At 71.0% G+C, this 56854-nt stretch carries 52 protein-coding genes (1 of these 52 cut by a window edge); 26 read left to right on the plus strand and 26 right to left on the minus strand.

What is annotated here, in order from left to right; all coding sequences use genetic code 11:
* Together ADL03_RS10860 and ADL03_RS10865 are read right to left on the minus strand one after the other, a co-directional pair.
* A partial coding sequence (locus tag ADL03_RS10860) for a serine/threonine-protein kinase (protein WP_157528464.1) occupies positions 1-1094 on the minus strand: 1094 nt, incomplete at its 3' end.
* A 99-nt stretch (positions 1095-1193) separates the two neighbouring features.
* Positions 1194-1817, minus strand: coding sequence for a DUF4230 domain-containing protein (locus ADL03_RS10865; protein ID WP_053733926.1), 624 nt, complete (start codon positions 1815-1817; stop codon positions 1194-1196).
* A gap of 126 nt (positions 1818-1943) precedes the next feature.
* On the opposite strand from ADL03_RS10865, the gene ADL03_RS10870 reads away from it, so the two are divergent.
* Entirely contained in the window at positions 1944-2834 is an 891-nt protein-coding gene (locus ADL03_RS10870) for a proteasome assembly chaperone family protein (protein WP_053733258.1), read from the plus strand.
* Between the two features lie 8 nt (positions 2835-2842).
* Complete coding sequence (locus ADL03_RS10875) at positions 2843-3208, plus strand: MmcQ/YjbR family DNA-binding protein (protein WP_053733259.1); 366 nt, start codon at positions 2843-2845, stop codon at positions 3206-3208.
* On the opposite strand, the gene ADL03_RS10880 is transcribed toward ADL03_RS10875, so the two are convergent.
* The 4 genes from ADL03_RS10880 to ADL03_RS10895 are packed head-to-tail and all read right to left on the minus strand — an operon-like array spanning position 3162 to position 6033.
* Entirely contained in the window at positions 3162-3596 is a 435-nt protein-coding gene (locus tag ADL03_RS10880; RefSeq protein WP_304438802.1) for a dihydrofolate reductase, read from the minus strand. The genes ADL03_RS10875 and ADL03_RS10880 overlap by 47 nt on opposite strands.
* Before the next feature lie 53 nt (positions 3597-3649).
* Positions 3650-4447 carry a thymidylate synthase gene (locus tag ADL03_RS10885; RefSeq protein WP_053733261.1) on the minus strand — a complete coding sequence of 266 codons (798 nt, stop codon included), beginning with the start codon at positions 4445-4447 and terminating at the stop codon, positions 3650-3652.
* Between the two features lie 26 nt (positions 4448-4473).
* Positions 4474-5574: an acyl-CoA dehydrogenase family protein gene (locus tag ADL03_RS10890; protein WP_053733262.1), complete on the minus strand. Its 1101-nt coding sequence runs from the start codon at positions 5572-5574 to the stop codon at positions 4474-4476.
* Between the two features lie 21 nt (positions 5575-5595).
* Positions 5596-6033 (minus strand): MarR family winged helix-turn-helix transcriptional regulator, encoded by a 438-nt coding sequence (locus tag ADL03_RS10895; RefSeq protein WP_053733927.1) that lies wholly within the window; start codon positions 6031-6033, stop codon positions 5596-5598.
* A gap of 84 nt (positions 6034-6117) precedes the next feature.
* On the opposite strand from ADL03_RS10895, the gene ADL03_RS10900 reads away from it, so the two are divergent.
* Genes ADL03_RS10900 through ADL03_RS10910 form a run of 3 tightly spaced genes read left to right on the plus strand, consistent with a single transcriptional unit; the run spans position 6118 to position 8733 of the window.
* On the plus strand, positions 6118-6888 hold the full coding sequence (locus ADL03_RS10900) for an SDR family NAD(P)-dependent oxidoreductase (protein ID WP_053733263.1): 771 nt from the start codon (positions 6118-6120) through the stop codon (positions 6886-6888).
* Between the two features lie 58 nt (positions 6889-6946).
* Complete coding sequence (locus ADL03_RS10905; protein ID WP_053733928.1) at positions 6947-7738, plus strand: aldo/keto reductase; 792 nt, start codon at positions 6947-6949, stop codon at positions 7736-7738.
* Positions 7735-8733 (plus strand): toll/interleukin-1 receptor domain-containing protein, encoded by a 999-nt coding sequence (locus ADL03_RS10910; protein WP_082373038.1) that lies wholly within the window; start codon positions 7735-7737, stop codon positions 8731-8733. The genes ADL03_RS10905 and ADL03_RS10910 overlap by 4 nt, the downstream gene beginning before the upstream one ends.
* Before the next feature lie 66 nt (positions 8734-8799).
* Here the strand turns inward: ADL03_RS10910 and ADL03_RS10915 are convergent, their stop codons facing one another.
* From ADL03_RS10915 to ADL03_RS10925, 3 genes are read right to left on the minus strand one after another with little or no spacing between them, the layout of a single operon-like run.
* Positions 8800-10122 (minus strand): ABC transporter permease, encoded by a 1323-nt coding sequence (locus ADL03_RS10915; protein ID WP_053733265.1) that lies wholly within the window; start codon positions 10120-10122, stop codon positions 8800-8802.
* Positions 10122-10811 carry an ABC transporter ATP-binding protein gene (locus ADL03_RS10920; RefSeq protein ID WP_053733929.1) on the minus strand — a complete coding sequence of 230 codons (690 nt, stop codon included), beginning with the start codon at positions 10809-10811 and terminating at the stop codon, positions 10122-10124. The genes ADL03_RS10915 and ADL03_RS10920 overlap by 1 nt, the downstream gene beginning before the upstream one ends.
* A 20-nt stretch (positions 10812-10831) precedes the next feature.
* Positions 10832-11815 carry a hypothetical protein gene (locus ADL03_RS10925; RefSeq protein ID WP_053733266.1) on the minus strand — a complete coding sequence of 328 codons (984 nt, stop codon included), beginning with the start codon at positions 11813-11815 and terminating at the stop codon, positions 10832-10834.
* Between the two features lie 151 nt (positions 11816-11966).
* Here ADL03_RS10925 and ADL03_RS10930 point away from each other — a divergent pair, with 151 nt between their 5' ends.
* Both ADL03_RS10930 and ADL03_RS10935 read left to right on the plus strand, forming a co-directional pair.
* Positions 11967-12761 (plus strand): SDR family oxidoreductase, encoded by a 795-nt coding sequence (locus tag ADL03_RS10930; RefSeq protein WP_053733267.1) that lies wholly within the window; start codon positions 11967-11969, stop codon positions 12759-12761.
* A 67-nt stretch (positions 12762-12828) separates the two neighbouring features.
* A complete protein-coding gene (locus tag ADL03_RS10935; protein ID WP_231641751.1) occupies positions 12829-13305 on the plus strand; it encodes a DUF1360 domain-containing protein in 477 nt (158 codons plus the stop codon).
* Here the strand turns inward: ADL03_RS10935 and ADL03_RS10940 are convergent.
* On the minus strand, positions 13300-13812 hold the full coding sequence (locus tag ADL03_RS10940) for a hypothetical protein (protein ID WP_053733269.1): 513 nt from the start codon (positions 13810-13812) through the stop codon (positions 13300-13302). The genes ADL03_RS10935 and ADL03_RS10940 overlap by 6 nt on opposite strands.
* A gap of 143 nt (positions 13813-13955) precedes the next feature.
* On the opposite strand from ADL03_RS10940, the gene ADL03_RS10945 reads away from it, so the two are divergent.
* Together ADL03_RS10945 and ADL03_RS10950 are read left to right on the plus strand one after the other, a co-directional pair.
* Positions 13956-14651, plus strand: a complete 696-nt coding sequence (locus ADL03_RS10945) for a HemK2/MTQ2 family protein methyltransferase (RefSeq protein WP_053733270.1) — start codon at positions 13956-13958, stop codon at positions 14649-14651.
* The gene (locus ADL03_RS10950; protein ID WP_369808966.1) at positions 14626-14817 is read left to right on the plus strand and encodes a CDGSH iron-sulfur domain-containing protein; all 192 of its coding nucleotides are present in this window, start codon (positions 14626-14628) and stop codon (positions 14815-14817) included. The genes ADL03_RS10945 and ADL03_RS10950 overlap by 26 nt, the downstream gene beginning before the upstream one ends.
* On the opposite strand, the gene ADL03_RS10955 is transcribed toward ADL03_RS10950, so the two are convergent.
* From ADL03_RS10955 to ADL03_RS10965, 3 genes are read right to left on the minus strand one after another with little or no spacing between them, the layout of a single operon-like run.
* Positions 14739-15728 (minus strand): iron-containing redox enzyme family protein, encoded by a 990-nt coding sequence (locus tag ADL03_RS10955; RefSeq protein ID WP_053733272.1) that lies wholly within the window; start codon positions 15726-15728, stop codon positions 14739-14741. The two genes, ADL03_RS10950 and ADL03_RS10955, sit on opposite strands and share 79 nt — an antisense overlap.
* Before the next feature lie 4 nt (positions 15729-15732).
* Entirely contained in the window at positions 15733-16704 is a 972-nt protein-coding gene (locus ADL03_RS10960) for a YbdK family carboxylate-amine ligase (RefSeq protein WP_231641848.1), read from the minus strand.
* Positions 16688-17119, minus strand: coding sequence for a DUF4383 domain-containing protein (locus tag ADL03_RS10965; protein WP_053733274.1), 432 nt, complete (start codon positions 17117-17119; stop codon positions 16688-16690). Before ADL03_RS10965 ends, ADL03_RS10960 begins: the two co-directional genes overlap by 17 nt.
* A gap of 88 nt (positions 17120-17207) precedes the next feature.
* On the opposite strand from ADL03_RS10965, the gene ADL03_RS10970 reads away from it, so the two are divergent.
* Entirely contained in the window at positions 17208-17606 is a 399-nt protein-coding gene (locus tag ADL03_RS10970; protein WP_053733275.1) for a hypothetical protein, read from the plus strand.
* On the opposite strand, the gene ADL03_RS10975 is transcribed toward ADL03_RS10970, so the two are convergent.
* The 3 genes from ADL03_RS10975 to ADL03_RS10985 form a co-directional block, all read right to left on the minus strand.
* The gene (locus ADL03_RS10975) at positions 17555-20434 is read right to left on the minus strand and encodes a LuxR family transcriptional regulator (protein WP_063798532.1); all 2880 of its coding nucleotides are present in this window, start codon (positions 20432-20434) and stop codon (positions 17555-17557) included. The two genes, ADL03_RS10970 and ADL03_RS10975, sit on opposite strands and share 52 nt — an antisense overlap.
* A 627-nt stretch (positions 20435-21061) precedes the next feature.
* Positions 21062-21250, minus strand: coding sequence for a hypothetical protein (locus tag ADL03_RS10980; RefSeq protein ID WP_053733276.1), 189 nt, complete (start codon positions 21248-21250; stop codon positions 21062-21064).
* On the minus strand, positions 21247-23910 hold the full coding sequence (locus tag ADL03_RS10985; protein WP_053733277.1) for a type 2 lanthipeptide synthetase LanM family protein: 2664 nt from the start codon (positions 23908-23910) through the stop codon (positions 21247-21249). The genes ADL03_RS10980 and ADL03_RS10985 overlap by 4 nt, the downstream gene beginning before the upstream one ends.
* Positions 23911-24053: 143 nt before the next feature.
* On the opposite strand from ADL03_RS10985, the gene ADL03_RS10990 reads away from it, so the two are divergent.
* Positions 24054-25109, plus strand: coding sequence for a helix-turn-helix domain-containing protein (locus tag ADL03_RS10990; RefSeq protein ID WP_053733278.1), 1056 nt, complete (start codon positions 24054-24056; stop codon positions 25107-25109).
* A 42-nt stretch (positions 25110-25151) separates the two neighbouring features.
* Here the strand turns inward: ADL03_RS10990 and ADL03_RS10995 are convergent, their stop codons facing one another.
* Both ADL03_RS10995 and ADL03_RS11000 read right to left on the minus strand, forming a co-directional pair.
* Positions 25152-25787 carry a superoxide dismutase family protein gene (locus tag ADL03_RS10995; protein WP_063798533.1) on the minus strand — a complete coding sequence of 212 codons (636 nt, stop codon included), beginning with the start codon at positions 25785-25787 and terminating at the stop codon, positions 25152-25154.
* Positions 25788-25800: 13 nt separating this feature from the next.
* Positions 25801-28197: a hypothetical protein gene (locus tag ADL03_RS11000; protein WP_053733280.1), complete on the minus strand. Its 2397-nt coding sequence runs from the start codon at positions 28195-28197 to the stop codon at positions 25801-25803.
* 118 nt (positions 28198-28315) lie between these two features.
* Here ADL03_RS11000 and ADL03_RS11005 point away from each other — a divergent pair, with 118 nt between their 5' ends.
* On the plus strand, positions 28316-30193 hold the full coding sequence (locus ADL03_RS11005; RefSeq protein ID WP_053733281.1) for a S41 family peptidase: 1878 nt from the start codon (positions 28316-28318) through the stop codon (positions 30191-30193).
* Positions 30194-30244: 51 nt separating this feature from the next.
* On the opposite strand, the gene ADL03_RS11010 is transcribed toward ADL03_RS11005, so the two are convergent.
* Positions 30245-30754: a hypothetical protein gene (locus tag ADL03_RS11010; protein ID WP_053733282.1), complete on the minus strand. Its 510-nt coding sequence runs from the start codon at positions 30752-30754 to the stop codon at positions 30245-30247.
* Positions 30755-30811: 57 nt separating this feature from the next.
* Positions 30812-31738 (minus strand): LuxR C-terminal-related transcriptional regulator, encoded by a 927-nt coding sequence (locus ADL03_RS11015; RefSeq protein ID WP_197288252.1) that lies wholly within the window; start codon positions 31736-31738, stop codon positions 30812-30814.
* A gap of 183 nt (positions 31739-31921) precedes the next feature.
* Here ADL03_RS11015 and ADL03_RS11020 point away from each other — a divergent pair, with 183 nt between their 5' ends.
* The gene (locus ADL03_RS11020) at positions 31922-33712 is read left to right on the plus strand and encodes a S8 family serine peptidase (protein ID WP_197288253.1); all 1791 of its coding nucleotides are present in this window, start codon (positions 31922-31924) and stop codon (positions 33710-33712) included.
* A gap of 1270 nt (positions 33713-34982) precedes the next feature.
* Complete coding sequence (locus ADL03_RS11025; protein ID WP_053733284.1) at positions 34983-35729, plus strand: PIG-L family deacetylase; 747 nt, start codon at positions 34983-34985, stop codon at positions 35727-35729.
* A 56-nt stretch (positions 35730-35785) separates the two neighbouring features.
* Here ADL03_RS11025 and ADL03_RS11030 read toward each other — a convergent pair whose 3' ends face one another.
* The 4 genes from ADL03_RS11030 to ADL03_RS11045 all read right to left on the minus strand — a co-directional run bounded on the left by ADL03_RS11030 (position 35786) and on the right by ADL03_RS11045 (position 41637).
* Entirely contained in the window at positions 35786-36394 is a 609-nt protein-coding gene (locus ADL03_RS11030) for an LPXTG cell wall anchor domain-containing protein (RefSeq protein ID WP_197288254.1), read from the minus strand.
* Positions 36395-36527: 133 nt separating this feature from the next.
* On the minus strand, positions 36528-39401 hold the full coding sequence (locus ADL03_RS11035; protein ID WP_053733286.1) for a bifunctional RecB family nuclease/DEAD/DEAH box helicase: 2874 nt from the start codon (positions 39399-39401) through the stop codon (positions 36528-36530).
* A 93-nt stretch (positions 39402-39494) separates the two neighbouring features.
* Complete coding sequence (locus ADL03_RS11040) at positions 39495-40157, minus strand: Ku protein (RefSeq protein ID WP_082373041.1); 663 nt, start codon at positions 40155-40157, stop codon at positions 39495-39497.
* 94 nt (positions 40158-40251) lie between these two features.
* Positions 40252-41637, minus strand: a complete 1386-nt coding sequence (locus ADL03_RS11045; RefSeq protein WP_053733288.1) for an SDR family NAD(P)-dependent oxidoreductase — start codon at positions 41635-41637, stop codon at positions 40252-40254.
* Positions 41638-41673: 36 nt separating this feature from the next.
* Between ADL03_RS11045 and ADL03_RS11050 the strand changes: the two genes are divergently transcribed.
* From ADL03_RS11050 to ADL03_RS11060, 4 genes are read left to right on the plus strand one after another with little or no spacing between them, the layout of a single operon-like run.
* On the plus strand, positions 41674-42393 hold the full coding sequence (locus ADL03_RS11050) for a haloacid dehalogenase-like hydrolase (protein ID WP_053733289.1): 720 nt from the start codon (positions 41674-41676) through the stop codon (positions 42391-42393).
* Positions 42390-42512 (plus strand): hypothetical protein, encoded by a 123-nt coding sequence (locus tag ADL03_RS50170; protein ID WP_255353351.1) that lies wholly within the window; start codon positions 42390-42392, stop codon positions 42510-42512. The genes ADL03_RS11050 and ADL03_RS50170 overlap by 4 nt, the downstream gene beginning before the upstream one ends.
* Positions 42513-42555: 43 nt before the next feature.
* Positions 42556-43758 (plus strand): DUF4231 domain-containing protein, encoded by a 1203-nt coding sequence (locus ADL03_RS11055; protein ID WP_053733932.1) that lies wholly within the window; start codon positions 42556-42558, stop codon positions 43756-43758.
* Complete coding sequence (locus ADL03_RS11060; protein ID WP_053733290.1) at positions 43755-44171, plus strand: SLATT domain-containing protein; 417 nt, start codon at positions 43755-43757, stop codon at positions 44169-44171. Before ADL03_RS11055 ends, ADL03_RS11060 begins: the two co-directional genes overlap by 4 nt.
* Positions 44172-44437: 266 nt before the next feature.
* On the opposite strand, the gene ADL03_RS11065 is transcribed toward ADL03_RS11060, so the two are convergent.
* Entirely contained in the window at positions 44438-45121 is a 684-nt protein-coding gene (locus ADL03_RS11065) for a DUF2306 domain-containing protein (protein ID WP_197288255.1), read from the minus strand.
* A 91-nt stretch (positions 45122-45212) separates the two neighbouring features.
* Between ADL03_RS11065 and ADL03_RS11070 the strand changes: the two genes are divergently transcribed.
* The 7 genes from ADL03_RS11070 to ADL03_RS11095 all read left to right on the plus strand — a co-directional run bounded on the left by ADL03_RS11070 (position 45213) and on the right by ADL03_RS11095 (position 54840).
* Positions 45213-45428, plus strand: a complete 216-nt coding sequence (locus ADL03_RS11070; protein WP_157528468.1) for an RNA-binding S4 domain-containing protein — start codon at positions 45213-45215, stop codon at positions 45426-45428.
* A gap of 506 nt (positions 45429-45934) precedes the next feature.
* A complete protein-coding gene (locus tag ADL03_RS49500; protein ID WP_231641889.1) occupies positions 45935-46609 on the plus strand; it encodes a nucleoside-diphosphate sugar epimerase/dehydratase in 675 nt (224 codons plus the stop codon).
* Positions 46504-47292: a sugar transferase gene (locus ADL03_RS49505; protein ID WP_231641850.1), complete on the plus strand. Its 789-nt coding sequence runs from the start codon at positions 46504-46506 to the stop codon at positions 47290-47292. The genes ADL03_RS49500 and ADL03_RS49505 overlap by 106 nt, the downstream gene beginning before the upstream one ends.
* Before the next feature lie 78 nt (positions 47293-47370).
* Positions 47371-48216, plus strand: coding sequence for a DUF11 domain-containing protein (locus ADL03_RS11080; RefSeq protein ID WP_053733292.1), 846 nt, complete (start codon positions 47371-47373; stop codon positions 48214-48216).
* Between the two features lie 225 nt (positions 48217-48441).
* The gene (locus tag ADL03_RS11085) at positions 48442-52455 is read left to right on the plus strand and encodes a DUF4082 domain-containing protein (RefSeq protein ID WP_053733293.1); all 4014 of its coding nucleotides are present in this window, start codon (positions 48442-48444) and stop codon (positions 52453-52455) included.
* Positions 52456-52471: 16 nt separating this feature from the next.
* Positions 52472-53629 carry a glycosyltransferase gene (locus tag ADL03_RS11090; protein ID WP_053733294.1) on the plus strand — a complete coding sequence of 386 codons (1158 nt, stop codon included), beginning with the start codon at positions 52472-52474 and terminating at the stop codon, positions 53627-53629.
* Between the two features lie 29 nt (positions 53630-53658).
* A complete protein-coding gene (locus ADL03_RS11095; protein WP_197288257.1) occupies positions 53659-54840 on the plus strand; it encodes a glycosyltransferase family 4 protein in 1182 nt (393 codons plus the stop codon).
* Between the two features lie 159 nt (positions 54841-54999).
* Here the strand turns inward: ADL03_RS11095 and ADL03_RS11100 are convergent, their stop codons facing one another.
* Positions 55000-56463 (minus strand): oligosaccharide flippase family protein, encoded by a 1464-nt coding sequence (locus ADL03_RS11100; RefSeq protein ID WP_053733295.1) that lies wholly within the window; start codon positions 56461-56463, stop codon positions 55000-55002.
* A 212-nt stretch (positions 56464-56675) separates the two neighbouring features.
* Between ADL03_RS11100 and ADL03_RS11105 the strand changes: the two genes are divergently transcribed.
* Positions 56676-56854, plus strand: the beginning of a protein-coding gene (locus tag ADL03_RS11105; RefSeq protein WP_157528470.1) for a right-handed parallel beta-helix repeat-containing protein. 799 nt of this gene lie beyond the right edge of the window; 179 of the gene's 978 nt are visible here — the first part of the coding sequence; the start codon lies at positions 56676-56678; the stop codon falls past the right edge of the window.

Genomic DNA, 56854 nt, shown 5'->3' on the forward strand with positions numbered 1-56854 from the left:
GCCGGGGGAGGGGGTGGCGGGAGGTCGGTGCGGCGGTAGGTGAGGTCGGCGAGCCGGCCCTGCCAGGAGTCGTCGGGTTCCTCCTGCGGCTCCTCGGGTTCCGGCTCCTCCTCCCTGACGCCGCGCGGGCCGAAACCGGGCGCCTCGGTCGGGCCCTCCGGGTAGAAAACGGGCCGCTCGCCCAGCATCTGCGTCGAGTCGGGGTCCACAACGGACATGGGCGCCAGTGCCACGCCCGAGGTCACGGCCATCAGGGCGTCGCGCAGCTCCAGCGCGGAGGAGAAGCGTTCGGCGCGGTCCTTGCGCAGGCAGCGGGAGATCACCGCGCTCAGGGCCGCGGGCACGTCGAAACGGGTCAGCGAACGGGGTTCCGCCGTGCTCACGCGGCCGACGTAGGACAGCAGCGTGTCCTCGTCGGGGTTGTCGGAGGCGAACGGGGGTTTGCCCTCCAGCAACGTGAACAGCGTGGAGCCGAGGGACCAGACGTCGTCGGCGAACGACGGGGTGCCGCCCTCCAGCATCTGCGGGGCGGCGTGGCGGTAGCTGACCATCTGCAGCGACGCGGAGTGGCCGGCGTCGGCGCCGCGGGCGATGCCGAAGTCGGCCAGCACGTACGACGTGGGGAGCACGAGCACGTTCTGCGGCTTCACGTCGCGGTGCAGGATGCCCTGGCCGTGTGCGAACGCCAGCGCGTCGGCCACGGCGACACCGGCGGCCACCACGTCCTGCACGGGCAACGGGCCCATGGCGCGCAAACGGTCGTGCAACGAGCCGCGTTCGTAGTACTCCATGACGATGCACGGGCGGCCGTCGGGCAACGTGCCGGTGTCGAGGACGGTGACGATGTGCGGGTGCTGGCGGCCGAGCTCCACGGTGATGGCGAGCTCGCGGCGGAAGCGGGTCAGGGTGGCCGGATCGGTGACCTGGAGGACCTTCACGGCGACGTCGCGGCCGAGACCGTCCTGGCGGGCACGGTAGATCGTGCCCTCGCCGCCCTGGGCGATCACGCGGAAACCGCTGTAGCCCGGTAACGCGATCCCGGGCGCCTGTGCGGCACCGGCAGCCGGTGCCCAGGCCATCAGATCGTCTTCCACCACCGGATCCTAACCCGGTGCCACGCGGTGACCGGTGGCGTTGCCGCGACCGTTGAGCCCGCTCGTTCTCACGCTCTCGATCCGGTGTGCGGCGCGTTCTCAGCCGGGGACGACGGTCACCTGGAAGCCGAGCCCCCGCAGCATTCCGGTCAGCATCGTGCGGGTGTTGTCCTCCGCGCGCTTGAGCAGCTCCGACTCGCGGGCCGCGTCGGCGATCTTGGTCTCGGCCGCGACGTAGAACCGTTGCTGGTCGGGCACTTCGACCAGTGCGTTGAGCCGGTTGACCAGTCCGCGCTGCTGGCTGAAGACGTACGACCGGTCGTGGTGCAGGTTGGGCCTGTCGAGCTGAGGTGACGGCAGCCGGATCTCCACGGACTTCCCATCCGGCGATAAGACCAGGCCCTCGTCGGAGAGCTTGCCCAGGTCCACGTAGGCGTCGACCGACCCGGCGGCGACGAACAGCGTGCGCTCACCGGCCAGCGCCGCGGGCACCCACTTCACGTCGTGCTCGATGTCGAGCACCACCTGGAACTCGCCCGCCGCCGCGTGGTACTGGCTCAGGTCGCGGACGGACTTGAGCACCGCCGGTTGGCTGCGGTCGACCGTCTGCTCGCCGAGCACGTCCCCGAACGGCCGCAAATGGCCCCAGAGCTGTACTGCCGCGCCGATCGCGAGAACGATGACAGCGACCAGTGCCCCACGCGTCACCCAGCGCCTGTCCACCGCGTTGGTGTACCCGTGGGGTGATGCGCTCACTCGGGCCGTATGGGCTAATCGACCCGTGCGGAATCAGTCTCGCGTCCCCATGGTTGGCTTGGAGGACACGGGAACGATGTTTGGAGGCGTGCGGTGCTGGACCCGGACAACCTGTACGAGGTGGACTCGGAGGTGCCGGACCTGACCGGTGCGGTGCTGCTGCACCACTTCGAGGGCTTCATGGACGCCGGCGCGGCCGGTCGGCTGCTCGCCGAGCACCTGCTGGACACCCTCGAGAGCCGCGTCGTCGCCCGCTTCGACGTCGACAGCCTGATCGACTACCGCTCCCGGCGGCCGCTGATGACCTACGCGACCGACCACTGGGAGGACTACGCCACGCCCGAGCTCGTCGTGCACCTGCTGCACGACAGCGCCGGGCACCCGTTCCTGCTGCTCAAGGGCCCTGAGCCGGACCGGAGCTGGGAGGCGTTCGTGCAGGCCGTGCGCGACCTGGTGGACCGCTGGGGCGTGCGCCTGACGCTGGGCTTCCACGGCATCCCGATGGGCGTGCCGCACACCCGCCCGCTGAACGTCATCGGCCACGCGTCCCGCCCCGAGCTGGTCTCGGAGTACCAGCCGTTCTTCAACCGCGTGCAGGTGCCCGGCAACGTCTCCGGCCTGCTGGAGTTCCGCCTCGGCCAGGCCGGTCACGACGCGATGGGCTTCGCCGCCCAGGTGCCGCACTACCTGGCCCAGTCGTCGTACCCGACCGCCGCCGTCACCCTGCTCGACGCCGTCGCCAGGGCGACCGGGCTGGCGTTGCCCATCGGCGGGCTGATGGACGCCGCCCAGGCCGCCGACGCCGAGATCCACCGGCAGGTCGCGGAGTCCGAGGAGGTCGCCCAGGTGGTGGAAGCGCTCGAGCGGCAGTACGACGCCTTCATCCAGACTGTGGGCAACACCGATCTGCCCTCCGCGGACGAACTGGGCGCCGAGTTCGAGCGGTTCCTGGCCGAGCAGCAGCGTCCACCGGACCACCTGTAGGAGTCGTGATGGCCACCTGGAACGACGTGCGCAGGATCGCCACCTCCATGCCTGATGTGACGGAGCGGGTGCGGGAGGGCGTCGTCGACTGGAGGGTCAGGGACAAGCTGTTCGTGTGGCAGCGGCCGCTGCGCAAGACCGACCTGGCCGCGCTGGGCCCGTCGGCACCCGACGGGCCCATCCTCGCCGCCCGCGTGCCGGACCTGGGCGCCAAGGAGGCGCTGCTGGCGGCGGACGAGTCGGTGTACTTCACGACGCCGCACTTCCAGGGCTATCCGGCGATCCTGGTGCGGCTGGAGCACATCCCGGTGGAGGAGCTGGAGGAGCTCATCGTGGAGGCGTGGCACGCACGGGCGCGGCGCGCCAGTAGCTGACGAACCGGTAGTGCAGGCCGGACTTCGACTCCTGCCACTCGCCGACGCTCGCCGGCTCGCGGCCGACCGCCGGCGCGTAGGTGTCGCCCTCGAAGGCCTCGCGGATCTCGGTGACCTCGACGCGGTCGGCGAACGGCAGCGTCGCCGCGTACACCGCCGACCCACCGATCACCCACAGGTCGCCGTCGACGGCCGCGAGCGCCTCCTTCAGGCTGTCGAACGTCTCCACGCCCTCCTGCGGCGTGCGGGACAGCACCAGGTTGCGGCGGCCGGGCAGCGGGCGGAACCGCGCCGGGAGCGACTCCCACGTGCGGCGGCCCATGAGCACCGCCGCGCCCGCCGTGACCTCGCGGAAGTGCTTCATGTCCTCGGGGATGTGCCACGGCATGGTGCCGTCGCGGCCGATGACCCCGTCGGGCGCCTGCGCCCAGATCAGCCCGATCACACCGCCACCGGCGCCTTGATGCCGGGGTGCGGGTCGTAGCCCTCGATGGTGAAGTCTTCGTAGCGGTAGTCGAACAGCGAGTCCGCGGGGGCGAGCCGCAGTGTCGGGAACTCGCGTGCCTCGCGGCTGAGCTGCAGCTCGACCTGCTCGACGTGGTTGTCGTAGATGTGGCAGTCGCCGCCGGTCCAGATGAAGTCGCCGACGCCGAGGCCGGTCTGCGCGGCGATCATGTGGGTGAGCAGCGCGTAGGAGGCGATGTTGAACGGCACGCCCAGGAACAGGTCGGCGCTGCGCTGGTAGAGCTGGCACGACAGCTTGCCGTCGGCGACGTAGAACTGGAAGAACGCGTGGCACGGCGGCAGGGCCATCTGCGCGATCTCCCCGACGTTCCAGGCGGACACGATGATCCGCCGCGAGTCCGGGTTGGTCCGCAGCGTCTTCAGGACCTCCGCGATCTGGTCGACGTGCCCGCCGTCGGGCGTGGGCCAGGAGCGCCACTGCACGCCGTAGACGGGCCCGAGCTCACCATCGGAAGCGGCCCACTCGTCCCAGATCGTCACGCCGTGGTCCTGAAGCCACTTCACGTTGCTGTCGCCGCGCAAGAACCACAGCAGCTCGTACGCGATCGACTTGAAATGGACCTTCTTGGTCGTGACCAGCGGAAAACCGGCGGCCAGCGGGTAGCGCAGCTGATGACCGAAGATCGACCGCGTGCCGGTGCCGGTGCGGTCCTCCTTGCGCACGCCCTCCTTCAGGACGTGGCGGAGCAGGTCTTCGTACTGCGTGTCGGCCATACGGGTGAGCCTACCCAGCCCTGGACCTAGAACCGCGCCATGTCCGGCTCCAGGCCGAGCCGGTGCATCGAGTAGGTCTCCAGGAGCCGTTTCGACACCACGGTGTGCTGCGCGGCCGTGTGGGCGTCACGGAAGCAACGCTGCAGCGCCGACGACTCGAACACCGAGCTGCCGCCACCCGCCGCGAACGCCATCTGCGTCACCTCAGCGGCCTCCGACGCCGCGAACGTGCACGCGAGCCGCATGCGCGCCTTGGCCTCGTCGGGGACGTACGCGCGTTGCAGGGCCATGTCCCAGACGGCGCTCAACGTCTCGTGCAGGAACGCGGCGGCGGAGGACAGACGGGCCTCCATCAGGCCCAGGTCGATCTGCAGACCGGTCTGCTCGGCGAGGCGGGTGGTGGCGTGCTGCGGGGTCTTCTCGACGGCCAGCGCCTCGATCTCGTCGATCGCGCGGCGGCCGATGCCCAGGCACACGGAGGCGACGCCGACGGCCAGGAAGCTGAAGAACGGGAAGGCGGTGACCGGGCCTTCGATGCCGGGGGTGGTGCCGACGGGCCAGATGGCGCGGCGGGTGGGGAGGAAGGCGTTGAGCAGGGAGAACTCGTGCGAGCCGGTGGCCCGCAGGCCGGCGGAGTGCCACGTGTCGTGGACGGTCACGTCCGCACGTGGGTACACGGCCAGACGGGGGCCCTTGGAAGTGAGGGTGCCGCCGATGACCCACGAGCACCACGGCACAGCGCTGCCCCAGCCCCAGCGGCCCGAGACGCGGTAGCCGCCGCCGACCGCCTCGGCGCGGCCGTGCGGGGCGGCGGTGCCCGCGATCAGGGCACGCGGGTCGGTGAAGATCTCGTCGGCGGCGTCGGGCGGGAGGTACCAGGCCAGTGATGACGAGCTGGTGGTCGTCATGGCGGTCCAGCCGGTGGAGGCGTCCGACCGCGACAGCTCGCCGATCTCCCGGCTCCACTCCGGCAGCCCGAGCTCGGCACCCGCGTAGCGCCGGGGAGCGATCATGCGGTGCACGCCCGCGTCGACGAGCGCGGTCAGCACGGGCTCGGTGAGCGCGCGCCGCTGCTCGGCCAGGTGGGCTTCGGAGCGGATCAACGCGTGCAGGTCCGGTGCGGGCATGCGCTGATCTTGCTGGAGCGGCTACAGCTTGGCGAGCGCCTCAACGAGTGGCTTCAGCTCCGGCGTGGCCCCGGCCTCGTCCAGCGACTCCGACAGCGCTTGGTCGTGGGTGGGGCGGGCGAGCGCGAGCAGCTCGTGGCCCTTCTCGGTGACCTCGGTGTAGATGCCGCGCCGGTCGGTGGGGCACAGGTAGCGCTGCAGCAGCCCGCGGTCCTCCAGGCGCGTGACCAGGCGCGTTGTGGCGGACTGGCTCAGCACGACGGCGTTGGAGAGCTGGTTCATCCGAAGGTGGAAGCCGTCCTGGCGGTTGAGGACGTCCAGAACGGTGTACTCGCTCACGGAGAGTTCGTGTGCCTTCTGCAGCGCTCTCTCGAGGCGGTCTTCAATGCGCGCGTGCAACGCCGCAAGCGTGCGCCAGCCCTGTGCGCGCGCCTGGACGGCGTCGTCGTCCAGTGACATGAAGAACATCCCCTTCGAATAGACAGCGTCTGCAACTATTGCGTACGCTTGTAGTCGTCATCAACAAGTCTACCGGGGAGAGACATGGATCTGTCGGGACGCACGGCACTTGTGACGGGCTCCACCGCGGGCATCGGCTACGCCACGGCGGAGGCGCTGCTCAAGGCGGGTGCGTCCGTCGTCGTCAGCGGCCGCAGCGAGGACCGGGTCGCCGAGGCGGTCGGCAAGCTCAGCGGCAACGGCTCCGGTGACGTGCGCGGTGTCGCGGCGGACATCTCGACCGCGCGGGGCGCCGACGAGCTCATCGCTCAGGTGCCCGACGTGGACGTGCTCGTCAACAACCTGGGCATCTACGGCGCCCAGCCGGTGTTCGAGATCGACGACGCCGAGTGGCAGCGCTTCTTCGACACCAACGTCATGTCCGGCGTCCGGCTCTCGCGGCACTACACGCCGCGCATGGTCGAGCGCGGCTGGGGCCGGGTGATCTTCGTGAGCAGCGAGTCCTCCGTGTTCACCCCGACCGAGATGGTGCACTACGGCATGACGAAGACCGCGCAGCTCGCCATCGCGCGCGGCATGGCCCAGTCGGTGAAGGGCACCGGCGTCACCGTGAACTCGGTGCTGCCCGGCCCCACGCTCACGCCCGGCGTCGAGGAGTTCATCCGCGACCGCGTCGGCGACGGCGGCGAGGCCGAGTTCGTCCGCACCGAACGCCCCACCCTGCTGCTGGGCCGCCTGATCCGCCCCCACGAGGTCGCGAACCTCATCACGTACGTCGCGTCGGACCTGTCCTCCGCCACGACCGGCGCCGCGCTGCGCGTCGACGGCGGCACCGCTCCGACGCTCATCCCGTAAGCACAAACCGTTGTAAGGAACTCTTTTGGACACCGTGAAGCTCAACAACGGCGTGACCATGCCCCAGCTCGGCTTCGGCGTCTGGCAGGTGCCCGACGAGGAGGCCACGTCCACCGTCGCCGAGGCGCTGAACGCCGGCTACCGCAGCATCGACACCGCGGCCGCCTACGGCAACGAGGGCGGCGTCGGCGCGGCCATCGCACAGTCCGATGTGGACCGTTCCGAGGTGTTCGTCACCACCAAGCTCTGGAACGCCGACCACGGCTACGACAACGCACTGCGCGCGTTCGACGCCTCGCAGTCGAAGCTCGGCCTCGACGTCGTCGACCTGTACCTGATCCACTGGCCGACGCCGGCCCGCGAGCTGTACGTGGACACCTGGAAGGCGTTCGTGGAGCTGCAGAAGGAGGGCCGCGTCCGCGCGATCGGTGTCTCCAACTTCCAGCCCGCGCACCTGCAGCGCCTCATCGACGAGACCGGCGTCGTGCCCGCGGTCAACCAGATCGAGCTGCACCCGTACCTGCAGCAGGCCGAGGTGCGCGAGTTCCACTCGAAGCACGGCGTCGTCACCGAGGCCTGGTCACCGCTCGGCCAGGGCGGCGAGCTGCTGGGCGACCCCGTCGTCACCGAGCTCGCCGAACGCCACGGCAGGTCCGCGGCGCAGATCGTGCTGCGCTGGCACCTGCAGCTCGGCAACGTCGTGATCCCGAAGTCCGTGACGCCGTCGCGGATCCGCGAGAACATCGACGTGTTCGGCTTCCGGCTGGCCGACGAGGAGATGGCCGCGCTCTCCACGCTGGACCGCGGTGGCCGCATCGGGCCGAACCCGGACGAGTTCAACCAGGCGTGAGCCTGACGCGCTGCTGGTCCGTGTCGCGGATGTGGCACGGACCAGCACGCTCGTACCATGTGGTGATGTCCGACGATCAGCCGATTTACGACATCGCGGTGTCCTTCGCCGGTGAGCAGCGTGACTACGTCGAGCGGACGGTCGAGGCCGCGAAGGCGCTCGGCTTGAAAGTCTTCTACGACCGCGACATGACCGTCGAGTGGTGGGGCAAGAACATCCTGGTCGAACAGCGGAGGGTTTACGGGTCGCTCACCCGCTACTTCGTACCGTTCATCTCGACCGAGTACGTAGTCAAACCGTATCCGCGTGACGAGTTCGATGCCGCGATGCTGACGGCGGTGAAACGGGGAGACGGCTACATCCTGCCGGTCCTCGTGGGCGACGTCGCGGTGGCGCCGGAGCTGCTTCATCCGCACGTGGCGTACCTGAGGTCCGATGACTACACACCCGAGCAGCTCGCCGGATTGTTGAAGGCGAAGGTCGAAGGTGCTGTGGGTGCCGGTCAGGAACCGCGTGAGGTCACCAGCGTGGTGCAGGCGGCGCTGGAACTGCCGATGCCGAAGGTGGTACCGCGCGGCTTCAGCAAGTTCGCCGAGCTGGACGCGATCTGCGCGCATCTGGCGGAGAGGTTCGCGGATGCGGCGCCTCAACTCGACGCGATCGGCTTCCCCTGCCTGGTGCGGACCACCGCAGACCGCGTAACGATCAGGATTGAACGTGAGGAACGGATCGCGTACTCGCTCGACATCGTGAGAGGCACCGGTAGCTATGACGGCCGGCTGGTGTTCAGCCCGGCGGGCACGTGGAGCGGGTCCTCCGGAAGCATGATCGCCACCGCGGAGCCGTTCTTCGACGCGCGAGCCGGAGTACCGAAGCTCAAGCTCATGGATCTTTCCCTGCTCAGCACGTTCGGCGCGGGTCAGGAGGTCTTCACCAAGGAGGAGTTCTTCCACCGGCTGTGGGCACGGATCGTCGAGCAGCTGGAACGAGCCTGAGAAGTACGAAGCCCCGGTCCGCTCGATCGCGGTCCGGGGCTTCGTCGGCAACGGGCCCTGCCTCTATCAGGCCCGCATGACTGTGGCGATCGGGATCCGTGCCGCGCGGATCGCCGGGATCAGCCCGCCCAGCACGCCCGCGACCAGGCCGGCGATCACGCCCGCGACGCCCGCCTCCCACGGGAACGCGACGTCCGCGAGCGACGGGAACTTCGAGCCGAACAGCATCAGCCCCACCTTCAGGCCCGCCGCGCCGGTGCCGATGGCCAGTGCCGCGGTCAGCAGGCCGGTCAGCAGGGTCTCGGCGAGCACGATGCCGGCCAGCAGCATCCGGGACATGCCGACCGCGCGGCGCAGGGCGAACTCCTCGACGCGTTCGCCGACGGTGGCGAGGCCGACGTTGAGGATGCCGGCGACGCCGATGAGCAGCACCAGGCCGGCCAGGCCCAGGAAGATCAGGCGCATGATCATGAGTTCCTTCTGCATGCGCTTCTTCGACTGGATCTCGTTGAAGTGGATCTGGTCCGGCTGCGTGCCTGCGCCGATGAGGCGTGCCTTGAGCAGCTGCTGCAGGTCGTTGGTGCCCGGTGCCAGCATGACCTGCAGGCCGGGACCGCCGCGGAACCGGTCGACCTGGACGTTCTCCGAGGAGGGCAGCCAGTTGCGCAGCTCGTCGAGTCGCATGTAGACGGACGGTTGCGAGCTGCCGTCGGAGATCACGCCGATGATCTGCGGTGACACGTGGTGGGTGGCGCCGGTGATCATCATCTCGCCGGGGACCCTGTACCGGTTGAGGCCCTTGGCGGCTTCCTCGTTCAGCACGATCTTCGGGGCGAGCGCGGGCGTCGAGCCGAAGTCGAGCCACGAGCCGGAGATCGGGCGGAACGGCTTGAACTGGCGGATGTCACCGGTCAGCGCGTTCACCACGACCTCGATGGCCTGGCCGTCGGGCTTCTTCTCCGGCTTCTTCTGCTCGGTGCAGATGCCGTTCTGGTCGCAGTACATCGACGGGCCGCCGTAGTAGTCGCCGCGGCCCGCGTACTCGAACGGCGACGCGCCCTCGTTGACCGGGCGGACGCCGGGCTCGCCGATGATGGCGTTCAAGCCGATGACGCCGACGGCCTCGGTGTTGCCCTTCAACGTGCTCTCGACGACCGAGGTGGCTTTGCCCCCGCTGCTGACGTAGAGCTGGAACGTGCCGTCCTTGCCCTGCTGCAGCTCGACGTCGGTGAGCATGGCGCGTTCGGCGATCGCGGCGCCCGCCTGCACGGTCACGACCGCGAGGACGCCGAGGAACAGCGAGACCATCGACAGGAACGTGCGCAGCTTGCGGGCGCGGATGCCCTGCCCACCGATGATCAGGGCGGACCGCAGCTTGCCGGAGAACATCAGTTGAACCGCCCGTCGCGCAGCTCCAGCACGCGGCCCATCTTGCGCGCGTGGTCGTGGTCGTGCGTGACCAGCACGAGGCCGCAGCCCTGCCTGGTCGTGTTGAGCAGCACCTCGACGACGAGGTTGCCGGTCTCGGTGTCGAGCGCGCCCGTCGGTTCGTCGGCGAGGATCACGCGCGGCTGGCGGACCAGTGCCCGTGCGATCGCGACGCGCTGCTGCTCACCGCCGGACAGGCGGGTGGGCTTGCTCTTGGCCAGGTGCGCGATGCCGACCTGCTCCAACGCGTCCATCACCTGCTGCCTGCGCTTGCGGCGCGCGGACCAGCCCTGGCCGTTCACCAGCGCCATCGCCACGTTCTGCGCCGCGGTGAGGTGCTTGAGCAGGAAGAAGCGCTGGAACACGAAGCCGAACTCCGCGCTGCGCAACGCGGCGGCCTTGCGCTCGGGCACCTTCGTGATGTCCGTGCCGTTGAGCAGGTACCGGCCCTCGTCCGCGCGGTCGAAGAGCCCGATCAGGCTCAGCAGCGTCGACTTGCCCGAACCGGACCGGCCGAGGATCGCCACGCTCTGTCCGGGGTGGACGGTCAGGTCCACGCCGGAGAGGATCGTGCGCGGTTCCTCCTGGCCCTTCAGGACTTTCGTGATGCCGTTCAGCTGCAGCAGCGGCGGAACGGCCGCTATCGTCATGGTCGTCTCCGGCGCGGTCATCACGGACCCGTCGGCTTGTTCTGGTCGCCGCCCTGCGGTTCCGGCAGGTTCGGGCCGGGCACCGCGAGCTCCTCCGTGCCGGTGAGACCGGACTTGACCTCGATGACCTTGCCGTCGGTGAGACCGAGCTCCACCTCGACGGTCTTGCGCGAGCCGTCGGGCTGCAGCACGTCGACCTTGCCCTTGCCCTGCTGACCGGCGACCGCCTCGACCGGGACGACCATGGCCTCCGGCGACTTGCCGGTGATGACCTCGATCGACGCGCTGGCGCCGTTGATCATCTTGATGTCGGCCGGTGCGGTGCAGACGATCCGCAGACCGGTGGACGAGCTCGGCTGCTGCGGCGGTTGCTGCTGGTCAGGGGTTTTGGGCGTCTTGGCGTCCGGCGTCGTCTTCTGGTCCGGCGTCTGCTCGGGCTTCTCCGGGATCGTGCCCTGCGGTAACGCGGCGATCGTGCCGAGGACCGCGCACGGGAACGGGCCGGGCCCGTTCTTGATCTGCGCCTTGACCTCGCCGAGCGCACCGCTGATCTTGTAGGCCTGCTGCCCGTCGACGTCGCCGACCAGCGCGTACCCCACGTGCTTGGCCGAGGCGAGCGGCATGCCCGCTGTCACCGTCGACTTGTCGTCGACCAGCCGGCCCGCGAACACCGCGCCGGCTGGGATCTCGACGTAGTTCGGCGCCCCGTCCTTCCACACCGTGGCGACCCTGATGGCCTTCGTCGGCGTGCCGTTGGGCGCCGGCAGGTCGAAGAACCGCACCTGGCCCGCCACCGGTGCGACCAGCCCGAAGGTCGGGTTCATCTCGACCTTGCCGGTGATGCTGATCTGCGTGGTCAGGGGTTGCTTGGTGGGCTTGACCTTGGTCATCGTCGTGCCGCGCGGGGCCAGCTCCGGGTTGGTCTGCTCTGGACCCGACGGACTGCACGCCGCCACGGTCACCGTGACCAGCGCGCACAGCGGCGCGAGAACGAATTTGCGCACGAATGTCCCCCATGTCGTTTCGACCAACCTACCGATAAGGACACCGCATGGGTCCCGGAGGTTGCATCGGACTTTCGGCCGATGTCGCATCGACCGCGCGGTCACGGGTACACGGGGAGGTGACGACCCCTTTCGACGACCTGGAGGAACTGTGAATGCGCTTGCCGTGGTGACCGGTGCGTCGAGTGGAATCGGCTACGAGCTCGCGAAGGTGCTCGCGGACAACGGCTTCGACGTCGTCGTCGCGGCGGAGGACGAGCGGATCGCCGACACCGCTGCTCAGCTCGGCCTGCGCAGCGGCGGCGTGCACGTGGAGCCGGTGCGCGCGGACCTCACGACCTACGAGGGCGTGGAGTCGCTCGTGTCCCGCGTGCGCGCGTTGGGCCGTCCCGTCGAGGTGCTCGCGGTGAACGCGGGTGTGGGCGTCGGCGGCGACTTCGTGCGCGACACCTCGCTCAGCGACAACCTGGAGATCGTGGACCTGAACGTGCGCTCGGCGGTGCACCTCTCGCACCGGCTGGTCGGCGACATGGTGGACCGCAAGCAGGGCCGGATCCTGTACACGTCCTCGATCGCGGCCACGGCGCCGGGCCCGTTCCACTCCGTCTACGCGGCCTCGAAGGCGTTCCTGGCCTCGTTCGCGCAGGGGCTGCGGGAGGAGCTGCGGGACACCGGTGTCACCGTCACGACGCTGATGCCCGGACCGACCGACACCGAGTTCTTCGAGCGCGCGGGCATGCAGGACACGAAGGTCGCCACGGGGGACAAGGACGACCCGGCGCAGGTGGCGCAGCAGGGCTTCGAGGCGTTGATGAAGGGCGACGACCACGTGGTCGCGGGATCGCTGAAGAACAAGGTGCAGGCGGTCGCCGGACGGGTCACGCCGGACCCCGTCAAGGCGAAGATGATGCGATCGATGACCGAGCCGGGTTCGGCCGAGTCCTGACGGGTATACGCGCCTCATGAGGCAATCCGCACCATCCGAACGGCATCAGAACGAAGGTTCTCCGCGCGTGAGTGAAATCAGGCAGGCGTACGGCGAGAGCAGGCCGCTGCCCGGCTACCTCCTCGCCATGGGCACCTATGCCGCCATCATCGGTGCCGTCTCGGTGGCCGGGCGCCGCAGCGGTGCCCGGCTGCCGGAGCGGTTCTCGTTCGCCGACACCGCGCTGGTGTCGGTGGCGACGCACAAGCTGAGCAGGCTGATCACCAAGGAGGCCGTGACGAGCCCGCTGCGGGCGCCGTTCACCCGCTACGAGGAACCGGCCGGCCACGCCGAGCTCAAGGAGTCCGTGCGGTCGCACAACCCCGCGCAGCACGCGATCGGCGAGCTGCTCACGTGCCCGTTCTGCATCGCGGTGTGGGTGGCCAGCGGGCTGACCGCCGGGATGGTGCTGGCACCGCGGGTCACCCGGCTCGTGTCGACCGCCTTCACCGCGGTCGCGGCGTCCGACGTGCTGAACCTCGTGTACGACAAGCTGAAGTCATGACACCCGGCGGCCGCGCCGGCTGCCCGCGTACGCCTGCTCGCGCAGCGCGGCCAGCCAGCGCGGCGCCAGTTCCACCTCCGCGGGCCGGTTGAGCACCGGGTCGAACGCGATCGGGGTGTCGTCGCTCAGGTCGTGCAACCGCACCTCGGCCACCTGGCGCCACACGGCGTCCCGGCCGGACGCGTGGACGGTGAACCGGCTCGGCGGTTCACCGGCGTCCGCGGGAACGGCCATCAGCCACCACAGCTCGCCGCGGTGGCGGTAGGGCAGGATCGACCCGAGCGTCGCACCCCGCCAGCGGCCGGCGAACCTGGGCAGCAGCCGGGAGAACCGGCCGGAGCCGCTTGTGGACAGCAGCACGTCCCAGTCACCCGATCCGGTGGGGATCCGCAGCGCGAGCCCGAGCACGTCCGGCAGGCCACGACCGGTACCGGCGCCTTTGGACAGCCGTGCGGTCACGGTGGCGGAGGAGGGGAACGGCGCGCTGCCGGTGAGCTCACCGGTCATCCGCACACCCCTGGGGTGGAAGGCACGAGCTCGCCTGGCTGAGGCGAGCAGGCGGAAGACAGTCGTCAGCACACCATGGTCTACCCGCGAATGCGCCGGAAAAACACGGGTTTCAAGGTGTTTTCCGGGGCAATTCCCCTGGCGTGAGGCTGCTCAGAGCACCCGGCGTCTACGCGCCACAGGACGACACCGAACTGCTGGTCGCCGCGATGACCGCGGCGGCGATACCCACGGGCGCACGCGTCCTGGACATCGGTACCGGCACCGGTGCGCTGGCGCTGGCGGCATTGCGCGCCGGTGCGGCCGAGGTGACCGGTGTGGACGTGTCGCGCCGTGCCGTGTGGACCGCGCGGCTGAACGCGGCCCTGCACCGGCTTCCGTTGCGGGTACGGCTCGGCAACGCGCTGGAGGTCGTCGCGGACGAGCGGTTCGACCTCGTGCTGGCCAACCCGCCGTACGTGCCCGCCGCGAACCCGTGTGTCGCGAGCGGACCGGCTCGGGCGTGGGACGCGGGACTGGACGGCCGGCAGCTGCTGAACCCGTTGTGCGCGCGCATGTTCGACCTGCTGACCCCGGGCGGTGTGCTGCTGATGGTCCACTCTGCACTGTGCGGAGTGGACACGACGTTGCGGCAGCTGCGCGACAACGGGATGAAGGCGGCGGTCGTGCAGCGGCGCTCGATCCCGTTCGGACCGGTCATGCGCGGCCGCATCGACTTCCTGGAACGGCACGGCCTGATCGAACCCGGTCAGCGACACGAGGAACTGGTGGTGATCCGCGGTGACCGACCCGAGCGCGCGCAGGGTGACGGTGGTGCCGAACGGCCCGGTTCTCGTTGAGGGACCGGTCGAGCTCGAGGTCGACGGCGTGACGCACACCAGCGACCGGTTCGTGGTCGCGGTGTGCGCCTGCCGCCGCAGCAAGCGCTACCCGTTCTGCGACACCAGCCACCGCAAGCGCGTGCGCAGCGACGACTCGCCCGCCGCCCAGGCCGACAGCAGGTGAGCGGCCAGACGGCCCTCCAGCAGTTCGGTGGCCTGGATGCCGAACACCACGTCGGCGGTCAGCTCCGGTTCCTCCTGCACCAGTGAGCCGATCACATCACGGCGCATGATCTGCTCGTGCACGGCGTCGGCCTCGATGTGCTCGGTGAAGAACTCGACGCACCTGGGGTCGGCGCCGAGCCGTTGCAACGCCTGCGCCATGCGGTGGGCACTCGGCGCCGTCGTGATCTCGGCGGCGGCGAAGTGCCCGACCAGGGCACCGCGCAACGACCGGTGCAACCCGAACAGCGACATCATGTTCACGATCGCGATGGCCGGCGCCGGCACGTCGTCGAGGTAGTGCAGGTACTCCGAGGACATCCCGGCACCGTCGAGCAGGTCCGCGTAGAGCCGCGAGTGCATCCGGTCGGCCCGTCCGCCGCCGAACTCGTCGAACTCCACGGCCACCAGCGCCGCCTTCGCCCGGCCGCGCAGCCGCGGGATCACCCACGCGTGCGGGTCCGCCTCCTTGTGGTGGTACACCGAGCGGTGGGCGAAGTACTCGCACATCTGCTCCCAGGTCCCGTCGTCCCGCAGGTGGTGCGACACGCCGTTGCCGGGAACCTGCTCGACCAGCAACGCCTCCAGCGCACTGTCCAGATCGGTCATGTCCACATCGGACCGCAACGCCGCCAGGAAGACACGTTCCGCCTGGGCGCGCAGCCTCAGCAGCTCGGGGTCCCACTCCCAGCCGGGGTCAACGCCCTCGAAGCCGCCGTAATGCAGCTCGTACAACGTGTACAGCGCGATTGCCAGGTCCTCGCCGTACGGATCGGCCTCGACGAACGGGAGCGCGCCGCCGCCCGGCATCCCGCGCAGCGCGGTGACGACGGTCTCGGACAGCGGCCCGCGTGGTGCGGGGAGCAGCATCATGGCCTCATTCCCGTAGAGCGATCAGGTCGTGCACGAGCGCGAGCTCGCCGCGGTCTTCCAACGCCGGTGTCACGTGCTTGACGAGGTCTTCGAGCAACGCCGTCGCCGGTACCCGGCACTCGCGCCACGGGTCGACCGCGGCACCGTCCAGGCCGTACCGGGAGGCCGTCCAGACCGCCGCCGCGCACACGTCGTCGCGTACCGGCGGAGTCTCCTCGGTGACGGCCGTCTGCACGAGCGCCCGCGACAGCGCGGCCTGCAGCACCGCGTCCTGCACGGTCGCCGCCGCGTCGGCCGCCCGGAACTCGATGGTCGGCAGCTTCGGTGACAGGCGCGCGAGCCAGAACGTCTGCGCCCGGTCGACGAGCGTGCCGCACGCGACCATCCTGGCCACCTGCGCGTCGTAGTCGGCGGCGTCGGTGAACACGGGCGGTACACCGGAGCCGGGGAACCGCGACTGCAGCACCATCCGCCAGCTCGCGTAGCCGTGGTCCGGCGAGTTCGCCGACAGCGCGAGCAACGTCGGCAGCCAGGGCCGCAGCCGGTTCAGGACCACGACCGCGGTCTCCCGGTCCGGCACACCCACGTGGACGTGACAACCACTCGCCTCGTAGGTGTCCACAACACCCGCATAGGTGTCGAGAACGCGCCGGAACCGCTGCCCATCCGCCACGACCGGGTGAAAAGAGGCCTTGACCGGGGTGCCGCGGGAGACCACCCGCACGCCGACCTCGTCGGCGGCCGCGGTGATGGCGTCACGGGCCTGCTGCAAGACCGCACCCAGCGCGGCCATGTCGGTGCACGGCCCGCTCGCCGCCTCGACCTGCGTGCCGGCGAGCTCGGCGTGGAACTTCGTCAGCTCCGTGTCCGGCAGGCGCGCCAACACGGCGTCCGCCCGTACCGAGGTACGTCCGGACGCCGGGTCGACGAGCAGGAACTCTTCTTCTACGCCAACGGTGTCAGCGCACTGCGGCACGCCGGCCAAGCGCCACTCCCAGTCCGATCATGCCGATGCCGAGGACGAAGTGCAGCCAGTCGTCCGCGGTGTTGAGCGGCACGAAGTTCGCCTGGCTCGCCTTGTCGATGACGAGTCCGTACAGCCACAGCACCAGGTAGACGGCACCGCCGCCGATCAGGTACGCCTTCGCGCCGCTCGCCGTCCGCGCGGCCAGGAAGCCCGCCACGGCGAACAGCAGGTGCACGATGTTGTGCAGCACGGAGACGGCGAAGATGCCGAGCAGCATCGCTTCGGAGTGGTGCCCGGCGAACGTCATCGTGTCGTAGTTCGTGGTGATGCCCGGGATGAACCCGAGCACTCCGACCAGTCCGAACACCGCCGCGACGGCTAAGGCCGCCTGCTGGACGGTGGTTCGTGTCCGTACGTCGACCATGGGGGTCACCTCACTCTGAGTGGACACAATCAGTGACCGACTACCCGGCGGCGGTAGAGGCAAACGCGGGCGGGGTATTCGGTCTGACATGGACGACCAGACGATCGAGGCACTCGGCAAGCTCAGCGCGGCGCTGGAAACCACCGAACGCGCCCGCGGCCACCTCTACTCCTTCCACCAGCTCACCGGCACCGCCGACTTCATGCTCGACGAGGCCATCGAGCTGCTGCGCAAGGCCGGCCACCACGAGCACGCCGACCGGGTGCAACGGGACCTCGTGGGCCGCAACGTCCTGCCTGGCCGGTGGACGTTCCAGATCGTCGAGGAGTACGACGACATGTACTACGACGTGTTCCGCGACGTCGAACAGGCCGCGCGCACCGACCTGGCCGGCGGCAAGCGGCACGAGCTGGAGGCGCGGCTCAAGCGCGACCGTCAGCGGTTCAGCGCCGCCGCGTACGCCGACAGGGACTCCCGGTCGGGCTGACCGGTCTTCGAGATCAGCGACGCCACGTGCTTCTCGACCGTGCGCGGTGAGATGTGCAGCCGCGTCGCGATGGCCTTGTTGCCCATCCGGTCGGCCAGCAGCACGAACACCTCGAACTCCCGCACCGTCACCCCGTGGCCGCGCAGCTGCTTGGGCACCTGGTCGGTACCGCTGCGGCGTTGCTGCACGGGCGCACCGGCCTGGCGCAGCAGCCCGCGGCACGCCGACGCGACCGCGGGGATGCCGGCCTGGTGGAAGTGCTCCTCGGCGGCGCGCAGCCAGCTGACCGGGTCACCCCACCGCTGCGCCTCCGCCGCGACCAGCCGCAGCCCCAGGTGCCGTGCCATCGGGTACGGCGCCGCGGCCTCCTGCGCCGCGTGGAACGCCTGCGCCGCTTCGGCGGTCCTGCCGTCGCGGCCCAGCAGCACGGCGTGCGCGAGGTCGGCGAACTGCCGGTTCCACCGCATCCGCGCGGGCGAGGCGGCGGCCAGCGCGTGGTAGTCGGGCCAGCCGAACCGGCCGTCGAGCACGCCGAGCAGCACGCGCATGCCGTGCGTGCCGGACAGGTGGAACGTGGTGGGGTTCTGCGACTCCTGCGCGGCGGCCCGGTCGAACTCCCGCACCGCCAGCGCGTGGTTCTCCTCCAGCAGCGCGCAGAACGCCTTCGCGAGCCCCGAGCAGAGCGGCACCTCCTGCGCGCCGCCCCTGGCGCTCTGCTCGAACGCCTGCACCGCGAGGTCCGTCGCCTGCCGGTCGCCCTGGTGCGCGTGCAGCGTCGCCTTCACCATCAGCAGGTAGCGGGTGAGCGCGCTGAGCTGCAACCGGGTCGTGGCCTGCAGGCAGCGGTCGACCTGCTCGCTGGCCTCGGTGTAGCGGCCGGTGAGCACCGACTGCAACGCCATGATAGCGTCGACGTTGTACGCCACCGTGATCGCGCCCGCCCGGCACGCCTGGTCGTGCGCGCTGTCCAGCGAGGCCGTGCTGCCCGAGGCGAGCCAGTCGTTGCCCGCCATGCGCACCAGCGCGTAGATGTGCTGGATCGGCAGCTGGTGGGTGTCCGCAAGCGCTCGCGCCCGGTCGAAGCACGCGTTGGCCTCGTCGAGGTCCTGCTCCCGCGCGATGATCCCGAGCAGCTGCCACGCCTCGCACCCGACCATCGGCAGCCGCGCCCGTGCCGCCGCGTCCGCCGCCCGGTGCGCGAGCCGCGCCGCCGAGGAGATCCGGTCGGCACTGGGGATGTTCAGCGTCAGGAACGCCGAGTTCACGTCGAGCGGCGCCGTCAGCTCGTCCGGCGCGTCCGGCCCCAGCAGCGTGCGCGCCGCCCGCACCTGCTCCGCCCCGTCGCCGAACCGCCCCGCCAGGTACGCGACGCGCGCGAGCCTGGTGTGCAGCTTGGCCCGCCGCGGCCCGTCGAGCCCGCGCAGCTCGCTGAGCGCCGCACCGAGCTGGAACGCCTTCTCGAACTCCCCGGCCTCCGCCAGCGCGGGCAGCAGCACGTCCAGCACGTCCGCCCGCGCCGCCGAGTCCGTCAGCAGCCGGTATCCCCGGTCCAGCAGCTTGACCGCGGAGCTGGTGGCCCCGTTGCCCAGCGCCCGCCGTCCCGCCTCGGCGAACAACAGCCCCGCGTCACCGCGTTCTCCGGCGTCGAACCGCAGCTTCGCCACCAGCGGGCACCAGTCACCGGGCAGCCCGGGGTGCAGCTCCTCGATGGCGTCCGCGGTCCGCTCCGACAACGCCCCGCGCTCGACCGGAGTGAGCTGCGCCAGCAACGCGTCCGCCGTCAGCGGGTGCCGGAACGCGTACCAGTCCGGCGCGGGCTCGTCCGGCGTGACCAGCTGCGCCGCGACCCCGGCGTGCAGGTGGCTCAGCAACGCCCGGTCGTCGTGCCCGGTCACCTTCTGCACCACGGAGAGCGGGAACCGGTGCCCCAGCACCGCCGCCACCGACAGCACCTCCCGCCCCTGCGGCCCCAGCCGGTCCGTGCGGTGCGCGACACTGCGGACGAACGCCGCGGGCACCGGCAGCCTGAGCTCGCCGAGCACCTGCCACCCCCGCGCCCCGGCGACCAGCAACCCGCCGCTCACCATGCCGTGCAACAGCTCCTCGACCACGAACGGGTTCCCGGCGCTGTCCGTCCACAAGCGATCGCTGAGCTCGTCCGGGACCTGCTCGCTCTCCAGGCAGTCAGCGGCCATCCGCTGCACCTGCTCCCTGGTGAGCCGCTTGAGCTCCAGCTGCGTCGCCGCGTCCCGCCGCACGATCTGGTGCACCAGCTCCAGCGCGTTGCCCGGATCGTTGCGAATGGTGGCGAGCAGCAGAACCGGCTGCTCCTCCAGGTTGTCCGCGAGGTACTCGACGACCGCCAGCGTCTCCGCGTCGGCTTCGTGCAGGTCTTCGAGCACCAGCAGGCACGGCGTCTTGCGCGCCACCGACGTGAGCAACCGCAGCACCGCCTCCGCCAGCACCACCACGGACTCCGTCGTGGACTGCTGGTCGTGCCACTCGGGGATCAACGTCCCCAGCACCGGCTTGTAGGGCCCGAGCGCGCTGTCGTCCGGCGGCTCACTGCGGAACAACCCCAGCAACGCCTCGGCAATGGGCCGGAACGGCACCATCGGCCCGATCGTCGTGCCTCTTCCCTTCAGCACCCGCATGCTCTCGTCGAACGCCTGCCCCGCGGCCAGCCGGGCGAGCCGGGACTTCCCGATCCCCGCCTCACCGGTGAGGAACACAGCGCCACCCTGCCCCCGCCGGGTGCGTTCGAGCGCCCTGGCGATGGCCTCGACCTCCCGGTCGCGGCCGACCACCTGTGGCGCGCGGGTCTGCATGGCAGGACCCTAACGTCCGGGTGGTGCCGTCCGTATCGGCTGGTCAGGCGTATTCAGGGCAGGGGACCAGCGCAATTCCCCGTGATCAGGAAAGGAGCTTTCCGCGATCACCGGCGCTAGCACATCTTCTTGCCCTTCGAGCCAAGTGAGACGGCGAATTCCGCACACGGCCGGATGGTCCGAGTGGATCAACGAAAGGCGCATCAGGCCGATCCCAGGCAAGCACGGCGATATCGAGCGAAGCGAGGCGTTTCTACGTTCCCTCGACGGGCAGCGGTGACTAGCCCGTGGTCTTGCGGTTGGGGCTTGACTTTGAGGGCGGGGCGATATCCTGGTAGGGATCGGCCGGGCTCCCTTATGCCCGGCTTTTTAAGGCCGACTCATCGCCCCGCTAGAGGCCAATCGCGATCGTCGCGAAGCGGCGATGAACCCCGAACGTCGTCCCTGCCTGATCAACCACGCTGTGAGGCGATCGCGCACGTGCCCGTCCACCCACGGTGCCAAGGCGACACGCAAACGGGCCAACCCGACCCCGCACCAGAGGCGACAGACCCACGGACCACCCCAACCCCGGAAACGCCACGAGGGCCGGATATCCCACCCGACCCTCGCAGCACACCTACCCTCTCACCGCATGCTGACCGTCGTGTCCGACAGCGCCGGCGTGATCGCGGCGAACGCACCCACGGCGAGCGTCACACCGGACAGCGCACGGGCTCTCGCGCCCGCGAACGACCTGGGCGTGAGTTCCATCTCCCCGATCACGTGCTCGACCGGTGTGGGCTGGTCGGCCGGGCGGTGCAGGGACTCGTTCATCTGGTGCTCTCCTCGTTGTCGTTCGATCTGGTCGGGTGGTGCGGTTCGAGCAGCAGGACGGAGGGCACCGGGAAGCCCTGGCGCAGCAGGCCGTGACCGATGCCGGCGAGGCCGGTCAGCAGTCCCGGTGAGGGGACCCCGCCCGGTGTGGCGCAGCGGGGTCCCTCTTCGTCCAGGCGGCCCAGCAGCAGCGCGGTGCGCCGTGTCGCGAGGCTCGGGTGGTGCGTGGCCAGTGCCTCGACCACGCCGAGCTCACCGTGGCACAGGCTCATGTCCCGCAACGGTTCCCGTTCGCCGAGTGCGGCGACCAGGCGTTCGTCGTCACGGGCCAGTGCTGCTCCGGCGAGGCCGGAGCACCAGCCCGTGTCGGTGGGGTCGATCGCGTCGCTTTCCAGAAAAGCCCGTCCTGCCACATCTGATAACTCGTCGCAGACCGTTGCCGCGTAACGCCGCAGAGCCCATCCGATTCCCGCATGGCCACGGGCGAACCCATTGGCTGAGCAAATCGCGCCACGTAGGACGGTCGCGTAGTGGTCCGCGAGCACGAGTGACTCGGGTGTGCCGACCGCGAGCATGGCCGCGAGCGAGCCGGCGACGCCGTCCACGACGGTGGAGGAGGTGTCGGTCAGCGGCATCAGCGACACCGCCAACGAGAGCAGCGAGGGCTCCAGGCCGAGCAACGGCACCAGGCGGGAGAGGCCGTAGCAGATGCCGCCCAGGCCGTGCAGTCCGCCGCCGACGGCCGACACCAGTTCCGGGGACGCGGCGAACGACTCCAGCAACGCGGGCAACGGGCGCAGTGCGGCCGAGGCGAAGTCCACGTACCGCGCGGCACCGGTCAGCGCGCCCAGCTCCGCCAGGAACAGCGCCACACCGGTGTAGCCGTTGGACAAGCCGGCGCCCATCGGCAGCACGGTCCAGTGCCGGTCGTCGACGAGCTCCAGGCCCAGCCAGTTCACCCGGTCCTGGCCGGTCGCCGCGTGCGCGAGGATCTGGTCGGCGATCCCGCACGCCGCCAGCAGCAGCCGCGCGGGGTCCGGGTCGACCAGCGCGACGTGACCGGTGACGACGGCGCCGCTGTGGTGCGACACCGGGCGCGGGCGGCAGGCCAGCGAGGCCGAGATCACCCACTGCTGGTCGTGCCGGTCGACCTCGCTCAGCGCGGCGATCTTGCGTTCCACGGCGTGCAGCCCGGGCTCCGGCAGCATCCCCGGCAGCCGGAGCCCGGACCCGGTCCACAGGTCGCGCGAGCCGGGCTTGCACACGAACAACGGCACGTCACCGCGCCAGAGTTCCATGACCTCGTGCGGCACCAGCGCGTCCAGCAACGGGTCGCCGACCACCAGCACGCCGAACGCCACGTCGCGGTCCAGCGGGTCGCGCAGCACCGTCGGGTGCGTCGACTCCTCCAGCAACGTCCCGTACAGGCGCGTCGGCCGGGCCACGAACCGCACCTCGTCGCCGGAGCACTCCCGCACCAGCCGCAGCAGCTCGTCGCGGTGCGCCACGATCGCGTCGTAACCCGCCCGGAAGCCCGCCAGGAGCGAGTCCTGGTAGTCGGCGGGTTCCGCGGCCACCTCACCCAGGACCGGCCGGTTCAGGGCTCCTGGGGACTCACGGGGGCGCCGCACGAGCCGCATCCGGTCCGTTCCGGCGTCGAGCCAGTCCACGACGTCCAGCGGCGACGGCACACCCCGGTCGCCGCCGACGCCGCCGACGTCGAGGACGCCGTTGTCGCCGAGCAGGATGTGCGGCAGCAGCGCGGTCCGCTGCACCGACCGGGCCATCGCCAGCGCCGCCGGGTCGGCCGCGGCGGTCAGCGTCGGGTGGAACAGCGTCTCCACGTCCACGAGCACCGGCTGGTCCCCGCACGCGATGAGGTTCTCGTAGTGCATGTCCGTGCCGTCGACGGCGTAGAGCAGCGCGAGCAACGCCCCGAGCCGCCGGTAGAACTCGGCGACCCCGGCCACGTCCGCGCACGGCTCGTGCGCGACGTGCTCCAGCCACCCGTACCCCTCGCGCGCCAGCAGCCGCGGCGACCGGAAGCCGATGCCCGTCCGGCGCGAGAACCACGCCACCTGCGTGACGAAGTGCGCGTGCAGCTCGATCGGCCGCGGCCGGTAGACCAGCCGGGTGCCGGAGGAGAACGTCAGCACCGCCACCGTCCGCCCCTGCTGGTGCGGGTCGCCCTGCCCGGTCTCGATCCCCGTCAACGTTCCCGGGTCGGCCCCGCCGAACACCGTCCGCACGATCTCCGCGCGGTCACGGGTGAACCGCGCCGACAGCTCGTGGTGCGCCGCGACCGCCTGTTCGCACGCCTGCGCGAGCATCCGCGCCAGCACCGGGTAGCGGCCGAACAGCGAGGTGAGGTCCAGCGTGCGGGTGAAGGACAGGAACCGCTCCCGCGGTGTGTCACCGGCCAGCGTGCCGCGGGCCTGGTTGAGCTCCAGCACGAGCGTGCGGGCCGCGATCTGCACCAGCCGCAGGCCCAGCTGCTCGGCGAACGCGGCGTCGAACGGCGGTGCCACCTCCGTGCGCGCCGCGTCGACCAGCGGCCGCAGGGCGTGGGCGAACGCGGCGGTCCAGCTGTCGTCGGAAGGTGCACCGGAGCGGGGGGCGGCCGTGGCGCGCTCCAGGAACTCCGCCGCTGCAGGGGTCACGAGGCTGAACCTCGCACGTGCGGGTGGAGCGCACATGGGGGCCGAGTACCCAGATTCGCCCGCGACGAGAAAATGGGGGACCGGCACCCATGTTCCGAGGCGCGCGAGGTCTGAAACTCACTCGGGAGAGGGAGGAACGGACCATGAAGGAGTTTGGGGAACTACTGCGCACGCACCGCATCCACGCCGGCCTCACCCAGCAGCAGCTGGCCGACTTCGCGATGCTGAGCGTGCGGGCCATCCGCGACCTGGAATGCGGCCGCACCCGGTCGCCGCGCGCCGAGACGGTGCGCCTGCTCGCCGACGGCCTGCGGCTGGACGACAGCAGCCGGGCAGACCTCCAGCAGGCCGGCGGGCGCCCGGCGCGCAAGGTGTCGGTGGCGCCGCCCGCGCCGTCGTCGGCGATCGTCGGCCGCGAGGTGGAGGCGGCCGCGCTCACGGACCTGCTCGTCGAGGGCACCCGCCTGGTCGCGGTGACCGGCGTGAGCGGCGTGGGCAAGACCCGGCTGGCGCTGGAGGTCGCGGGGGAGCTGCACTTCCGGCTGGGCTGGTCGGTGCTGTGGCTGCCGTCCGCGCGCATGCCGTCGATCGACGCCGGCGCGGACACCCTGCTCGTGACCGACCACGTGCCCGACCCGCGGCTGCTGGAGCTGCACCCGCGGCTGCGGATCGTCGTCACGGCACTCGCACCCACCGGGCTGCCGGGCGAGCACGTGTTCCCGCTGGCGCCGCTGGCCGACGACGCCGCGGTGCAGCTGCTGGTGACGCACGTGCGCCGGGTGCGGCCCGGTTTCCGGCCGGAGCCCGCCAACCACGCCGCGCTGATCGGGCTGGTGCACGAGCTGGACGGCCTGCCCTCGGCACTGGAGTTCGCCGCGGGCTGGTTCATGGTGTACTCGCCGCAGCACCTGCTGGAACGGCTGCGCTCCAACCCGCTCGACCCGACCTCGGCCCACCTGCGCGACTCGCTGCGCCGCTCACTGTCCACATTGGACCCGGACGAGCGTGCGGTGCTCGCGCGGATGGTCGACCGGATCGGCTGGGAGAGCGAGGACGCCGTGCACGCGCTGAGCGTGCGCGGCCTGGTCCGCCGCACGGGACCCCGGTACGAGGTGCTCAACCTCGTGCGCGCGGCCGTGCTGGAACCGGTGTCGGGGCCACAGCTCGCGGGAGGTGTGGCCCTGACCTGGCCCTGCTGACGGCCGGCGGCGTCTGCGAGCGGCGGCGCTCGCAGACGCGGGTCAGAACTGGGCCGTAAGGCACGCGAGGCGGTCACCGGCCGTGCCCGCCTTGCCGTGCTCGGTGCTGGTGTGTGTGGCGTGGATCACGACCGCGTTCGCCTCGCCCTTGCGGAACTCCCACTTCACCGTCGCCGTGCCGGAGCCGGCACCCTGCGCGTCGGTGGTGAAGTCGAGCCAGATCTCGTTCTGCGCGTTGGCGAACTCGGGGTCCACGCTCGGCGACACCGGGTCCTTCTCGTGCTGGTAGTGCGGCCCGGAGTCGGCCGGCTTGGCACCGCACGGCTTGGTGTGCACGTGCGAGCCGTACTTCGTGTCCGGCAGCAGCCCGGTCACCCTCAGCTCGACGGTCGTCTGTCCATTCGAGACGGACGAGCCGGTGGAGAGCTTGGCGCCCGGCGGGATCCGCTTGACGTCGTAGGTGATCGCCTTCGGCTGGTCACCGGTGGCCGCCGGTTCCGCGGCCACCGCCTCCGCCACCGGCCGCACGGACGGGGCCTGCGAGGTAGGGCTCTGCGAGGTCGGGGTCTGGGAGGCCGAACCGGACAGGCCCGGGACGGCGTCGGTGCCGCCGGAGCAGGCGGCGAGTCCACCGGTCAGCAGAACGGCGCCCAGCAGGGCCGCCACAGTCGTGCGCATGATTCTCCTCAGGTCAGCTGTGTTCCAGGTTCCCACCCCCCGCAACTCCACTTCCGGGTGACCGGTCCCGCTCGGTCGCGACGAGGTCGGCGAACGCCTGCCGGTAGGCGGCGCAGCGGTGGTAGTCGGAATGCGTCTCGATCTTGTCCGGTGAGCCGTCGGTCTCGTTCGCCCTGCGGTCGACGGCGTTCGCCGCCCAGCCGTGCACCGGGAACCCCAGGTAGTCGGTGCGCCGCCACAGGTTGATCCAGTTGGCGCCCAGCAACGTGGACAGGCCGCGTTCGGGCAGTGCGCCGGGATCACGTGCCCACGGGTCGCGCGCGAACATCGCTCCCGCGCGCACCTCCGGCGTGCCCAGCACCGGCGGCCCGAGCAGCTCGGGGAAGATCCGCCCGAAGTACGGCCGCAGCTGCACGCCGTACGTCAGCAGCCGGACCCGGCCCAGGTACCCCTCCGGCAACGCGTACAGCGCCGCCACCGCGAGCACCGCGCCCAGGCTGTGCGCGGACAGCACCACCCGGTTGTCCGGCGACCCGTCGAGGAACTCGCGGGTGCGGTCGGCGATCTCGGGGACCGCGCGCTCGGCGTAGCAGGGCGGTGCGAAGGGGTGCGCCGTGCGCGGCAGGAAGCACATCAGGTCCCACAGCAGCCCGAGCGGCCTGCGGTTGGTCAGCACGCCCGCGCCTACGAACGACCCGACCACCGCGACCCCGGCCAGGCCGGTGACCCAGTCGCCCTTCCCGACCACCCACCGCACGCCCCACCAACCGCTCCACGCCGGTGCGCCGAAGGTGAGGTAGCAGGTCAGCACCAGCGCCAGCACGCCGAGAGCGGACAGCGCGCCGACGACGTTCTCGGCCCGGTGGGTGACCGCGACCACGTGCCGGGCCCGCACCACGAGCACCTCGGCCGCGTCGTCGAGCGGCAGCGGTGTGCGCAGGCGCAGCACCAGCACCACGGCCTGCACCAGGACGAGCAGCACCAGCGGCACCAGCGCGACCGCGAACGCCGCGCTGAACCACGGGTAGAACGGCGGCACCCGCAGCCCGGTGCCGATCCAGCCGCGGAACGTCAGCACCAGCACCGTCGCCAGCAGCACCGACGCCGTCAGCGACAACCCCAGCAGCACACCGGGTCCCGCGCCACGCCACGCCTGCCACCGGTCACCTGCCCGCGGCCGTGCCCGCCACGCGAACGCCGCCCCGACCACCGCCGCGCCGGTCCACGCCCACGAGGACCAGTGCGTGGCCACCATGAACGCGACGAACAGCACGAGCAGCACCAGCGGGCCCTTGGCGTCGTTGCGCCGCCACGACCACGCCGCCAGCACCGACCCGAGCAGCGCCACCACGACCACCGGCGGGCCCCACGTCGTCAGCCACATCGGCCCGGAGAACTCCGGAGCGATCCAGTAGAGCCCGAAACCGTGTGCCACCAGCACGACCGCCGCGCAGACGACGAGCAGCCACGACCACAGGCCGCCCTTCTCCGTCGAGGGCACGTCCGGGCAGTCCGCCGCCGTCACCACGGTCCTGCCGACCACGAGCGCCAGCAGCACCGCCGCCAGCACGGTGACCACGTCGAAGAAGACGTGCCGTCCCAGCTGTTCCACGCTCGTCACCAGCGTCACGACCGCGCACCCGGCCGCGAGGTGCAGCCGGGTCAGCCGCCGGATCCGCGGGCTGCCCTCCCACATCGAGGCCCTGCTGAGCATCACCCCCGGCCTGCGCACCGGTGCGCGCCGCATCGTCGTCATCTCGTACCTGCTGCGCGACAACGACGTCAGCGCCATCAGCCCGACGAGCAGCAGCACCGGCACCGCGGACGCCGCGAGCACCCGCACGTGCCGCGCGGGGTCGTCGAGCACGTCGAGGAAGTCCGGCAGCCGCCGGCACGCGGCGCCGGGCAGCGAGCACTGCACCGCGTAGAGGTCGATGGCGGCCGCGCACACCGCGAGCACCAGCAGCACCGTGAGTCCCAGCCCGAACAACCGCGTGCTGGCCGCGCCGCGCCCGGCGTTCCACCACAGCATCTTCTTCGTCGTCGGCACCGAGTCGTCGGGCAGCCTGCGCGACCAGTAGGCGACGTTCGCGAGCCCGAACGGCAGCAGCAACGCCCAGCCGACGCGGCCCAGCGCGTTCGCGAGCACCGACGGCACGCCGCTGCCCGGCACACCGGGCGTGCTGCGCGCCATGCCGCCCCACGAGTACGCCTCGCGCCGCACGTCCGCGGGCACCTGCCCGGCGTGGTCGGCGGGCAGTTCGGCGAGCTTGTCCGCCTTGGGGCGCCAGAAGCTGCCGAAGCGGTCGCCGCGGAACTGCTCGACGGCGTGCTCGGGAAGCGCCAGCACAGCCGGCGGCGGCGTGTTGTTGACCCCGTGGATGCGCAGCTCCAGGGTCCGTGGACTCATGGTGGCCTCCTCTTACTCCAGTTGTCGTCCGCGACGCTGCTCCGGTTAGCGGCCATCCGGGTGAAAGGGGTGTATCCGAACGCCCCGGGACGCCTCTACTTGGCAAGGAGGCCCCACCATGACCGCAACCGCTCACCCGAACGTCGCGAACTCCGTCGGCCTGGCCGAGTTCCTCGCCACCGCGGGCACCCTCACGCTCGCTCAGCGCAAGCTCATCGTGGACCAGGCGCTCGTCCTGCTGGAGCAGAACTACGCGCACCTGCCGCTCAAGGTGGCGATGCACGCGGTGAACCCCGTGCAGCGCCTCAGAGTGTTCAGAGCCAGACTCGAACGGCAGACCGACGCCACCGCCGAGCCCGAGTGGCAGTTCCACCACGAGCTGTCGAGCACCTTCCACTCGGTGCGCGACCTGCACACCAACTACCTGCTGCCGGCACCGTTCGCCGGCAAGATCGCCTTCCTGCCGTTCCAGCTGGAGCGCTGCTTCACCGCCGACGGCACCGAGCAGTACCTCGTCGCGCGCACGGTCGCCGGGTTCACCGGCCTGGACGTCGGTGCCGAGGTGACGCACTGGAACGGCACCCCGATCGCCCGCGCGGTCGCGTTGAACGGCGCCGTCTTCGCCGGCAGCAACACCGCCGCGAACCTCGCGCGCGGCCTGGAGTCGCTCACGTTGCGCCCCTTGGTGATCCAGCTCCCGCCCGACGAGGACTGGGTGGTCGTCACCCACCTCGCCGCCGACGGCACGAGCGAGAACGTCAAGGTCGACTGGCAGGTCACCGACAACCTCCCGCCGATGACCGACGTCGACTCGCTCTCGCCGGCCGCCGCTGCTCAGGGCGTCGACCTCGACTCGGACGAGAAGGCGCGCGCCAAGAAGCTGTTGCACGCCCCCGAGGTCGTGACCGCCGAGGCCGTGGGCGGTGCCGTCGCGATGAGCGCGCAGGACGTGCCGACGACCATGCCCGGCGTGTTCCGCGCCCGCCCGGTGACCACGCCGTCCGGCACGTTCGGGCACCTGCGGATCTTCACGTTCAGCGTGGACGACCCGGACGCGTTCCTGAAGGAGTTCATCCGGCTCGCGGCCCTGTTGCCGCAGAACGGGTTGATCGTCGACGTGCGCGACAACGGCGGCGGGCACATCTTCGCCGCGGAGTTCGTGCTGCAGACGATGACGCCGCGCCGCGTCGAGCCCGAACCCGTGCAGTTCCTCAGCACGCCGCTGAACCTGCGCATCTGCCGCCGCCACGCGGAAGACCCGACGGGGCAGATCAACCTCGGCCCGTGGTTCCCGTCGCTGGACTCCTCGACCGAGACCGGCCAGGCGTTCTCCTGCGCCCACACGATCACACCGGTCGACGGCGCGAACTCCGTGGGCCAGACCTACCACGGGCCGGTCCTGCTGATCACCGACGCCCGCTGCTACTCCGCGACCGACATCTTCGCCGCCGGCTGGGCCGACCACGCGCTGGGCCCGATCCTCGGCGTGGACGACAACACCGGCGCGGGCGGCGCGAACGTGTGGACGCACGGGCTGCTCTCGACGCTGCTGCGGATCCCCGCACCCGGCGACCCCGAGACGCCCTACCAGCCGTTGCCCAACAAGGCGAACATGCGCGTCTCGATCCGCCGCACCCTGCGCGTCGGCAAGCTCGCCGGCACACCGGTGGAGGACCTGGGCGTGCGGCCGACGCACCAGCACCGCGTGACGCGCGCGGACCTGTTGCGGGGCAACGTGGACCTGCTCAACCGCGCGGGCGAGCTGCTGGCCGAGCAGCCCGTGCGCCGCCTCGGGGTGGCGGTCGACGGCACGACCGTCGCACTGGACACCGTGAACCTCGACCGGGTGGACGTCTACGTCGACGGCCGCCCGGCGACCTCGCTCGACGTGGCCGACGGCGCGCACACCGTCGCGCTGGCCACGTCCGGCACCGAGGTGCGCGTCGAGGGCTTCGCGGACGGACTGCTGGTGGCCGCGCGCAAGGTCACCAGCTGATCGAGCGGGCGCTTCCGGTGACGCCACGACCGGAAGCGCCCGCCCCGGTCGTCACCCGGCGGCGGGAACCGGCTGCGCGCCCTTCTCCACCGTGAACTCCATTGCGGGACAACGGTCCTCCAGCTCGCGCGCGACCGTCTCCGGGTCGCCCGTCGTGGTGACGCCGACGCCGGAACCGTCGACGGCGGGACCCGCCACGACGACCGTCGGGACGCCCATCGCGCACGGGAGCGCGTCCTTCATCTGCGCGAGGTAGTACCTGGCGTCGCGGAACTCGATCCGCGCCCCCGGTGCGAGCCGGGTGACCTCGGCGTCGAGGTGCGGGTTCGGCTTGCGGTAGACCACCAGGTCCGGCACCTCGTCACGAACCCGGACGCCCGCGTAGAAGTCGGCGAACCGCTGTTCCAGCACGGGAACGACCTTGTCGGCGGCTGCCAGCACGGCGGGGTCGTTCACCGGGGCGGTCGTGCCGGTCGTCGGCCGTGTTCCGAGCTGCTCGGCGGGGTGTCCGCACGAGGCCAGCGCCAGCACCGCCAGCGTGAGCAAAGCTTTGCGCACCATGTCGTCTCTCCTGATCCGTCGTGCGGAGGACGGAACGGGACGGCCGCGGGGTTGCCTCTACAACCAACCTCGGCGCATTGCCTGCACCCCGGCCTGGAACCGGGTCTGCGCGCCACAGCGGTCCATCAGCTGCCGCACCCGCCGCTGCACGGTCCGCGGCGCCAGCCCCAGCTGCCGCGCGATCGACTCGTCGGTCAGCCCCGCCGCCAGCAACCCCAGCAGGTTCGGGTCGACGTCGGCGGCCGCCGCGTAGATCCCGCCGGGGCTGAACGGGATCCCCTTGTCCCAGTACAGCTCGAACGTCGACCGCAGCACGTCCAGCAGCGGCGACGGCCGGATCAGCAGCACCCGGTCGATCACCTCGCCGTCCGCCACCGGCAGCACCGCCGCGTGCGCGTCGACCACCGCGAGCTTGAACGGCAGGGTGGGCGTGACGCGGGCCCGTTCGCCCGCCGCCACCAGCTCGATGATCTCGGTGACGCGTCCGGGCAGGTCGACGGCCGACCGGTCGTAGACGACCCGCCACTGCACGTCGCGCCTGCGGGTGGAGTCCTCCAGCTCGACGTGCTCCTCCTGCGGCGAGAGGTACGGCGGCTGGTCGAGCACGCACACCTCGTCGCGGGCACTGCCCAGCAGCGTGCGCCACAGGTCGCGGACCGCGGAGATGCCGGAGACGACCTCGACGAACGCGCTGTCGGCCTGTTCCTCGTCGCGGTTGCGCAGGTAGAGCTCCATCAGCGGCCCGACGTCCGCGCGGGCCCTGCGGTGGGCCTCCTCCCGTGCGGCGATCAGCGACTCGACGGCGAGGTCGGGTGCGACCGCCTGCCACACGTCGCCGGGCAGGTGGCGGACCAGCCCGAGCTCCAGCAGCCGGTCCAGCACCTCCGGCGCGGCGCCGACCTCGGCGGTCGTGCGGCTGCCACCCGCTACCAGGAGCTCGTAAACGGCGGTCAGCTCCGGCGCGACGCCCAGGTGTCCGAACACGGCCACATTGTGCGCCATTCAGCGCAACGGACCTGTCGTGAACACGCCAGTGTCGGAAACCTGACTCCGCCAGACCTGTTTTCGCAGGTGTGACCGGACTTACGGTCCTCCCCACCTCCGCAGCCGGTTCAGAACCCTGACGCCCTCAACGGCACGCGGAGGCCCTGCGTGGAAGGACCTCACGTGAACGGATTGCGACGCACGAGCGTGTGCGCCGCGGCAGTTTCCGCCGCCGTGTTCAGCATCGTCACCCCTGCCTGGGCGGCTCCCGCCCAGATCCAGTCCCAGCCGGACTCGTCCCAGGTGAACCGCCCCTTCGAGCGACTGATCGTCGGCTACAAGGCGGGCACCGCAGAAGCCTCGTCCGACGCCGCTGCCTCCGACGACGTGCGCGGCAAGGGCAAGTCCGTGCACCGCCGCATGTCCAGCGGCGCCGTCGTCGTGAACCTCGGCGAGAAGACCGCGAACGCCGACGCGGCCATCCAGGCGTTCAAGAACGACCCCGACGTGGCGTTCGTCGAGCCGGACCTGCTGATGCAGCCGTTCGCCGACCCGAACGACACCGAGTACTCCCGCCAGTGGGACCTGTTCGAGGCCACCGCGGGCATGAACGTGCCCGGCGCGTGGGCCAGCAGCACCGGCGCGGGCGTCACCGTGGCCGTCATCGACACCGGCTACGTCGCGCACAGCGACCTGTCGGGCAAGGTCGTCGCGGGCTACGACTTCGTGTCCGACTCGGCCCGCGCCCGTGACAACAACGGCCGCGACTCGAACCCGGCCGACGAGGGCGACTGGGTCGCCCGCGGCGAGTGCGGCACGGACGCCAACGGCAACCCCGTGCCCGCCGCCGACCAGGCCTCGTCCTGGCACGGCACGCACGTCGCCGGCACCATCGCCGCCGCCACCAACAACGGCAAGGGCGTCGCGGGCATCGCCTACGACGCGAAGATCCAGCCGTTGCGCGTGCTCGCCAAGTGCGGCGGCGCCACCTCCGACATCGCCGACGCCATCACCTGGGCCTCCGGCGGCACGGTCTCCGGCGTCCCCGCGAACGCGACGCCCGCCAAGGTGATCAACATGTCGCTGGGCGGCCAGTCGTCCTGCTCGACGACGTACCAGAACGCCATCACCGGCGCCATCAACCGCGGCACCACCGTCGTGGTCGCGGCCGGCAACTCGAACATGAACGTCGCCAACTTCACCCCCGCGAACTGCACCGGCGTCATCACCGTCGCCGCCACCTCCCGCGAGGGCAACAAGGCGTTCTACTCGAACTACGGCACCCGCATCGACGTGGCGGCCCCCGGCGGCGAAACCCGCCGCGGCACCGACACCCCGGGCACCATCACCACGCCGGAGAACGGCATCTGGTCGACCCTGAACACCGGCGCCACCGTCCCCAGCACCGAGACCTACAAGCCGTACCAGGGCACCTCGATGGCCGCCCCGCACATCGCGGGCCTCGCCGCCCTCCTGGTGGCGAAGAAGCCGTCCCTGACCCCGGCCCAGGTCAAGGACCTGATCAAGACCAACGTCCGCCCCCTGCCCGGCACCTGCTCCGGCGGCTGCGGCGCAGGCCTCGCCGACGCCACCAAGACCGTGAACGCCCTCGACTCCACGCCCCCGTCCGGCGGCCTGGAGAACACCACCGACGTCGCCATCCCGGACTCCGGCAGCGCCGTCACCTCCTCGATCACCTCGTCGCTGACCGGCAACGCCTCCGCGACGACGAAGGTGGGCGTGGACATCGTCCACACCTACCGCGGCGACCTGGTCATCGACCTGATCGCCCCGGACGGCACCGCCTACCGCCTGAAGAACTCGTCCACTTCGGACAGCGCCGACAACGTGGTGGCGACCTACACGGTCAACGCCTCGTCCGAGGTCGCGGCGGGCACGTGGAAGCTGCGGGTCCAGGACGTGTACTCCGGTGACACCGGGTACATCAACGCCTGGAACCTGACCCTGCGATAGCTCCACGCGTTCGCCGAGGGGCGGCGCCTCCCACCCGGAACCCCGGTGGAGGCGCCGCCCTTTCACGCGTTCGCACGGTCGGGGGCCTTGGGCGGCGTTTTGGACTCGTGGGTGAGGCGGAGGCGGGGTGGACGGCTGGGGGCGCACCTGTTGGGGGTGCTGCTGGGTCAGCTTGCCGGGGGTGGAGCGGCGTCGTCGGGCATTCCACGGTGCCGCTGTTGGGCGGGTTCGCCGGGGGATGTGGAGCTGGTCGGGCCCAGGCACCCACGGTGGTGCCGTTGCGTGGGCTTTTCGGGGGTGGAGCGGGCGTGGTCGGGCCTGGCACCCCGTAGCGGTGCGCGTTGCGGGGCTTACCGGGGGTGGAGCGGTCGTCGTCGGGCCTGGCACCCCACAGTGGTGCTGTTTCGGGCGGGGCGGGCGTGGTGGGGCTCGCGAACGCCAGGACGGCATCGGTGACGCGAGGTTGCCTGGGGGAGCGGGCGTTGTCGGGCCTCGGACGCCCCGCGGCGGCGTCAGCCGCGTGGACTTCTCGGGGATGTATCGGGCCTCATAGGGCTCGTTCGCCAGTGGCGACGTTGTTGCCAGGCCCGCACGCGGGTGGAACGGGTTGGCTGGACCGGTGCACCCGCCACGGTGACGCTGCGCATGCTTGCGCAGGGGTCCCCTTGAATTTCAGCTCCCCCGCGACCCAACGTACTCGCGGGGTCTGACAATTCCGCGAGACAACGCAGCAGTAGGTAGACCGCTGGCAGCTGGGACATCGCGTCGTGGACCTCGCCTTGCCAGGTACCGAACCGCATCAACCAGACACGGGTCGTCACACCCGTCGAGCGAAGCGAGACGACCCTCCCTCACCTCAGGCAGTTCACGCCTATCGAGCGAAGCGAGACGTGTCTGCCTTCCCTTGACGGGTAGCGGTGACAGCCCCTTTGACCTGCGATTGGGGCTTGACTTTGAGGGCGGGGCGATATCCTGGTAGGGATCGGCCGGGCTCCTTTATGCCCGGCTTTTAAGGCCGACTCATCGCCCCGTTAGAGGCTCGAAGTCAAGCCCCAATCGCGATCGTCGCGAAGCGGCGATGAACCCCGAACGTCGTCCCTGCCTGACCAATCGTCGCGAAGCGGCGATGAACCCCGAACGTCGTCCCTGCCTGACCAACCACGCACCCAAGGCGACGCACCACGGACCCAACTCAACCCCGGTGCCAAGGCGACAGACCCAGGGCAACAGCCAAACGGACACCCCCACCCCCACAGGTAACGTCGTCCCCATGGCAACACTGGTCACCTTCCACGCCCACCCCGACGACGAGTGCATCGTCACGGGTGGCGTGATGCGCAAGGCGTTCGAGGAGGGGCATCGGGTGGTGCTCGTCGTCGCCACCAGGGGTGAGTGCGGCGAGGTCCCCGACTTCCTGCGCGAGGGCGAGGAGCTCTGGGAGCGCCGTGTGGAGGAGACGCACGCGGCAGCGGACCTGCTGGGGGTCGCGCGGGTGGAGTTCCTGGGGTACCTGGACTCCGGGATGATGGGGGACGAGCTCAACGGGCGGCCCGGGTCGTTCTGGACCGCGGACGTTGAGGAGGCGGCGCGGAAGCTCGCGGCGGTTCTCCAGGAGGAGGGCGCGGACGCGCTGACGATCTACGACAGCTTCGGCGGGTACGGGCACCCCGACCACATCCAGGTGCACCGGGTGGGCAGGCGGGCCGCGGAGATCGCCGGTACGCCGGCTGTCTACCAGGCGGTGGTGCGCGAGTCGCGGTTCCGGGAGGCGATGCGGCGGTCGGGGATCGAGGAGCCGCCGCCGATGGACGGGGCCGTGCCGGAGTCGGAGATCACGACCGAGGTCGACGTGTCGAAGTACCTGGACGTGAAGCGGGCCGCGATGCGCGCACACGCCTCGCAGATTCCCGAGGAGTCGTTCTTCCTGTCGCTGGACGACGAGATGTTCGCGCACGCGTTCGGCACCGAGTGCTTCATCCGCGAGGGGCACGGACCGGAGACCGAACTGGCCCTCTAGCACGCGCAAAGGGGCGGCCCGCGCAAGCGAGCCGCCCCTTCGGGCAGGTCAGGACGTCACGCGCGGCGGCGACGGACGACCAGCAGTGCGGCGGCACCGGCACCGACGAGGCCGACACCGGACAGCAGCAGCCACAGCGGGGACGCGCCGGTCGCGGCGAGCGGCGGTTCCGGGGTGCTGCCACCGGGGGCCGGGGCGGGCGGGGTGGACGACGGCGCCAGGGAGGACGAGGGCGCCTCCGGAGCCGTGGTGGTCGTCGTCGGCGACACGGTGGTCGTCGTGGTCGGCGGCACGTACTTGACGCACGCCGTGGTGGAGCGGTCGTACGTCTTGCTCCAGCCGTTCGTGCCCTTGGGGTCGTCGTAGGCCTTGATCGACACCTTGAAGTCGTGCTTGACCGTGGCGTCGAACTCCCAGGTCTTCGTCGCGAACGCACCGCGGAACGCGATCGCCGGCTGCTCCTTGCCGTCGACCGTGATCGTCAGCGTGTTGTCGGCGCTGCTGCCGTACTGGGTGAGACCGACGGTCAGAACGGCCTTCTGAGCCTTCTCGTCACACTTGGCCGTCACGTTGTCGGTGTGCGCGAAGGCGGGGGTGGCCAGCGCCAGTGAGGCCAGAGCTGCGGTGGCGGTCACCGCGAACGCGCCGAGAACTCTTCTTGCCAACGGAAACTCTCCTGCTCTGGTGAATGCGTGGCGGATCTAGCGCATTAAGATCGTTAATCACCCGACTGGGTGAACCGCGCCACGCTAGCAACCGAGAGCGCTCGAAAGGTCACCGTCCGACAACGCTAAGGTGTCACCACGAACAAATCCTCATGTTTTGCGCTAGGGCGATGAGACCCGCCACCAGCCGCATCTGCTCCACCCCGCGCACGTCCGCGTCCAGCAGGCGCGGCGAGCAGATCATCACGGCCACCGCCTGGGCGCGGGACAGCGCCACGTTCAACCTGTTGCGCGAGAGCAGGAAGTCCAGGCCGCGCGGCAGGTCCACGGTGGACGACGACGTCATCGACATCACCACCGCGGGTGCCTCCTGGCCCTGGAACCGGTCCACGGTGCCCACCCGCGTTTCGTCGAACCCCGCATCGGCCAGCCGCCGCCGGATCACCCGGACCTGCAGGTTGTACGGCGCCACGACCAGGACGTCCGCATCGGTCAGCTCGCGCGTCTCGCCGTTGTCCGTCCACGTGCGACCGACGAGCGACCGCACGGTGTCCACCACGGCGTCGGCCTCCTCGGTCGACGAGGTGATGTTGTGCCGGTGGTCGACCTCGCGCAGGTAGATGCCGGGTTCGATGCCGTCGATCCACCGCCCCGCCGCGACCGGGTGCGACTGGAGCAGCCCGGAGTAGGACAGCTCGGACACCGGCCGGCACACCTCGGGGTGCATGCGCCGGGTCTGGGCGAGGAAGTAGCCCAGGTGGGCGGGGATCACGTCCGAGGAGCCGAGCAGGTGACCCAGCGCCGACGCGTCGGAACCCGGCGGGTGCACCCCCTGCACGACCTGCGGCAGCTGCTGCGGGTCACCGAGCAGCACGAGGTTGCGCGCGGCCGTCGCCACCGCCACCGCGTCGGCCAGCGCGAACTGGCCGGCCTCGTCGATGATCATCACGTCGAACGGCTGCGCCTTGATCACCGCGTTGGAGAACGTCCACGCCGTGCCGCCGACCAGGTGCCCGGCCGGGTGCTCCTCGCGCCAGCGGGCCAGCGCGCCGTTGTCCTTCGGCTGGTCCCACGGCACACCCTCCTCGGGCTTCCCCTTGGGCCGCTTGGCCATCGGCACGTCACCCGAGCACGACCGCAGCACGTTCTCCACGGCCTTGTGCGACGTCGACGTCACGGCGACCGTCCTGCCCTGCCCGACCAGGTGCGCGACGAGCTTCGTCGCGAGGTACGTCTTGCCGGCGCCGGGCGGCCCCTGCACGGCCAGCGTGCCGCCGTCGAGCTGGTCGACCGCCTTGATCACCGCCTGCACCGTGTCCTCGTGCCGCGGCAACGGCTGCGCGGGCGGTGTGCGCAGCAGCAGGTCGATGCCGGGGTTGCGCGGCAGCAAGGGCAGCAGCTCCACGGCCTGCTGCGCGAGCTCCGCGACGGCCTCGTCCTTCGGTTTCGCGGGCACCGGGCTGCCGGGCAGCACCGCGAGGGGCAGCTCGGCGTGCTCCTGCGGCACGCTCTCGGTCAGCACCAGCTCGTGCGGGTTGTCGTCGGCCACCACGGCGTTGCGCGTGACGTTGCCGGGGTAGAGCAGCCGGACCTGCTCGCCGGCACCGAACGGGTGCGGCCGCTCCGGGTCGATCCGCGCGTGCACCTGCCGTTTCGACGTCCGCGTCCGCCCGCTCGGCGGCACCCAGGCGTCCGCCCGCAGCGTGATCGGCACCGCGCAGTTCGAGTCGGTCTCCAGGTCCGAGATCGGCGCCGCGGCCTGCCGGAAGAAGTCGCCCCACGCCGGGCTCGACTCCCGCCGGTGGTAGCCGACGGTCGCCGCGAACAGCGTGTGGCCCTCCGCGATCAACGGCTCGGTCAGCGCCGCCATCCGCCGCGCCCGCTCCGCCGCCTTCTCCCGTGCCGCCTCGTCCAGCTCCTCGTCGCGGGCGGCGGTCTCCACGCCGTGCTCGCGCTTCACCTTCTCCAGCAGGTCCCGCACGCCGCGGGTCGGGTTGTCGTCCGGCAGCAGCGGTGCCAGCGCGGGCAGCGTGTACTCCCGTGTGGACACCCGCAACACCCTGCGGGTCAACGCACCCAGGTCGACGCACCGCCGCAGCAGCTCGTCCACCTCGGACTCGCGGGTGGCGGTGCGGGCCGCCCGGCCCGCGAGGTCGTGCGGCGTGAAGTGGTAGACCCGCCCGGCCGGCGTGCGGTCGACGAACTCCGCGAACGTGCCCTCCCAGCCCGGCGTGCGGAACGTGTCGCCGTCGACCCCCAGGAACACGTCGTCCTCGGCGGGCTCGGGCAGGTTCTGCAACGCCTCGGGCGCGACGACCTCGTAGGTGACGACACCGGTGCGTTCCTGCTGCACCTGCAACCGGGCCTGCGCGGCCAGCGCGGTGAAGCTCGCGGGGGACAGGGTGGCAGGCCGTTCCTCGGTCGCCGCAAGCGCGTCGATCGTGTCAATTCCGACTGAAACCAGCTTCCGCCGCTGGTCGGCCCGCAACCCGGCCACGAGCGACAGGTCACGGGCCTCCTCCCGCCCGGAGGCGCAGTGCCGGGCGAACCGGCAGCCCGTGCACGCCGCCCTCACCTCACCCCACGACCGCGTCGGCGGCGGTCCCGGCTTCGCGACACGGGCCCGCAGCCGGGCGAGCAACGGCGCGAAGTCGGCCACCCGGAACGTCGTCCGCTGCCCGTCCACGAGCAGGTGCGCGCGCTCGGCACCCAACGCCAGAGCCGCCGCGGTCAGGTTCAGCACGGCCAGGGGAGTGGCCTCCCGCGCTTCCTCGCACGGCTCGTAGCCGGTGTCCGTGCGCACCAGCATCGACACCGAGCAGTGGAAGTCGCCGTCGAGGAAGACGGGGTTCGCCACGACGTCGAGGCCCGCCCGCAGGTCGGCCGCGGTGCGCGTGGCCGCGTCGTGCAGCTCCTCCTGCCGGGCGTCCTGCCGCGTGCTGCGCGCCAGGTGGCTGCGGTGCTCGCACTCGAGCAGGTCGACGAGGTCGGACGGGCTGACGAGCATGACCGCCGATGCTAGACGTTCACCGCCGCCGCCCCGTGGACGCGGGCGGGCGACCCGCGTTCATCCCCGATACGCGGGTCGCCGGCCCGCGGGCTAGGCGTTCGCCTCCACCAGGCGCAGCAACGCCTCGTGGCCGGAGTTCGGGTAGTCGTGCGGCCGGAACGGCCGGGTCTGCGCCCGCACGAGCGCCGCGGCGGCCGCCAGCTCCCCGGTGCGCACCTCGGTGTCGCGGTGCAGGAACGCGAAGTGCGGCTCGCGCACCTCGTCCGGCCACAGCAGCGTGTGCAGCACGAGCACGCTCTGCTGCTGCCGGATCGCCGCGAGCGTGTCCTTGCCGCGCAGCCCGAACTTCACGATCGCCGCGGTCCTGGTGCGTTCCAGGGTCTCGCGCAGCAGCACGTACGAGCGCACCGACACCTCGTCCGGGTCGACGTAGTAGCTGCGGTGCAACGAGATCGGGTCGACGTCGGTGACCGGCGCGAACTGCTGGACGTCGATGACCCCCTCCTCCGGCGCGGGCAGCGAGGCCGGGTCGATCTGCACGATCCGGCCGTCGTCGAGCTCGTAGCCCCGGCCGATGTCGTCCGGGGTGAGGTGCAGCGAGCACTCGCCGCACACCTGCTGGTGCCGCACGCGGCCGCTGTCCTCGCGGTGCACCAGGTGCACCCTGCCGCGGTGTTCGGACGCCGCGGACACCAGCCGCACCGTCATCGTCGTCATGCCGAACCGGAGTGCTCCCCGCCACACAGTTCTCATGACAAATGGTTACGTCAAACCCAGTCAGTGTTCACCCAAGGCGTGACGAAAGGGCTCGTTCGGGTGCGTCCGACGGGTACCTCGGACACGTGCGTCACCACGGGGAGGGCGCGTAGTCCTTCAGGAAACACCCGTACAGGTCCTCGCCGGCCTCGCCGCGCACGATCGGGTCGTACACGCGGGCGGCGCCGTCCACCAGGTCGAGCGGGGCGTGGAAGCCCTCGTCGGCCAGCCGCGTCTTCATCGGGTGCGGGCGTTCGTCGGTGATCCACCCGGTGTCGACGGCGGTCATCAGGATGCCGTCGGTCTGCAGCATCTCCTCGGCGCTGGTGCGCGTCAACATGTTCAGCGCGGCCTTGGCCATGTTCGTGTGCGGGTGGCCGGAACCCTTGTAGACGCGGGAGAACTGGCCCTCCATCGCGGACACGTTCACGACGTACTTGCGCCGGTACGACGACTTCGCCATCGACGCGCGCAGCCGGGAGATCAGCAGGAACGGCGCCGTGGAGTTGCACAGCTGCACCTCCAGCAGCTCCACCGGGTCGACCTCGTCGACGTTCTGGATCCACGAGTTCGTCGCCGCCGTGTCGGGCACCAGGCCACCGGCGTCGATCTCCTTGCCGCCCGCCATCAACGCGAGCGTGGTCACCGAGTGCGCCTCGGGGACCGCGGTGCCGGGCAGCGCGAGCTGTCCGTGCCCGCCGAACGTGATCAGCTCGGGGCGGCGCGCGTCGCCGGTCAGCGCCTCGTGCTCGGCCGCGGCCAGCGGCGCGTAGGCACCGGGGGAGCGGCGCACGGTCTGCGCGGCGTTGTTGATCAGGATGTCGAGCGGGCCCTGGTCGGCCACGGAGTCGGCGAGCCCCAGCACCTGGGCCGGGTCGCGCAGGTCGATGCCGACGATGCGCAGCCGGTCGATCCAGTCGTCGGCGTCCGGCATCTGCGCGAACCGGCGCGCGGCGTCCTTGGGGAACCGGGTGGTGATCGTGGTGTGGGCGCCGTCACGCAGCAGTCGCAGCGCGATGTACATGCCGATCTTCGCGCGGCCACCGGTGAGCAGCGCGCGGCGGCCGGTGAGGTCCGTCCTGGCGTCGCGCTTGCCGTGGTTGAACGCCGCGCACTCCGGGCAGAGCTGGTGGTAGAAGGCGTCGACCTCGACGAACCGCTTGCGGCACGTGTAGCAGGAGCGGGCCCGCAGCAGCGTGCCGGCGGTGGCGCCGGGGGCCGTGGAGACGAGCGGGAGGCCCTGGGTCTCGTCGTCGATGCGGTCCGGCGAGCCCGTGGCGGTGAGCGACGTCACCGCGCGGTCGTTGGCGGTGATGGCGGCCCTGCGCTCGGATTTGCGGAACCTCTTCGCGGCCTTGAAGATCTTCGCGGTGGCCAGCCGGACGCGCACCGCGTCCTCGTGTTCTGCGGGCAGGTCCTCGACCTGTGCCAGCACGCGCAGGCAGACTTCCAGCTCTGCGGGGTCGATCGAGGTCATGATCAGGCATTTTACGGGGTTGGGGGTGGCGGTCCGGTGACGGGTCCCGAGGTGCTCGTGCTGTGGGACGTCGACAACACGCTGATCTCGGCGCGCGGCTTCGGCGGGCTGATGTACCGCGAGGCGTTCCGCACGGCGTTCGGGCGGGAGCTCGTCGGTGCCGTCGACCTGGGCGGACGCACCGAGCTGGACATCATCGCCGAGTGCCTGCGCGAGCAGGGCGTCGAGCACACCGCGGAGGCGTCGCAGCGGCTCGCGACCGCGCTGGCCGGGTGCTTCGAGAGCCGCCGCGGTGAGCTGACCGGGCACGGCGAGGTGCTGCCGGGCGCCAGGGAGGCCCTGGAGGCCTTCGCCGCCGACCCGCGGGTGCACCAGGGGGTGCTGACGGCCAACCTCGCCAGCGTCGCGCGGATCAAGCTGGAGGAGTTCGGGCTCGCGCACCTGGTCGACTGGGAGGTCAGCGCCTACGGAGACGACCACGCCGACCGCGCCGAGCTGGTCACCTTCGCCCGCGACCGGGCCCGGCACGTCCGCCGGTTCGCCGACGACGAGGTCGTGCTGATCGGCGACACCCCGCACGACGTGCGTGCCGCGCTGGTCGCGGGCGTGCGGCTGGTCGCCGTGGCCACCGGGCGCAGCACCGCCGCGCAGCTCAGGGCCGCGGGGGCCACCGTCGTCCTCGACGGCCTGGGTGACCTAGCCGAGTTGCGCGGGCACGTGTGGCCCGGCCGCGACCGGGGAACCCGCACGGCATGAACCCCGAAGTTCCCGACGCCGACGTCGCAGAGCAGCAGCAGGAAGTGGCGCCGCAGGAGCCGGCCGAGACGCCCGCGCTCGACGAGGAGCGTGAGGTCCCTCTCGACGAGGACCTCTGAACAGCCCTGGTCCGCGGTCGAGCCCGGCGTTAGGGTGCGCGGCATGCCCAACGCAGGCGGCCCGACGGTCACACGGCTGTCCCAGCCGGACGCCGACATCCGGCCCCGCTCCCTCGGCGTGCCCCGAGGCCGCGCCGTGATCTCCGTGTTCGGCTCCACCGAGGACGTCGAGACCGACCTCGCCGCGAAGTTGTTGCCGGTCCTCAGATCCGTCGTGGTGACGGCGGCGCGCACCGATGCGGTGTTCGTCACCGAAGGCACCGACCGCGGCGTCGTCCACCTGCTGGGGATGGCGCTGCAGGCCTGTGAGCAGCGCTGGCCCGTCGTGGTCGGCGTGGCGCCATCCGGCAGGGTGCACGACCGCACCGAAACCTCCACCAATGGCCAGGTCGCGCTGGAACCCAACCACAGCGTCGCCGTCGTCGTCCCCGGTTCGGAGTGGACGGACGCGACACCGGTGCGGTTCCGCGCGGTGGACGCCATCCGCGGCAAGAAAGCCACCGTCGCGCTCGTCATCGGCGGCGAGAACGACGCGGAGGTCGTCGACCACCTCAGCGGCGACCACCCGCTGCTGGTGATCGCGGGCACCGGCGGGCTCGCCGACCGGATCGCGACCGGTGACCTGACCGGCGACCTGGCCGTGCTGGTGCGCAGCGGCAAGGTCCTCGTCGTCCACGCCGACGAGGGCCCCGGCAAGGTCGTCACCGCGCTGGAACGGTTGCTGGGCAAGGAGAAGCCCGTCCGGCCGCCGTCGATCTGGCCGAAGGTGCGGTACCGCGCGCCGCAGCCGCGGCCGCTGGTCGACCCCGGCTTCGTGGTCGCCTACCCGCTGCTCGCCGACGCCATCCACGACGCGAACCAGGTGGTGGCCCCGGCGTTCCACGAGCTCGACGCGCAGGCCGGCGTCGAGCAGAACCGCTACCGGCTGCTCGCCGTGCTCGCGATCGCCGGCGGGCTCACCACCACGGTGTTCGCCGCGCTGCAGACCTGGCTGGACGACACGCCGTGGCCCGGTGTGCTGGTCGTCACGGGCGGCGCGTTCGCCGCGGCGATCACGATCGTGGCGCGCAAGCGCGAGTCGCTGGACAGGTACCTCACCGCCAGGGCCCGCGCGGAACGGCTCCGCGCCCTCTACTTCGCCCACCTGGCCGCCCCGGCGCCGGCGACGGAGGAGGAACGCGGGGACCGGGTGGCCGACCTGGAAGCCGCGGTCAGCGACCGCAAGCACGAGGTGGTGCGGACATGACCGACCAGCAGCGGCAGGCCCAGTTCGTCGAGGCCTACCTCCGGCACCGCTTCTCCGACCGGCTCGACCACTTCGAACGCGGCCGCAGGCGGTACTCCGGCGCTCGCACGTGGACGGTCGCGATCGCCGCCGCCCTCTACATCGCCGCGGCGGCGGCCGCGGCCGTGGGAATGGCGGACGGACCGCGCCGCGCGCTGTGGGGCTTCACGGCCACAACCCTTGCGGCACTTGCCACCGCGGTCGCCGCGTTCGAGGCGACGTTCGGCTTCCGCAGGCTGGCGCGGGAGAACGCCATCACCTCCGTCGCGCTGCAACGGCTCGCGGTGGACGGCCCCACCCCCGAGGACGTCGACGACGAGCGCCTGGTCGCATTCGTGACCGAAGTGGAGTCCGTGCTCAGGTACGGGCGCTGATTCCGCAATAGATCAAAAACGGGCCGGGAAAGCGTTTTCTGACTTGGTACGCTCTGTGGGGGGTCGGTCACGGAAAGCGCTGGTCTGGTGTTTTCGTGATCCCGTTGTCATGATGACCTCATCCCCCGATGCGGAAGCAGGCACGACATGACTTGGGCGCGTACCCCTTTGGCCGAGCCTGACACCGGCACGTTTGCCGAGGCCAAGGCTCTGGAAAAGGAGCACAGCACGATCCAGAACAGCAAGGCCGCGCGCACCGTCGCGTGTCACGCGACCGACGCCCTGGACTGCGCCGACCTGCTCGAGATGCTCGGACTGACGGCTGCCGACGGCAAGTCGCGGGTGTAACCCCTCGACTGGATCCACCACTCGGCGACCAGCAGGTTCACCACGAACGACAGCCAGTTCGCGGTGGCGAAGACCAGCAGCCCGTCTGCCTCCGGCAGCAGGCCGCCGAGCAGCAGCCCCCACAGCCTGCCGGTCACGGCGGCGCCCGTCAGCGCGAACCCGCGGATCATCCAGATCCGGTGTGCGCCGAACTGGCGTCGTCGTGCCGTTCGCAGGCCGTGGACGGCGCTCGCGAACCACAGCACGGACAGCACCGTGAGCGGTCCCGACGCCGCCAGCCCGTTCAGCGACAGCTGCGCGCAGACGACGCCGAGCACCGACGACGGCAGGACGGCCCCGAAGTAGACCCGGCCCAGCACCCGGTGCACGCGCGGGTGCCGGGCGCGCAGTCGCGGCCAGAACTGCGAGACACCCGCCAGGACGGCGACCGTTCCGGTGAAGATGTGGGCGACCAGCAGGCCGTAATGCACCGGGCCGTGCAGTCCCGGCCGCGCCTGTGCCATGTCCAATGTCACGTAGGCGCTCGCGGCGAACGCCGTGATGGCCAGAACCACGAATCCCGACACCGCCAACCAGGCGGCGTACCCCCACGAAGTTTTCATGGCGGTCAGCGTGTCAACGACGTCACCCGTTCGCCCTGGTGTGCGCCCCCGAGCGAGCAGTGGGGACCGCCCTACTGGGATGATGCGGCTCATGCGGACGGTGGAGATCTCGGAAGAGCCGATCAGGCTGGGACAGTTCCTCAAGCTGGCCGCGCTGGCTGAGGACGGCGCGCACGCCAAGGAGCTCATCGAGGACGGGGAAGTCCACGTCAACGGTGCTGTGGAGCTGCGCAGGGGCGCCCAGCTGCGGGCGGGCGACGTCGTGGTGGTCGGCACCGACGAGGTGCGCATTTCCGTTCGGCCGTAGGTGGTTGCTCCGTTCAGCGGTAAGACAACGCTCAAAACAGGTCGAAGCGCAAGGGTCAGAAGACCTGTTTTCGACCACCGGCTCGTGCCGCACGTGACATTTTCGTCCCTTGTGGACACGGTCAATAGTCTTGTGGCTACTCGGTTTCCAGACGGTGAGACGCAGGTCACTTCCACCATTCGGGCGTGCCGGAAAACTTTTTTCCGCAGCCTGTAACGCGGACGCCGGAGCGGGCGAATCACGGTTTGCGAGCTTTGGTTTCCGGTACCGCCCTGTGGGAGGGGTGGTCCGGTCTGCCCGGAGTCTCGAAGGTCCTCGGGGTGACCTGCGCAGGTCCACGTCCGAATCGCCGCTGAGCCGGGGAGATCACAACGATGAGTGAGCAGGTCCGCTCTGCCCGTGACGCAGGCCACGGACGGGGATCGACGCTCAACCCTGAACGTGCACACCAACACAGACAGACGCACCCACCCGTTGCCGGGTGGGAGACGCGTTACCGCTACGCCGTGATCACGGCGGACGTGCTGACGACGGTGCTGCTCGTGGTGGCGGTGGGGGCCGTCATGCATTCACGGCACGCGGCTTTCGGACCTCTTTCCCTTGCGTTGCTGGACATACTCACAGTGGTTGTCGTGGTCGGCTCGCTCGCGATCAACCGCGTCTGGACGCCGGCCGTGCTAGGTCAGGGTGCCGAGGAGTTCCGAAGACTCGGCCGGGGCTTGTTCGGCGCGGTGGTCGCTCTCGGTCTCGGTGCGCTCGCCGTCGACATCCCCGGCGCCCGCCTGTGGGTCTTCGTGGTCGTTCCCGCGATCGCCCTGGTCGCCTTCCCCCTCCGCTACGTCCTGCGCCGCCCACTGCACCGCGGCCGCGGCGAAGGCAGGTTCATGCTCTCCGTCCTCGCCGCCGGCAACCTGGAGACCGTCGAGGACCTCATCCACCGCACCCGCCGCATGGCCCACCTGGGCTGGCGCGTGGACGCGGTCTGCACGCTCGACGGCCGCGGCCGCGTGGGTCCGGACGTCGACGGCGTGCCCGTCGTCGGCTCGCCGACCAGGTCCGCCGCGGCGGCTACCGCATCGTCGCCGTCACACCCGACGTCTACTGGACACCTCGCCGTCTGCAAGAGCTCGCGTGGGCGCTTGAGGGCTCCGGCACCGAGATGGTCGTCTCGCCGGGCCTGATGGAGGTCGCCGGTCCCCGCCTGCACATGAGCGCCGTGCTCGGCATGCCGCTGCTCCGGGTGAGCGAACCGGCGCTGACCGGGTTCCGCCGGCTCGTCAAGGGCGTCGTCGACAAGGTCGGCGCGTTCCTGCTGCTGCTCCTGCTGGCGCCGCTGATGTTCGCGGTGGCGGCGTTCGTGATGATCGACAGCCGCGGTCCGGTGTTCTACCGCCAGAAGCGCGTGGGCAAGGACGGCGCGCCGTTCACGATCATCAAGTTCCGCACGATGGTCACCAACGCCGACGTGTTGCGCACCAGGCTCGCCGCGGCCAACGAGGGCCACGGACTGCTGTTCAAGATGAAGAAGGACCCGCGCATCACCAAGGTCGGCTCGTTCCTGAGGCGCTACTCCATCGACGAGCTGCCGCAGCTGCTCAACGTCCTCACCGGCGCCATGTCGCTGGTCGGCCCGCGCCCGCCGTTGCCGGAGGAGAGCGCGAAGTACTCCTCCGACGTGCGGCGCCGCCTGCTCGTCAAGCCGGGGCTCACCGGGCTGTGGCAGGTGAGCGGACGCAGCGACCTCTCCTGGGAGGAGTCGGTGCGGCTGGACCTGCGCTACGTCGAGGACTGGTCCCTCGCCCTCGACGCGGTGATCCTGTGGAAGACGTTCCGAGCCGTGTTCGGCGGCCACGGGGCGTACTGATGTGCCAAGGCCTCCAGGGGGAGGGGAGTGGATCAGTCTGGACCAACGACAGGCCGGAGGAGAACAATGTTTCGGCGAATGCTGGCGATCGCGACGACCGCCGGACTGCTCGGCGCCGCTGTGGCGGTGCCGGCCGTGGCGGCTCAGCCCGAGGTGGAACTGACCTCGAGCGCGGCCGTGGTGCGGCCGGGTGAGCAGTTCACGGTGACGGTGCAGCTCACCAACATCAACGGTTTCACGATCCTGCAGCCCACGGCCAGGTTGTTCAGCACCCCGCGGGCCCTCGCGGAGTACGCCACCCTGGTCGGCTGCACCGGTGCGGCGAGCTGCACGACGCTGACCGGTCCCACCGGGCCGACCGGGTTCCAGGCGGCGCTGGCCGAGGCCCTCGGCGGCTACCGGTCCGCGACCGTCACGTTCACCCTCGCGGTGAAGCAGGACGCGGTCGGCGGTACCGGCACGTTGCAGGCGCAGCTGTCCGGCGCCAACTACGCGACGTTCCCCGTGGACGGTCCACAACTGACCGTCCACACCGAAGCGGACCTGCAGGTGGCCGGCATCACCGGCACGCCCCGGCTCGGGCTCCTGGTGCCGCGCATCGACTTCACCGTCGACGTGACCAACCACGGCCCGAACGCGTTGCTCAGCGGTGTGGTGACCACGACGCTGCCCCAGGGCGTCTCCGGCACCAGCGGCTCCTGCGCCGCGAGCGGCAGCACCGTCACCTGCCCCGTGCCCGTGCTGGCTCCGGGAGCGAGCACGAAGCTCGCCTTCTCGGTGCCCGTCCGGCTGCTGAACATCGGACTGGACTACCGGTTCCGGGCCGCGCGCACTGGTTCGGACCCGATCGACCCGAACACGGCCAATGACAGCGCGAGTACACAGTGCACAGTCGTCAGCCTGGTGCTCGTCAGCTGCAGGTGATTGATCGCTCCCCGTCGATGTGTTGTGACGCAAGTGATTCCGCTGGACGGCCTAATCGTGAGCATTGGGCCGCTCAGCGGAATTCCTTGTAACGAAGGCAGGTACCGGCCCGAAGTTCACTGTGGAGAGTCGCGGCAGGCCGGTGGGAGAGCCGGTCCGCGGTGCGGCGACGGCGCCCGTGCCACACCATCGTCTGGGGTAGTCAGGAAGTAGAGGTACACGCCCATGTCCTTGTTCGATCCCAGGAACCGCCTGAGATCCGTGGGTGCGAAGGTGACGGCCGCGGCGGTGCTCGCGGCCGCTGTTGTCGTTCCGGCCGTGGTACTCGCTCCGGCCGCCCAGGCGGCGCCGTGTGACGCACCGGTGGTGAACAAGGTCGCGTGCGAGAACACCAGGGGCGGCGACGCCAACTGGTCGGTGAACGCGCTCGACGACTCGATCGTCGGCTACACGACCGACATCAGCGCCACCCCGGGCGGACAGGTCCAGTTCAAGGTCAAGACCGACGCGTTGTCCTACCGGATCGACATCTTCCGGCTCGGCTACTACGGCGGCGCCGGTGCCAGGCTGGTCCGCCAGCTCAACCGCACCACCCCGCAGAACCAGCCGGTCAACTGCCTGCCCGACGCGGCCACCGCGCTCGTCGACTGCGGCAACTGGGCCGTGTCGCTCACCTGGGACGTGCCGTCGGACGCCGTGTCCGGCCTGTACTACGCCGTGCTGCACCGCAACGACACCGGCGGTGAGAACGAGATCGCGTTCGTCGTCCGCGACGACGCCAGCCATTCGAAGATCCTCTTCCAGACCTCCGACGCCACCTGGCACGCCTACAACCGCTACGGCGGCAACAGCCTCTACTACGGCACCGGCCCCGGTGACGCGGGCTCGGCCTACGCGGTGAGCTACAACCGCCCCATCGCGAACACCGGCGACGAGAACTTCATCTTCAATGCCGAGGTGCCGATGCTGACATGGCTGGAGAAGAACGGCTACGACGTCAGCTACACCACCAACGTCGACACCGCGCGCCGCGGCAACCTGATCACCAACCACAAGGTGTTCATGGCCGTCGGCCACGACGAGTACTGGTCCAAGGAGCAGCGCACGGCCGTCGAGAACGCCCGTGCCGCCGGTGTCCACCTCGCGTTCATGACCGGCAACGAGATCTTCTGGAAGCACCGCTGGGCCCCCAGCCTCGGCTCCTCGCCGACCGACTGGCGCACCGTCGTGACCTACAAGGAGACCAAGGCCAGCGCGAAGATCGACCCGAGTCCTGACTGGACCGGCAGCTGGCGCGACCCGCGGTTCACCACGGCACCCAACGGCGCCAGCCCGGAGAACGCCCTGCTCGGCCAGATCTTCACGGTCAACGGCCGGCGCGACGACTCGCTGACCGTGCCCGCCGCCTACGGCAAGATGCGGCTGTGGCGCAACACCCCGCTCGCGTCCATGACCACCGGCGCCTACTCCTTCCAGCCGGGCACGCTCGGCTACGAGTGGGACTCCGTGGAGGACAACGGCTTCCAGCCGCCCGGTGTCGCCCAGCTCTCCCGCACCACGGTGAACATGGACGGCCAGTACGTCCTGCAGAACTACGGTGACCTCTACGCGAGCGGCACCAAGACGCACGCGCTGACGCTGTACCGGCACGCGTCCGGCTCGCTGGTCTTCAGCGCCGGCACCGTGCAGTGGGCGTGGGGCCTGGAGGACGAGCACGCGTTCCGCACCGACACGCCGACCTCGGACGTGCGGATCAAGCAGGCGACCGTGAACCTGCTGGCGGACATGGGCGTCCAGCCGACCACCCTGGAGCCGAACCTGTTCGCCGCCACTGCGAGCACCGACACCTCGCCGCCGTCGGTGGCGTTCGGCACCACGAACTCGCCGACCGTCGGCACCGGCTACACCTTCAACGGCACCGTGATCGACTCGTCCGGCCGCGTCGCCGGCGTCGAGGTCTCGGTGGACAACGGCGCCACCTGGCACCCGGCCACCTGGACCGCGGGCACGGCGTCGTGGAGCTACACCCACACCTTCTCCAGCGCCGGTGCCAGGACGCTGAAGGTCCGCGCGGTCGACGACTCCGCGAACCTGTCCGCCGAGGTGTCCCGCGCCGTCACGGTCCTCGCCCGCGACTGCCCGTGCACCATCTGGCCGGAGAACGCCACCCCGGCCGTGCCGTCGACCAACGACGGCGGCGCGATCGAGCTCGGCGTCAAGTTCCAGTCCACGGTGGACGGTTACGTGCGCGGTGTCCGGTTCTACAAGGGCACCGGCAACACCGGCGTGCACACCGGTTCGCTGTGGTCGGCCGGCGGTCAGCGGCTGGCGACCGGCACGTTCACCGGCGAGTCGGCGTCCGGGTGGCAGACGCTGACGTTCCCGACCGCCGTGGAGGTCTCGGCGAACACCACCTACGTCGCGTCGTACTTCGCGCCCAGCGGCCACTACGCCGGTGACGCCGACTACTTCACGAACGCGGCGGTGGGCCTGGAACCGCTGTCGGCCGCACGGGGCGTGTCCGGCAACCCGAACGGCGTGTTCCGCGGCGGGTCGTCGGGCTTCCCGACCGACAGCTACCGCAACGCCAACTACTGGGTCGACCCGGTGTTCGCGCTCGACCCCGGCCCGGACACGCGTGCCCCCGGCACGTTGTCCACCGACCCGCTGAACCAGCAGGGCAGCGTCTCGCTCACACCGGCGATCAGCATCACCTACGACGAGCCGGTGACGCCCAGCTCGGCGCAGTTCTCGGTCAACGGCCCGAACGGCGGTGTCTCCGGCACGATCTCGGTGGCGGCCAACGGTATGAAGGCCACGTTCACGCCGAACACCCCGCTGGCCGCCGGCACGACCTACGACGTGTCCGCGCGGGCGACCGACCTGTCCGGCAACACCCCGAGCCCGACCCTGTGGTCGTTCACCACCGGCAAGCCGCGCGCCGCGACGTGCCCGTGCACGGTGTGGGACGACTTCGCCGCCCCCGCGGTCAACGCGGTGAGCGACACCGACGCGGTCGAGCTCGGCACCAAGGTCCGCTTCGACGGCCGCGGCCAGGTGCTCGGCGTCCGCTTCTACAAGGGCTTCGGCAACTCCGGCACGCACACCGGTTCGCTGTGGTCCGCGAGCGGGCAGCGGCTCGCCACCGGCACGTTCTCCGGTGAGACGGCGAGCGGCTGGCAGACGATGACGTTCAACCAGCCCGTCGACGTGCAGGCGAACACCACCTACGTGGTGTCCTACTACGCGCCGAACGGCCGTTACTCCGCGACCGGGGGCAGCTTCAACCAGAGCCACGACTACTACTCGCTGCACGCCCTGCGCGCGGGCACCGACGGGCCCAACGGCGTCTACCGCTACGGCGCGGGCGGTGGTTTCCCGACCGGCAACTACAACTCGACGAACTACTGGGTCGACGTGATCTGGCGCAACGGCGCGAACGGCGACAGCGTGCCGCCGACGCTGTCCGCGCGCACCCCGGCACCGGGAGCCACCGGTGTCGCGCTGACCACGACGGTCACCACCACCTTCAGCGAACCGGTCGACCTCGCGTCGGCGCAGTTCTCCCTGAAGGACCCCGGTGGCGCCGGCACCTCCGGCGCGGTCAGCCTCTCCGCCGACGGCAGGACGGTCACGTGGACGCCGGACGCGCGGCTCGCACCGGGTACCCAGTACTCGGCCGAGATGCGGATCTCCGACGTCAACGGCAACGCGATGACCGGCCCGGCCACGTGGTCGTTCACGACGACCTCGACGGTGACCTGCCCGTGCACGTTGTTCAGCGCCGCCGCGCTGCCCGCGGTGACCTCGTCCAACGACAACAACGCCTACGAGCTGGGCGTGCGGTTCACCGCGGCGGCCGACGGCCAGGTGTCCGCCGTCAAGTTCTACAAGGGCGCGGGCAACACCGGCACGCACACCGGGTCGCTGTGGGCGGCCGACGGCACGCGCCTCGCGACCGGCACGTTCGTGAATGAGACGGCGACCGGCTGGCAGACGCTCGTGTTCGACACCCCGGTGCCGATCACCGCCGGCCAGACGTACGTGGCCTCGTACACGACGACCGTCGGCCGGTACTCGGCGGACGCCGGGTACTTCAACCGCTCGGCGGTCAGCAGTCCACCACTGGCTGCGGCAGCATCACCGAACGGTGTGTTCCGCGGTGGTACCGGTTTCCCCGGAGACACCTTCGGCGGAGCGAACTACTGGGTGGACGTCGTGTTCACCCCGGGAAGCTGACCAGGAGTTGATCCGAGTGACGCCACGGCCCCTGGTCGTGCTGTTCTCCGGAGTGACGTGGGACGGCGTTCGGGGCTCCGAACGCCAGCTCACCGAAGCTCTCACGGCCCACGCGGACGTGCTGTGGGTGGACCCGCCGGTCTCGCCCCTGACACCCCGGCGGTACCGGGGCATCGGCAGCACCCGCAGGTCGTGGCGTCCCTCGCTGCGTGCCGCCGCTCCCGGCGTCACGCGGCTCACCCCGATCGCGCTGCCGGGCCTGACCAGGCCCGGCATCCGCGCGACCACCTGGCCGCTGGTGCGGGCCCAGGTGCGCAAGTGCCTGCCGCGCAAGCCACACGCGGTCGTCGCGTGCTCGTTCGACGACGTGCTCGGCCGCTGGGACGCGCTGAACGTGCTGTACGGCACCGACGACTGGGTCTCCGGTGCCGCGTTGATGAACCAGGACGCCACCCGGCTGCGGGCCGAGGAGAAGGCGGCGCTGGCCCGCGCGGACGTCGTGCTCGCGGTGACGCCGGAGCTGGCCGCGCGGTGGCGCGAGCTCGGCGCCGACCCCGTGGTGGTGCCCAACGGCTGTGACACGGCGGCGTACCGCGACATCGAGTCCGTCGGTCCCGCACCGGTGCCGGACGGCTTTCCCGGGGAGGTCGCCGGGGTGGTCGGCCAGCTGACCGACCGGATCGACATCCGGTACCTGGAGGCGGTGGCCGACACCGGGACCGGGCTGCTGCTCGTCGGTCCGCGCGACCCCGGCTGGGAGCCCGAACGGTTCCCGGCGCTGCTGCAACGGCCCAACGTGCACCATCCGGGTGCGGTCCCGTTCACCGAGCTGCCGAAGTGGTTGCGGCGCATGGACGTCGGTCTCACGCCGTACGCGGACACGGCGTTCAACCGCGCCTCGTTCCCGTTGAAGACCCTGGAGTACCTCGCGGCCGGTCGCGCGGTCGTCGGCAGCGCGCTGCCCGCGACCCGCCGGCTCGCCGGGGAGTCCGCCGACGTCGTGGCGGTGGCCGAGCCCGACGAGTTCGCCCGCGCCGTGCTCGCCACGCTCCGGGCGCCGCAGGACGCGCGACGCCGGCAGCGGTACGCCGAGCAGCACTCGTGGCCGGCCCGTGCGGCGGTGGTGGCACAGGCCATCGGGCTGCCCGTCGTGGAAAACTACCGGCAGAGGTGAAGATGCGGGTCGTCGTCTACCCCCACAGCATGGAGCTGGGGGGCTCCCAGCTGAACGCGGTCCAGCTCGCCGCGGCGGTGCGCGACCGCGGGCACGAGGTGCTCGTGCTGTCCGAACCGGGCGAGCTGGTGCCGCTGGTGGCCGAGCTGGGCCTCGAACACGTCGAGATCCCGTTGCGGCGCAAGCGACCTGACCGGCGGGTGGTGTCCGAGGTCAACCGGCTGGTGCGCACGCGCGGCATCGACGTCGTGCACGGCTACGAGTGGCCGCCCGCGTTCGAGGCGTTGTACGGCACCGGGATCCGCCGCGCCGCCGCGCCGATCGCGACCGTGATGTCGATGTCGGTCGTGCCGTTCTTCCCGCGCTCGATCCCGCTCATCGTCGGCACCGAGCAGATCCGCCGGGAGGCCGTCGCCGCGGGCCACCACCGCGTGACGCTGCTGGAGCCACCCGTCGACACCGACGGCGACCACCCCGGCGTCCCCGCCGACGGCTTCCGCGCCGCGCACGGCCTCACCGGCGCGCCGTTGATCGTCGCCGTGTCCCGGCTGGTCGCGGACCTGAAGCTGCCCGGCCTGCTCGCCGCCTGCGACGCCATGGCGCAGCTCGGCGAGGGCACGCAGCTCGCGATCGTCGGCGACGGCCCGGCCCGTGCCGAGATCACCGAACGCGCCGAGCAGGCCAACGCCAGGGCCGGCCGCCGTGCCGTCGTGCTCACCGGCCAGCTCGCCGACCCCCGGCCCGCCTACGCCGCCGCCGACATCACCATCGGCATGGGCGGTTCGGCGCTGCGCGCGCTGTCGTTCGGCAAACCGCTGGTCGTGCTCGGCCTGGACGGCTTCAGCGAGCTGCTCACGCGCGAGAGCCTGCCGCAGTTCCTGACCTCGGGCTGGTGGGGCTTCGGCGGTGACGGCGTGCCGTCCCTGACCGCGTCCCTGCGCCGGCTCGTCGAGTCACCGCGGCTGCGCGCCGAGCTGGGGGAGTTCGGCCGCGAGCTCGTGGTCGGCCGCTTCAGCCTGCGCCGCGCGGCCGAACTGCAGGAACAGGAGTACGAGATCGCCGCCCGTACGTCCGGCACCGCCCTGCTCGACGTCGTGCGCTCCACCGGCGGCCTCGCCTCGTACAAGGTGCGCCGCAAGCTCGCCCGCCTCCGCGGCCGCGCCGCCGTGGACGACGCCAACGCCGCCGCCACAAAGCCCACCCGCGCCTAGCTGCTCACCCCACGCGGGGCCCTTGCGCACGCTCCTGTCGTACGAAAGCGCCCCGCGTGGCGGCCGGGAGGCGTGGTCGGCTGGCTGCCGGGCGTACGCGGGGACGTTTCGTACGCTCCTGTCGTACGAAAGCTCCCCGTGTGGCAGCCGGAGGCGCGGTCAGCCGAGGTGTTTCACGAGGTGGCGCAGCGGCCAGACGACGGCGAGGTACACGCCGCCACCGAGGACGGTGCCGAGCAGCAGCTGCACGACCGACGGTTCGGTCAGCCAGCGGACGACCAGCACCACGGCGGTGAGCAGCGCACAGGCCACGACGGGGCGTGCGATCGCGGAGAGCAGCACCTTGACGCGCACGCCCGTGCGGCACACGGCGAACGTGTAGGCCGGCAGCACCAGGACCACCGCGATCAGCGCGTGCATCGCCGACACGCCGCGGATGCCGTCCCACAGCGCTCCCAGCGGCAGCAGCGCGACGAGCACCACCAGCCACCCCGCCTGCAGCCACAGTGTGCTGCTCGGCAGCCCCAGCGCGACGAGGTAGTCGTAGGCGAGCTCGGTGACCACCCGCACCACCCCGAGCACCACCAGGAACTGCAGCGCGGCGGCCGACCCGGCCCAGTTGTGGCCGTACAGGGTCGTCACCGTCGGCAACGCCAGCAGCCCCAGCAACGCGCACACCGGCAGCGCACCGGCCATCAGCAGCGTGGTGAACCGGGCCAGCAACGCCTCGCGTTCCTCCGGCGAGTCCTGCACGCGCGCGAACGCGGCCAGCGACACCCGGCGGATCACCACCGAGAACATGTTGACCGGCCAGCTGGAGAGGTTGAACGCCTGCAGGTACAGGCCCAGCGCCACCGCCCCCAGCAGCGAGCCGGTGATGACGAAGTGCACGTTGAGCATCGCGAACACGAGCAGGCTCGCACCGGCCAGCGGCAGCCCGAACCCCATCAGCTCACGGGCCAGCCTGCGGTCGAAACCGGGCCGCGGCCACAGCGAGACGAGCCGGAACAGCAGGATGGCCGACAGCGCGTTGCCGACCAGCCGGCCCCACGCGAGGCTCCACGCACCGTGGTCGGCCAGCGCCAGCCCGACCGTCACGCCGGTCGTGAGCACCAGGTTCGACATGTCGACCACGAGCCGGGCGCCCTGGCGGAACTCGCGGTTGGTGAACTGCGCGGCCGCGGCCGTGGCGCCGTCGATCAGCACCGACAGGCACAGCAGCCGCACCACGCCGGTCGCGTCGGGCGCTCCCAGCGCCGCGGAGAACGACGGCGCGGCGAACCAGCACAGCGCGTAGAGCAGGCCGCTGGACGCGATGGAGATCGTCGTGACCGTCGGCGCGATCTGCCTCGGGTCGCCGGGCCAGCGCACCAGTGCCAGGCTGACACCCAGCTCGTTGATCGCGAGCAGTGCCCCGAGCGCCACCAGCGCGACCGCGAAGACACCGAAGTCCTCCGGTACGAGAACCCGCGCCAGGAGGATTCCTGTGAGCAGCGTTCCGATTTTGCCGAACACCGTGTTCAGGAGGCTCAGGCCGAGCGCGCGCCGGATTTTTCCGCCCGAAGTGGATTCACCCTGGTGGCCGGCGTCCTTTGTGGTGGTGATCGGGTCTTCGCCGGTCATGACTTCTCCCCGGGGCACGGTCGATCAATTATTCCTATGGCTCGACAAATTCGTTGCCGGGGTTTGGCAACGGCCGGGCCATGGGGTAAGAAGTGCCGTGCTGCCGCGAGGTCGCGGTTGGACGGACGTGAGTGACATTGGTCGGTGTCCGCCGTGTACTGCGCAATGATCACACGAAGGATTTCTTCATGAGAACTGCCCGTGATAGGGCCGTGACCAGTGGGAACAATGGTCGGCCGGCACGGTTCACCGTTGTTGCGCTGATCGCGGCCGCGCTGGCGCTCGCCGGCTGCAAGTCCGGAGCAGGAGCGAGGGAGGACGATCCCAGCACCGCCCCGCCGGTGAGCGAGACGTCCTCGTCGGCCCCGGAGAGCTCCAGCAGCGCCGCCCC

Source organism: Nocardia sp. NRRL S-836 (assembly GCF_001279525.1).
Taxonomy (GTDB): domain Bacteria; phylum Actinomycetota; class Actinomycetes; order Mycobacteriales; family Pseudonocardiaceae; genus Lentzea.

What these genes read in the sequence shown, in the direction of transcription:
- ADL03_RS10875 (WP_053733259.1), top strand. Translation starts at nt 2,843, where the DNA reads ATGGCCACCTGGAACGACGTGCGCAGGATCGCCACCTCCATGCCTGAT.
- ADL03_RS10880 (WP_304438802.1), bottom strand. Translation starts at nt 3,596, where the DNA reads ATGCCGTGGCACATCCCCGAGGACATGAAGCACTTCCGCGAGGTCACG.
- ADL03_RS10885 (WP_053733261.1), bottom strand. Translation starts at nt 4,447, where the DNA reads ATGGCCGACACGCAGTACGAAGACCTGCTCCGCCACGTCCTGAAGGAG.
- ADL03_RS10890 (WP_053733262.1), bottom strand. Translation starts at nt 5,574, where the DNA reads ATGCCCGCACCGGACCTGCACGCGTTGATCCGCTCCGAAGCCCACCTG.
- ADL03_RS10895 (WP_053733927.1), bottom strand. Translation starts at nt 6,033, where the DNA reads ATGTCACTGGACGACGACGCCGTCCAGGCGCGCGCACAGGGCTGGCGC.
- ADL03_RS10900 (WP_053733263.1), top strand. Translation starts at nt 6,118, where the DNA reads ATGGATCTGTCGGGACGCACGGCACTTGTGACGGGCTCCACCGCGGGC.
- ADL03_RS10905 (WP_053733928.1), top strand. Translation starts at nt 6,947, where the DNA reads ATGCCCCAGCTCGGCTTCGGCGTCTGGCAGGTGCCCGACGAGGAGGCC.
- ADL03_RS10915 (WP_053733265.1), bottom strand. Translation starts at nt 10,122, where the DNA reads ATGTTCTCCGGCAAGCTGCGGTCCGCCCTGATCATCGGTGGGCAGGGC.
- ADL03_RS10920 (WP_053733929.1), bottom strand. Translation starts at nt 10,811, where the DNA reads ATGACGATAGCGGCCGTTCCGCCGCTGCTGCAGCTGAACGGCATCACG.
- ADL03_RS10940 (WP_053733269.1), bottom strand. Translation starts at nt 13,812, where the DNA reads ATGACCGGTGAGCTCACCGGCAGCGCGCCGTTCCCCTCCTCCGCCACC.
- ADL03_RS10955 (WP_053733272.1), bottom strand. Translation starts at nt 15,728, where the DNA reads ATGATGCTGCTCCCCGCACCACGCGGGCCGCTGTCCGAGACCGTCGTC.
- ADL03_RS10965 (WP_053733274.1), bottom strand. Translation starts at nt 17,119, where the DNA reads ATGGTCGACGTACGGACACGAACCACCGTCCAGCAGGCGGCCTTAGCC.
- ADL03_RS10970 (WP_053733275.1), top strand. Translation starts at nt 17,208, where the DNA reads ATGGACGACCAGACGATCGAGGCACTCGGCAAGCTCAGCGCGGCGCTG.
- ADL03_RS10975 (WP_063798532.1), bottom strand. Translation starts at nt 20,434, where the DNA reads ATGCAGACCCGCGCGCCACAGGTGGTCGGCCGCGACCGGGAGGTCGAG.
- ADL03_RS10980 (WP_053733276.1), bottom strand. Translation starts at nt 21,250, where the DNA reads ATGAACGAGTCCCTGCACCGCCCGGCCGACCAGCCCACACCGGTCGAG.
- ADL03_RS10990 (WP_053733278.1), top strand. Translation starts at nt 24,054, where the DNA reads ATGAAGGAGTTTGGGGAACTACTGCGCACGCACCGCATCCACGCCGGC.
- ADL03_RS10995 (WP_063798533.1), bottom strand. Translation starts at nt 25,787, where the DNA reads ATGCGCACGACTGTGGCGGCCCTGCTGGGCGCCGTTCTGCTGACCGGT.
- ADL03_RS11000 (WP_053733280.1), bottom strand. Translation starts at nt 28,197, where the DNA reads ATGAGTCCACGGACCCTGGAGCTGCGCATCCACGGGGTCAACAACACG.
- ADL03_RS11005 (WP_053733281.1), top strand. Translation starts at nt 28,316, where the DNA reads ATGACCGCAACCGCTCACCCGAACGTCGCGAACTCCGTCGGCCTGGCC.
- ADL03_RS11010 (WP_053733282.1), bottom strand. Translation starts at nt 30,754, where the DNA reads ATGGTGCGCAAAGCTTTGCTCACGCTGGCGGTGCTGGCGCTGGCCTCG.
- ADL03_RS11025 (WP_053733284.1), top strand. Translation starts at nt 34,983, where the DNA reads ATGGCAACACTGGTCACCTTCCACGCCCACCCCGACGACGAGTGCATC.
- ADL03_RS11035 (WP_053733286.1), bottom strand. Translation starts at nt 39,401, where the DNA reads ATGCTCGTCAGCCCGTCCGACCTCGTCGACCTGCTCGAGTGCGAGCAC.
- ADL03_RS11040 (WP_082373041.1), bottom strand. Translation starts at nt 40,157, where the DNA reads ATGAGAACTGTGTGGCGGGGAGCACTCCGGTTCGGCATGACGACGATG.
- ADL03_RS11045 (WP_053733288.1), bottom strand. Translation starts at nt 41,637, where the DNA reads ATGACCTCGATCGACCCCGCAGAGCTGGAAGTCTGCCTGCGCGTGCTG.
- ADL03_RS50170 (WP_255353351.1), top strand. Translation starts at nt 42,390, where the DNA reads ATGAACCCCGAAGTTCCCGACGCCGACGTCGCAGAGCAGCAGCAGGAA.
- ADL03_RS11055 (WP_053733932.1), top strand. Translation starts at nt 42,556, where the DNA reads ATGCCCAACGCAGGCGGCCCGACGGTCACACGGCTGTCCCAGCCGGAC.
- ADL03_RS11060 (WP_053733290.1), top strand. Translation starts at nt 43,755, where the DNA reads ATGACCGACCAGCAGCGGCAGGCCCAGTTCGTCGAGGCCTACCTCCGG.
- ADL03_RS11065 (WP_197288255.1), bottom strand. Translation starts at nt 45,121, where the DNA reads ATGAAAACTTCGTGGGGGTACGCCGCCTGGTTGGCGGTGTCGGGATTC.
- ADL03_RS11070 (WP_157528468.1), top strand. Translation starts at nt 45,213, where the DNA reads ATGCGGACGGTGGAGATCTCGGAAGAGCCGATCAGGCTGGGACAGTTC.
- ADL03_RS11080 (WP_053733292.1), top strand. Translation starts at nt 47,371, where the DNA reads ATGCTGGCGATCGCGACGACCGCCGGACTGCTCGGCGCCGCTGTGGCG.
- ADL03_RS11085 (WP_053733293.1), top strand. Translation starts at nt 48,442, where the DNA reads ATGTCCTTGTTCGATCCCAGGAACCGCCTGAGATCCGTGGGTGCGAAG.
- ADL03_RS11095 (WP_197288257.1), top strand. Translation starts at nt 53,659, where the DNA reads ATGGAGCTGGGGGGCTCCCAGCTGAACGCGGTCCAGCTCGCCGCGGCG.
- ADL03_RS11100 (WP_053733295.1), bottom strand. Translation starts at nt 56,463, where the DNA reads ATGACCGGCGAAGACCCGATCACCACCACAAAGGACGCCGGCCACCAG.